Origin of the sequence: Comamonas granuli NBRC 101663 (genome assembly GCF_000739995.1) — a bacterium.
Lineage (GTDB): Bacteria > Pseudomonadota > Gammaproteobacteria > Burkholderiales > Burkholderiaceae_C > Simplicispira > Simplicispira granuli.
This window is the reverse complement of record NZ_BBJX01000018.1, coordinates 1-51197: the sequence shown is the minus strand read 5'-3', so window position 1 is coordinate 51197 and position 51197 is coordinate 1. Positions and strand designations below refer to the sequence as shown.

Below are 51197 nucleotides of genomic sequence, written 5' to 3'. Positions count from 1 at the left end.
GGCCTGCTGCATGGAGCGCAGCAGCATGGTGTGGATCTGCTGTGCGTCCTGCCGTTCCTTGGTGGCTTCGGCAATGGCCTGGAACTCCTCGGGCGCGGGGTTCTCGCTGATCGACATGCCCACCCCCATGGCCTTGAGGTAGCTGCGCAGGATGTCCTGCTTCTCGGGCGTGGGGCCTTCGTGCACCCGGAACAGGCCGCTCTGGCCGCTCTGGGCGATGAAATCGGCGCTGCACACGTTGGCAGCCAGCATGGCCTCCTCGATCAGGCGGTGGGCCTCGGTGCGCACGCGCGGCACGATCTTCTCGATGTGGCCGTTGTCGTCGCACACGATCTGCGTTTCGGTGGTTTCGAAATCCACGGCCCCGCGCTGCTGGCGGGCCGCGAGCAGCGCACGGTACACGTCGTGCAGGTGCAGCAGATCGGTCACGCGTGCGCGCCGCCGCTCGGCCTCGGGACCACGGGTGTTCGTCAGGATGGCCGCCACCTCGGTGTAGGTCAGGCGCGCATGGCTGAACATCACCGCCGGGTAGAACTGGTAGGCGTGGATCTCGCCCTTGGCCGTGATCAGCATGTCGCACACCATGCACAGGCGCTCCACGTCCGGGTTGAGCGAGCACAGGCCGTTGGACAGCTTCTCGGGCAGCATGGGAATCACGCGGCGCGGGAAGTACACGCTGGTGGCGCGGTCGTAGGCATCGACGTCGATGGCGCTGCCGGTCTGCACGTAGTGGCTCACATCGGCAATCGCCACCAACAGGCGCCAGCCCTTGCTGCGCCCGATCTTCGCCGGCTCGCAGTACACGGCATCGTCGAAGTCGCGCGCATCCTCGCCGTCGATGGTGACCAGCGGCACGTCGGTGAGGTCGATGCGCTGCTTCTTGTCGCGTGCCCGCACCTTGTCGGGCAGCGCGCCCGCCTCGGCCAGGCAGGCCTCGGAGAACACGTGCGGTACGGCGTACTTGCGCACGGCGATCTCGATCTCCATGCCGGGGTCGTCGACCTCGCCCAGCACCTCGGTGATGCGGCCCACGGGCTGGCCGAACAGGGCCGGCGGCTCGGTGAGCTCGACCACCACGACCTGCCCCGTGCGTGCGCTGCTCAGGGCGCCCGCGGGAATGAGAATGTCCTGCCCGTAGCGCTTGTCCTCGGGGGCGACGATCCAGACGCCGCCCTCCTGCAACAGACGGCCGATGATGGGCTGGGCGGGGCGCTCGACGATCTCGACCACGCGCCCTTCGGGCCGGCCGCGCCGGTCCTGGCGCACGATGCGGGCACGCACGCGGTCCTTGTGCAGCACGGCGCGCATTTCGTTGGGAGGGAGATAAATGTCGGCCTGGCCATCGTCACGCACCACGAAACCGTGGCCGTCGCGGTGACCCTGCACGGTGCCTTCGATTTCGTCAGCGGGATGCGAAGATTGCGTGCGGGAGTTCAATTTTTTGTTATACAATGTTGGTCTTTCCTGAAATGCCCAGGTGGCGGAATTGGTAGACGCACTAGTTTCAGGTACTAGCGGGTAACTCCGTGGAGGTTCGAGTCCTCTCCTGGGCACCAAGTTTAACGAAAAGCCGCTCCCCCAGCGGCTTTTTTCTCAGCAATAAAGCGCAAACAGTTTCAGGAAGACGCTTTCTTGCTATACAATTTGAAATTCCTGAAATGCCCAGGTGGCGGAATTGGTAGACGCACTAGTTTCAGGTACTAGCGGGTAACTCCGTGGAGGTTCGAGTCCTCTCCTGGGCACCAAACAGCAAAGGCCGTTGCACACGCAACGGCCTTTTTCTTTTGGCGCCTGCCCGCTTCCCCGGGGCTTGCCTGCAGGCCCTTGCAGGCCTGCAGGCAGGTGCTTACTTGCGCAGCAGGACCTTGAGCACGGCCTGCAGGCGGCGCGCACTGCCCGCATCGCTGGCGCTGGCCAGGACCCGCGCAGCGTCCTGGCCCCAGGTCTGGGCCGGTGCCGGGTCGTTGCGGCGCGTGAGCAATTGCAATTGCAGTGCACGGCGCGCGGGCAGGTGTTCTGCCGGGGTGGGCAGCTCGGCTGCCATCTCCAGGCGCAGCAGCGCCTCGGCCGCATCCCCGGCCGGCGCACCGGACAGGGCCTGCACCCAGGCGCTGCGCACTGCCGGCGCCACGCGCCCACCCAGTTCCTGGGTGCCGGGCAGTTGCGCCGGGTCGCGCTGCTCCCAGGCGGTCAGCAGTTGCGTGAGGGCCTCGCCATGGGCCTGCGCCGCCAGCCGCCTGAGGGCCGCCTGCGCATGCTCCATGGCGTCGCGCTGGGCACGGAAGGCCGCATCACCCAGGCGCGGGCCACGTTCTTCGCGCATCGGCCGCTCACCCAGGCGCCCTCCGCGCTCACCCCGACCTTCCGGACGGCCGGGACGGCCATCGCGCCGCTCGCCCGGACGGCCGGGGCGCGCACCGGGTGCCGGCACGGCATCGCGCTTCATGCCCGGGCGGTCGTCGCCGCGCACGGCCACCACGGGGCGTGCGCCAGCGGCCTTCGGGGCCGCGGTTTGCGGCGCTTCACTTTCTGTAGCTTCCGACGCTTGCTCAGCGGGCGTTTGCACGGCTTTTTCTTCAGATTGGGCGGCATGCGCCTGCTGGCGCAGCGCCTCTTCCAGGGCCTGCATGGCGTGGCGAATCTGCTGTGCATCGCCGCTGGCGCTGGCGGCGTCCAGGGCCTTGGAGGCCTCGAGCACGGCGCGGTCGCGGGCGCTCAGTTCGGTGGCCGCGCGCTCGCGCTCGCTGCCCTTGCGCTGGAAGGCCTCGTCGATGGGCTTGCGAAACGCGTCCCAGAGCTTTTGCTCATGCCGGCGTTCCAGCGGCACGGCCTGCGCCTCGGCCTGCCAGCGCTGCTGCAACTGTTTGATGGCATCGATGCGCAGCGGGGCCGCAGCCCCCAGCGCGGTGGCCTCCTCGATCATGGCGTGGCGGCGCGCCAGGCTCTCCTTTTGCGCCGCTTCGAGCGGTGCGCTGGCCTGGGCGAAGGCCTGCTTCCACAGCGGCTGCAGTTCGGCAAACACTTTTTCCCCCACATGGCCGCCTTCGCGCCAGCGCTCGGCAAACTGGTGCAGGGCGCGGCCCAGCGCCTTCCAATCGGTGCTGGCGGCCTGCGCGGCAGACCAGGCCTGCAGCTCCTCGATCAGTGCCAGGCGCGCGGCCTTGTGCTCGGCAGCCTCGGCGCGGACCTTGCTCAGCCAGGCCTCGACGACCTTGTGCGCCGCATTGCACGCCTCGTCGAACTTGCGCCACAGCGCATGGTTGGCCGGGCCGCCCTGGTCGGCCTGCTTCCACTGCTCGCGCAACTGGCGCAGGGTCTCCTGCATCTTGCGCCCGCCCAGGGCCTGGCCCTCGGGGCGTTGCAGCAGGGCCTCGGCCTTGGCGACGAGTTCCTCGCGCACCTGATCGGCGCTCCAGCGCTGCCAGCCCTGCAGTTCGCCCGCAGCCACCAGGGCCTGGTGGACCTGCTGCTCCAGCGCGGCATCGATATGGCGGCCATGCACCTTGAGCACGGCACGCAGTTGCGCGGACGCGCCCATGCTGGCCTTGCCATGCCCTTCGGCGGTTTCCGCCTCCAGCGTGGCCAGGGCCGCGCGCACGGCCTGCTGGGCCTTGTCGACCACGACCGGATCAACCTTGGACCGGGGCGGCCTGGCCGCTGCAGCAGCGGCCGCGACGGCGTCCGCCTCGGTGGGCAGGCCGCGCGCGGCGCGCAGCTCGTCGGCCCACACGGGCACGGGCGGCAGCGGGGCCTGGGGATCGGCCGCGGCCGCCACGGCCTGGCCCAGCGCCGCCTCGAACGCCTCCCACACCACGAGCAACTGGCTGCGCGAGGCATCGAGCAAGGGCGGGAAACGCGCTTCCACGCTGACCCAGCTCGCGTCGCCGGCCAGCTCCTGGGCCTGCTCCTGCCAGCGCCCCACGTCGGCGCGCAGCAGATCGAGCGCCGCCTGGGCATCGGCCCAGGGCTTGGTGGACAGCACCTCGATGCGCTGGGCCAGCAGGACCGCGGCCTCGCGCTGCACCTGCACGCGGTGCTGCAGGTCTTCGATCACCTTGACACGCTCGGCCAGCGCGGTCTTGAGCGCTGCCAGGGGCTCGCGCGAGAGCGGCGCGCCAGCCTTGGCCGCATCGCGCTGCCAGGCCATGGCGTCGGCAATGTTCAGGCGCGGCGCGTCCAGCAAGGCCTGCGCCTTGTCAGCCCATTCGGCGGCAATCGCCTCCTGGTTCTTGGCGCGCTTGAGCTCGTCGATGCGTTCGCGGATGGCGCGCGCCGCGCCCTTGTCGCGCACGCTCAGCTCCTTGAACACCTCCTGCAGTTGCTCGGGTGAGGGCTCTTGGGCCAGCCAGTCGCGTACGCGCGCGGCGCGCTCGCCCGAGGTGGCGGCAGAGAAGGCGCCACCCGTCAGCACATCGAGCGGATGCGGCTCGGAGATCTTGGCCGGAGCCGGGGCCGGGGTCGCTTCAGGTGCATCGGACATTTTGCTGCGGGAAGAAAAAGAAAACATGGATGACTCAAGGAATACAGCCCCGGCAGCAGCAGGGGCGTGCCGGGGACAAGGCTCTATTCTCGCCGGGATTTGCCGGCCTCCCGCAGGGCGCTATTTCGCTGCCAGCGTCAGGCGCGCACGCGGGCTCCATCCTTCGTCCTCGGGGCGCGTTACCACGGCACCGAGAAACAGGCGCCCGGACGGCACCTGGCGTGCTGCCAGATAGTCCCGGACCGCCACGCCGCGCGCCAGCGCCAGCGTACGCATGGCGTCTTCGGGCACCGCCATGCTGGTCAGCAGCAAGGCCTGCATCTCGGACTGCGGCAAGTCCTTGGCCATGCCCACGAGATTGCGCGGCTTGGGAATGTCGGAGCGCAGGTACACCTCCTTGAGCAGGGCGGGGACCTCCTCGGCGGCCACCGCCTGCACGCTGGCGCCATCCTGGCCGCTGCGCAGGGCGGCGCGGCGCTTCTGGGCCAGCAGCCACTGCTGCAACTGGGCCTGCTTCCAGCCCTCGCGCTCATCGGCGAGCCGGGCTTCGCCCACCACCGTGAGCGTGAGCGCCGGGCGATCGATCAAGGCCTGGGCCACCTTGTCCAGGCTGGCGCGCGCGGCATCGTCCAATTGCGCGCTGCCCGGGGCAAAGGCCACCGTGCCCGGCTCGGCGGCGCCACCCAAGGCGCTGGACAAGAGCGCGAACGGCGCTGTCACGGCCTTCATGATCAGGTTGCCGATGATCTTGAAGATCACCGGCCCGAGGCGGAACTCGGGGTCGTTGAGCGAGCCGCTGATGGGCAGGTCCAGGTCGATGACGCCCTGGCGGTCGGCCAGCAGGGCCGTGGCCAGGCGCACGGGCAGGCTGGCGGGCGCGCCCTCCACCGGTTCGCCAAAGGTGAGCTGGTTGAGCACGAGCTTGTTGCTTGCCGTGAGCTGGCCGTCGGGCTGGATGCGGTAGTTCACGTCCATGCTCAGCTTGCCGCGCTCGATGCCATGGCCAGCATACTTGATGGTGTAGGGCGAGAGCGGCGGCAGTTCCAGGTCGCGCATCTTGCCCGTGATGGCGAGCGCCAGCGGCCGGGCCAGGGGGTTGAGTTGGCCGGTGATCTCCAGTGTCGCCGTGCCCTCGGCACGGCCGCGCAGCTCCAGGTCCGCCATGGCGGGCGCCGCACCCGCGGCGGCGGGCTCCGAGGAGAACGCACTGAGCCGGCCGGTGAGCTCGCTCAGGTCTGCCGAGTAGTTGGGCTGGATGAAGTAGTCGGAAAAACGCACCGTACCGCCCGTGAGGGCCAAGGGGCCGAAGCGCACGGACGGGAGCGGTGCCGGCTTTGCCGGCGCAGCGGTGGGCGGCCCGGCGGCCGGTTCGGGCTGGCGCAGCAGGTCCTGCAGATTGATGCGGCCGTTGTCCTGCACGATCACGCGCGCAAAAAAATCGCTCAACGCCGTCTCGCGCACCTGGACCTGCGTGGCGTGGCCCGGGGCCAGCTCCACGTCCACGCCGCGCAGGCCCAGGGATTTCCAGTGCAACAGGTCTTCCGGCGGCGCCAGCCTGCGGTCCACGCTGGCGGCCTGGGCGCCGGAGGGCCGCGTGAGCAGGGCCGAGCGCACGCGCAGGTCGTCGAGCGAGGCGTCGCCCTGCACGCGCAGGGCGGGCCCCGCGTCTTCAGCGGCATAGCGCACCGTGCCCTGGAAGCTGCCGTCGGCACGCAGCACGCGCACGTTGAGCGCCTGGGCCACGTAGGGCTCCAGCGCGTGCAGCGGCAGCCGCTGCGCCAGCACCCGGCCCTGCACCGCCAGCGGCGCCATGCGCAGCGTGCCGGTGTACTCCAGCCGGCCGGGCTCGGTGCGCCCCGCGGCGATGCGCGCGGCCAGCTCCAGGGGCGCTGGCTGCGCCCCCAGGGGCGCAAAGTCCGCCATGCGCAGGCGCAGGGCCGCTACGCTCAGCGCCACCGGCCGCTCGGGCAGCGCATCGCGCAGGGCGATGGCGCCGCCATCCACCTCCACGGCGCCGAAATGCACCGTCCAGGGGGCTGCAGGCGCGCTCGCCGCCGGGGCGGCCTCCAGGGCACTGCCCAGCCAGTGCTCGGCCATCCAGCGCCCCTGCGCATCACGCTCCACCAGGGCGCGCGGCTGGGTGAGGACCACGCGGCCCACCTGCAGCGCGCGCTGGCCCGCATCCAGGCGGATCTCTTCGGCGCGCAAGACCTTGATTTCTGCCAGGCTGCTCTTGCTGCGCATGGCGATGCCCGGCACACCGGCCCCGGCACAGGCGGCCTGCGGCGGGCAGTCCAGGGCCAGGCCGTCGAGCGCCACGCGGCCGAGCCGCGCCGCGGCGGTCCCCGCCTGCCAGGACAGCTCCAGATCCTCGGCTGCCAGGCGCCCGCTCAGTTGCGGCACCGGGGCATCGCCAGCGCCGCCGTCCAGGGCCAGCGCGCGCACGGCCGCCCCGGCCGAGGCCAGCTGCAGCCGTCCCGCCAGGGGCTCCATATCGGCAATGCGGGCGTCGGCGCTCTCGAGCTCCAGCAGCGTTTGCCCATGGCGGCCCGCCAGGCGCACGCCACGCGCCTGCACGCTGCCGCGCAGGTGCAGGGCCGCGCCCGAATGCTGCTCGAACGCCAGGGCCAGGTCCACATCGAGCACGCCGGACTGCAGCCGGGCGGGCAGGCTCCGGGGCAGGTAGCCCTGGAAAGGCGCCAGGTCGAAACCCGTGAGGCGCACGCGCGCCTCGGTCTTGCGGCTGGCCAGAAAGGGCGTGGCCTCGGCCGTGGATTCAAAGGCGCTGCCATTGAGCTTGAAGGCCAGGTGCGGCAGCACCTTGACGGCGCGCTGGGATTCCAGGTTGCTCAGAAAGGGGATGCCCAGCTCCAGGTCGCGCACGGTGTGGGTGCGCTGCACCGTGTTGTCGGCAAAGTCCACCGCGCCGCCGTGCACGGCAATGTTGTAGAGCGCAAAGCGCCACGGCTTGCCCTGAGGCGCCTGGTCCCCGGAGGCCGTCAAGCGCGCGAGGATGTCGTCAATATCGTAGTGGCCTGCGCTGCGCTGGGTCAGGCGCAGCACCGGTTCTTCGACCTCCAGGGCGTCGAGCACGGGCGCCAGGCGCAGCAGGGACTCGGCGTCGGCATCCGCATGGATGCGCCGCACGGCCAGTTGCGTGCCCTGGCCATCGGCCGCCGCAATGGCGAGATCGTGGATGGTGAGCTCCAGCGACCAGGGCTGGAACTCCACGCGGCCTATGGTGACCTGGCGGCCCAAGGCCTCGCTGCCCAGGCGCTCGCCCTGGCTGCGCACCAGCCAGGGCACCGCCAGCCAGGCCACGGCCCAGAGCAGCAGCAGTGCTGCCATGGCCCCTGCAACGCGCAGAACCCATGGCTTCGTGTGAAATGAGAACATGAAAATCCGGCCTTGAACGTCTTGGCCCCTGCGGGCGGCGCCATGCGCTCGCGGGCATGGCGCCTTGGGGCTCCCGCCCCGGATTGCACCAGAAAACCAACGGGAAGGCGCGTACCGCACTGTAAAAAACAGAAAGCCCGGAGAAGTGGCGCAGTGCCGCTCCTCCGGGCTTGACGGCTGACGCAACGGTCTGTGCCATCGGTTGCGGCATGGAGGGTAGAGGTCCATGCTGCAGGGGGCAAGGGATTGCCCCCAGGGAGTTGCCTGGGAAGCGCGGCGCTCTGTCTGCTCTGGCACTGAATGCACGGGCAGCGGGCCTTGCTTCTTTCGGCGATGCCTGCAATGAAGAGGCAGTGACACCTTAACAAAGAACACCCGAAAGAACAAATCAGGGTCTCAATCATCCAGTGGCAGTCGATTGAAATTGGGCTGGGCTCTCCACCCGCCCCGGTGGTCCCTACGGGGGAAAAGGGTCAAAAAACTGTATTTTTCATCAGTTTTTATATTATTTATCTGTATGAAGAATGTCTTTGTTAGTGTTGACTATGCATTTTGTGCCCTCCTAGAATCCGCCAACTTCTGAAACATCAGTAGTAACCCTCACCCGCCGCCCTCTTCGGCGAAGTCAGTCCCAGGGCCCCACACCGCACCATGGCCCGGACTCGATGGCGTACCAATCCAAGCGACCCCTGCCCGCCTCCGCATGGCCCCAGGCCCGGATCCCCGGGGGGTTTGCACCAGAAAGGAAAGCTATGACAGCGACAGAAAAAATGGTCTCCGGGCTGCGCTCCGTTGCCGCGACCGTGGCACATGGACTTGTGCACCTCACCCACAACGGCTTCGCCCTCCTGGGCCTGGCCGTGGCCATGGCCGTCATTGCACTGACGGCCCGCCCCGACCTGCGCATGGCCGGGGAATCCCGGCTCGCGGATTGGCTGCTGGCCCGCCAGGCAGCACCCGCCGAGCCTGCCGACCCGGCCGAGGACCTGCTCGAGCCGAGCGAGCGCACGCTGGCGCTCAATCCCCAGGAGCTGCCCAAGGAACAGGCGCGCGTGGCCTATTGGCTCAGCAAGAAGTACCGCGTGGCGCCCGAGCCCCTGGGGCTGCTGGTGGCCGAAGCCTTCGAGCTGGGCACGCGCGCCAAGCTCGACCCCACCCTGATCCTCGCCGTCATGGCGATCGAATCGCGTTTCAACCCCTTTGCCCAAAGCCCCATGGGTGCCCAGGGCCTGATGCAGGTGATGACGCGCGTGCACACCGACAAGTACGAGCCCATGGGCGGCAAGCTCACGGCCTTCGACCCGGTGACCAATCTGCGCGTCGGGGTCAAGGTGCTCCAGGAATGCATTGCCCGCGCCGGCTCGGTCGAAGGCGGGCTGCGCTTTTACGTGGGCGCCAGCGACCCGGAGCAGGACGGCGGTTACGCCGACAAGGTGCTGGCCGAGCACTACCGCCTGCGCCAGGTGGCCGCCACAGGGCGCGCCGTGCCCGCAACGCAGGCCGTGCCCGCGCCCCTGCTCTCGACCAAGGCGCAGGTCAAGCCCGCCCCGGCGCCGGCCGCTCCCGCCTCGGGTGCCGGCACGCAGGCCGCCGCGGAGAAGGTGGCCCTGCTCTCCCCTTCGGAGTTCTGAGCACCGGCGCGCGCCGGCTCATGGCCGCAGCGTTACACTAGCGGGGTACGCGACTGGCGATAGGCGCGGGCTCCCACGGGGCCTGCCGCTGACGTGGAAACCGGCCGGACGACCGTCCGGCGAACCACTGGGGAGCGTACCGCCCGGGCCATCCACCCCGCCGCGTTTGAGCCGTTCGCCTGGGCAGCCCTTGTTTCTCCAAGGGATTCCAATGCAAAAAGGACTGCCATGTACCACCGCAACATCCTCGTCGAACAGACCGACCCCGAGCTCTTTGCCGCCATCCAGGCCGAAAACAAGCGCCAGGAAGAGCACATCGAACTGATCGCCAGCGAGAACTACGCCTCGCCCGCCGTCATGTGGGCCCAGGGCACGCAACTGACCAACAAATACGCCGAGGGCTATCCCGGCAAGCGCTACTACGGCGGCTGCGAATACGTCGATGTGGCCGAGCAGCTCGCCATCGACCGCGTCAAGCAGCTCTTCGGCGCCGAGGCCGCGAACGTGCAGGCGCACTGCGGCGCCTCGGCCAACGAGGCGGTGTTCCTGGCCTTCCTCAAGCCCGGCGACACCATCATGGGCATGAGCCTGGCCGAAGGCGGCCACCTCACGCACGGCATGGCGCTGAACATGTCGGGCAAGTGGTTCAACGTGGTCTCCTACGGCCTCAATGCCCAGGAAGCCATCGACTACGACGCCATGGAGGCCAAGGCGCGCGAGCACAAGCCCAAGCTGATCGTGGCCGGCGCCTCGGCCTACAGCCTGCACATCGACTGGGCGCGCTTCGCCAAGGTGGCCAAGGAAGTGGGCGCCATCTTCATGGTGGACATGGCGCACTACGCCGGCCTGATCGCCGCGGGCGTGTACCCCAACCCCGTGCCGCACGCCGACGTGGTCACCAGCACCACGCACAAGAGCCTGCGCGGCCCGCGCGGCGGCATCATCCTGATGAAGGCCGAGCACGAGAAGGCGATCAACAGCGCCATCTTCCCCGGCCTGCAGGGCGGCCCGCTGATGCACGTGATCGCCGCCAAGGCCGTGGCCTTCAAGGAGGCGCTGGCGCCCGAGTTCAAGGCCTACCAGCAGCAGGTGGTGACCAACGCGCGCATCGTGGCCGAGACGCTGACCGCGCGCGGCCTGCGCATCGTCAGCGGCGGCACGCAAAGCCATGTGATGCTGGTGGACCTGCGCGCCAAGGGCATCACCGGCAAGGAAGCCGAGGCCGTGCTGGGCCAGGCGCACATGACGATCAACAAGAACGCCATCCCCAACGACCCCGAGAAGCCCATGGTGACCAGCGGCATCCGCGTGGGCACGCCCGCCATGACCACGCGCGGCTTCAAGGACGAGGAGGCGCGCGCCACGGCGCACCTGATCGCCGACGTGCTGGACAACCCACGCGACGCAGCCCACATCGAGGCCGTGCGCGCCAAGGTGCACGCCCTGACCAGCCGCTTCCCGGTCTACCGCTGAGCACGCCCCCGGCCCGCCCGCGCCCATGAAGTGCCCCTTCTGCAGCCACCCGGAGACGCAGGTCGTGGAGACCCGCGCCTCGGAGGACGGGGACTTCATCCGGCGCCGGCGGCGCTGCGCCTCCTGCGGCAAGCGCTTCACCACCTACGAGCGGCCGGAGGTGAACTTCCCCAGCGTGGTGAAGAAGGACGGGCGGCGCACCGAATATTCGCGCGCCAAGCTCCTGGGGTCGTTCGCCATTGCGCTGCGCAAGCGCCCCGTGAGCACGGAGCAGGTGGACTCGGCCATCGAGCGCATCGAGGAAAAGCTGCTCAACCTGGGCCTGCGCGAAATCCCGTCGAGCCACATCGGCGAGATGGTGATGCGCGAACTCAAGAAGCTCGACAAGGTGGCCTACATCCGCTATGCCAGCGTGTACCGCAGCTTCGAGGACATCGACGAGTTCAAGAGCGTGGTGGACGAAGTGCGCCAGTGAGCCCGGCACACGCCCGGCCAGCACCGCAAACGCTACAAAATACATAGCTTCCAGCGCTTGCTCCATAAGCGCTGGAGCCCATTTTCATTGATATTCCTGTCGCCCGGAGCACGGCAGCAATGCCAGCCGCCCGGCACAATGGCGCTGCCGTGAGAACCCGCCATCTGCTGCAGCTCGTGCTGCTGTCCGCCCTGTGGGGCGCCTCTTTTCTGTTCATCCGCATCGCCAGCCCGGTGCTGGGCCCGCATGTGATGGCGCTGCTGCGCATCGGCCTGGCCACGCTCACGCTCGTGGCCATCATGCGCGCCACGCGCGAGCCCTGGCCCTGGCAGCACTGGTGCGAGCTCTCGGGCCTGGGCGCGCTGACCGTGGCCCTGCCCTTTCTGCTCTACGCCTGGGCCGCCCTGCACCTGCCCGCGGGCTACAGCGCGCTGCTCAACACCATGGTGGTGCCGTTCGGCGTGCTCGCCTCGGCGTGGATGAAGGAGGACCAGCTCTCCGTGCGCAAGTGGCTGGGCTGCGCGTGCGGCTTTGCCGGCGTGGCGCTGATCGTGCGGCTGGGGCCGGTGGAGCCCTCGCCCACGCTGATCGTGGCGGCGCTGGCCTGCATGGCCGCCGCCGCCTGCTATGGCGTGTGCACGCCCTGGATGAAGCGCGCCACCCAGCGCATCAGCCCCCTGGCCATCGCGGCGGGCATACACGCTGCGGCGCTGGTGCTGCTGCTGCCCGGCGCCGCGTGGGACTGGCCGCGGGCGCAGTTCACCGTGCCCGCCTTGCTGGCCGTGCTGGTGATGGGCGTGGTGACCTCGGGCCTGGCCTACTGGCTCAACCTGCGCGTGCTCAGCCAGGTCTCGCCCGTGGCGGCGATGAGCTCGGCCTTCATGATCCCGCTGTTCGGCGTGGCCTGGGGCAGCCTGTTCCTGGGCGAGCCGCTGGGCTCCGGCATGCTGTGGGGCGGCGCCCTGGTGCTGCTGGCCACGGCGCTGGTGACCGGCTTCAACCCGCTGCGCCTGCTGGGCGTGCTGCGCGCGCGCTGATCAGCGTAGCGCGCCCGCGATGGGCGGCACGGCCTGGACCACGTCGCCGCACTGCGCGCGGTGGCGCAGCGCATGGTCCATGAGCACCAGCGCCAGCAGCGCCTCGGCGATGGGGGCGGCACGGATGCCCACGCAGGGGTCGTGGCGGCCCTTGGTGACCACCTCGGTGCTCTGGCCGTGGATGTCGATGGACTCGCGCGGGCTCAGGATGGAGCTGGTGGGCTTGATGGCGATGCTCACCTCGATGTCCTGCCCGGTGCTGATGCCGCCGAGCACGCCGCCCGCGTTGTTGGCGCGAAAGCCCGCGGGCGTGAGCGCGTCGCCATGCTCCGTGCCGCGCTGCGCCACGCTGGCGAAGCCCGCGCCGATCTCCACGCCCTTGACGGCGTTCAGGCCCATCATGGCGTAGGCAATATCAGCGTCGAGCTTGTCGAACAGCGGCTCGCCCAGGCCCACGGGCACGCCCGTGGCCTGCACGCGGATGCGCGCACCGCAGGAGTCGTGCGCCTTGCGAAGCTGGTCCATGTAGTCCTCGTAGCGCTGCACATCGGCCACGGGGGCGAAGAAGGGGTTGTGCGGCACGTGGTCCCAGCTCTCGAACGGGATGTCGAGCTCGCCCAGTTGCGTCATGCAGGCGCGAAAGCGGGTGCCGAACTTCTCGGCCAGCCATTTCTTGGCCACGGCGCCGGCGGCCACCGTGGGCGCCGTCAGGCGCGCCGAGGAGCGGCCGCCGCCGCGCGGATCGCGCAGGCCGTACTTGTGCCAGTAGGTGTAGTCCGCATGGCCGGGGCGGAAGGTTTGCAGGATGTCGCCATAGTCCTTGCTGCGCTGGTCGGTATTGCGGATCAAGAGCGCGATCGGCGTGCCCGTGGTGCGGCCCTCGTACACGCCCGAGAGGATCTCCACCGCGTCGGGCTCGTTGCGCTGCGTGACATGGCGGCTGGTGCCGGGGCGACGGCGGTCCAGGTCGTGCTGGATGTCGGCCTCGGACAGCAGCATGCCGGGCGGGCAGCCATCGATCACGCAGCCAATGGCCGGGCCGTGGGATTCACCAAAGTTGGTGACACAAAAAAGGGTGCCGAAGGTGTTGCCGCTCATGGCGCCGGATTATCCCAGACGGCCACCCACTGCAACGGGTAAGAGCCACCGACGCTTGGAACGAGCGCGCCTCAAGGCCGGAGCCAGCACGCAAGGACCGCCCCGCCGCGCTGCTGGCGTCCCCCTTCCCGCATTGCGCAGCAATGCGAGAAAAGGGGGAAGGCGCCTCAGGGGGTTGTCTTTTCCTCCGGCCAATCGCGGATATAGGCCTTGAGCATCTTGTTCTCGAAGTTCTGGCTGTCCACCACGGCCTTAGCCACGTCGTAGAAGCTGATCACGCCCATGAGCATGCGCTTGTCCATCACCGGCATGTAGCGCGCGTGGCGGTCGAGCATCATGCGGCGCACCTCGTCCATGTCGGTCTCCATGGTGCAGGTGAGCGGGGCGTCGTCCATGGCCGTGCGCACCAGCATGCTGCCCACGGCGCCGCCGTTCTTGACCATGGCCTGGATCACCTCGCGGAAGGTGAGCATGCCTACCAGGTCGCCCAGCTCCATGACCACGAGCGAGCCGATGTCCTTCTGGGCCATGGTTTCGGCGGCGCGCGCCAGGGGTTCATCGGGGTGGACGGTGAAGAGGGTATTGCCCTTGACGCGCAGGATGTCGCTGACTTTCATGGTGCTTCTCCGTGGATGCCCGCTCGGGCGCTATGCATTCAGGAGCCAAATATAGCCCACAATGCCGGGGACCAAACCCCTGTCCGCTACACCTTGGAGACAACTTCATGCCCGGTTACGCCGATCCAGGCTTCGACACCCTGGCCCTGCATGCAGGCGCCACCCCCGACCCCGCCACGGGCGCGCGCGCCGTGCCCATCCACCTGACGACCTCGTTCGTGTTCGAATCGAGCGACCACGCGGCGTCGCTGTTCAACATGGAACGCGGCGGCCATGTGTACTCGCGCATCAGCAACCCGACCAACGCCGTGCTGGAGCAGCGCATGGCCGCGCTCGAAGGCGGCGCGGGCGCCATTGCGGTCGCCAGCGGCCAGGCGGCGCTGCACCTGGCGATCTGCACGCTCATGGGCGCGGGCTCGCACATCGTCGCCAGCACGGCGCTCTACGGCGGCTCGCAGAACCTGCTGCACTACACGCTGCGGCGCTTCGGCATCGAGACCACCTTTGTGAAGCCCGGCGACATAGCCGCCTGGCGCGCCGCCATCCGCCCCAACACCAAGCTGTTCTTCGGCGAAACCGTGGGCAACCCGGGCCTGGACGTGCTCGACATTCCCACCGTGGCTGCCCTCGCGCACGAGCACGGCATTCCGCTGCTGGTGGACTCCACCTTCACCACGCCCTGGCTGATGAAACCCTTCGAGCACGGCGCCGACCTGGTCTACCACTCGGCCACCAAGTTCCTCTCCGGCCATGGCACCGTCATTGGCGGCGTGGTGGTGGACGGCGGTGCATTCGACTGGGAAGGCTCGGGGCGCTTTGCCGAGATGACGCAGCCCTACGATGGCTTTCACGGCATGGTGTTCAGCGAGGAATCGACCGTGGGCGCCTTCCTGCTGCGCGCGCGGCGCGAGGGCCTGCGCGACTTCGGCGCCTGCATGAGCCCGCACACCGCCTGGCTCATCCTGCAGGGCATAGAGACGCTGCCGCTGCGCATGCAGCAGCACATGCGCAACACCGAGAAGGTGGTGGAATTCCTCGCCAGCCAGCCCTTCGTCGCGCGCGTGGGCCACCCGCTGCTCGAATCGCACCCCAGCCACCAGCTCGCGCAAAAGCTGCTGCCGCGCGGCGCGGGCTCGGTGTTCAGCTTCGACCTCAAGGGCACGCGCGAACAAGGCAAGAAGTTCATCGAGACGCTGAAAATCTTCAGCCACCTGGCCAACGTGGGCGACTGCCGCAGCCTGGTGATCCACCCGGCCAGCACCACGCACTTCCGCCTGGCGGACGACGCGCTCGCGCAGGCGGGCATCACGCAGGGCACGATCCGCCTGTCCATCGGCCTGGAAGACCCGGACGACCTCATCGACGACCTCAAACGCGCCCTGAAGGCCGCAGAAAAGGCAGGAGCCTGAGCCATGGAACTGCAAGTCAACGGCCACAAGACCTTCTGCTACACCGGCGGCAAGCCCTTCGACCCGGCCCAGCCCACCGTGGTGCTAATCCACGGCGTGCTCAACGACCACAGCGTCTGGGCCATGCAAAGCCGCTACCTCGCCCACCACGGCTGGAACGTGCTCGCCGTGGACCTGCCCGGCCACTGCAAGAGCGCCGGCCCGGCGCCGGCGTCGGTGGAGGAAGCGGCGGACTTCATCATCGCCCTGCTGGGCGCCGTGGGCGCCCCGCGCGCCGCGCTGGTGGGCCACAGCTGGGGTTCGCTGATCGCGCTCGAGGCAGCGGCGCGCCTGCAGGAGCGCGCCAGCCACCTCGTGCTGGTGGGCACGGCCTTCCCCATGAAGGTCTCGCCCGCGCTCATCGAGGCCTCGCTGAACGAGCCCGAGAAGGCGCTGCGCATGGTCAACGTGTTCTCGCGCAGCACCCTGTGCGCGCCGCCCACCGCGCTGGGCCCCGGCACCTGGGTGTACGGCGCCAGCATGGCGCTGGGCCGGCGCGTGCTGCGCAGCAACCGCGAGGTGAATGTGTTCCACCGCGGCTTCGTGGCCTGCGACAGCTATGCGGGCGGCAACGAGGCCATCGCGCGCATCACCTGCCCCGTGCTCTTCGCCCTGGGCGCGCAGGACCAGATGACCGCACCCAAGGCCGCGCAGGGCCTGATCGCCAAGGCGCGCGAGGGCGGCAAGCAGGTGCAGGTGGCCTACCTGCCGGTGGGCCACCACCAGATGACCGAGGCGCCCGAGCAAACGCTGGGCGCCATCCGGGACTTCCTGGCGCGCTGAATGCTATCAATCCAGTAGCTGCTCGCGCTTATCTGGCGGGCGCTGGAGCCTTATTTTGCTCTGAATCCAGCGCCAGCGCATCGGCCAGCGTCAAACCGTCGATGCCTGCGCTGCGCCACAGCCCCTGCAGGCTGGGGGCGCGCTCGAGCAGCAGGCGCTGCACCAGCGGCGCCAGGGGCGTGACCTGCGGGTCGGCCAGCAGCACATAGCGCGGCTCGGCCTGGCGCGGGCCCACCGCCGCCTCGGCTTCCAGGCGGCCCACCCAGTCCAGCCCCACCAGGGCTTCGAGCGCGGGTTCGAGCTGCAGGGCCTCCACACGCAGGCGCTGCGCCAGCTCGTCCAGGCGCAGGCCATGCGTGCGCGTCTGGCGTGCGGCCTGGAGCTGCTGCAGCACCTCCACCGCCAGCTCGAAATGCCAGCCCAGCCGGCCCGAGCGGCGCGCCACGCCCGCCAGCAGGCTGGGCAGGTAGGCCGCCACCACCGCGCCCAGCAGCACGATGACCCAGGCCACGTAGATCCACACCAGCAGAATGGGCAGCGTGGCGAAGGTGCCGTACACCGCCGAATACGTGGGCACCTTGGCCACGTACAGCGCCAGGCCCTTCTTGGCCAGCTCGATGCCCAGCGCCACGAACACGCCGCCCGCCCAGGCATGGCGCCAGCGCACCAGGGTGTTGGGCACGTAGCGGTACAGCGCCGCCATGCCCCCGGCGAGCACGAGGAACTCGATGGAATCGAGCAGCAGGCGCAGCGGCACGGGCAGCGCCCCCACCAGCCCGCGCGAGGCCGAGAGCGCGTAGGACGTGAGCGCCAGGCTGGCGGCCAGCAGCAGCGGCCCCAGCGTGATGGCGGCCCAGTAGATGAGCACGCGCTGGCCCAGCGGGCGCAGGCGCCGTACGCGCCAGATGTTGTTGAGCGTGCGGTCGATGGTGAGGATCAGGGCCAGCGCCGTGGCCAGCAGCACGCTCAGGCCCAGCACGCCCAGGCGGCTGGCCTTGGACGCAAACTGCGTGAGGTAGCCCAGCACCTGGCGCGCGATGTTGTCGGGCACCAGGCTGTCGACCAGCCAGCGCTGCAGCACGTCCTGCAGCTTGGCGAACATGGGAAAGGCCGTGAACACCGCCAGCGCCACGGTGAAAAAGGGCACCAGCGCCAGGATGGTGGTGAAGGTCAGGCTGCTGGCCGTCACGCCCAGCCGGTCCTCGCGAAAGCGCTCGTGCAGGGTCTGCACCGTCGTCTTCCAGGGAAACTGCGAAAGCTCCTCGGGCAGCGCCTGCAGGCGCCGCACCACGGTCTGTAGGGAAAAGGGCATGGCCGCTATGATCCCAGATTTCCATGCCCGCCCTTGCCCCCGACACCCGCCCCACCCCCGCGCCGCTGGTGGCCGGCGCGCGCCGCGCCGCCGTGGCCAGCCTGCTGGCGCTGATCGCGCTGTGCCTGGCGTGGGAGCTGTTCCTGGCGCCGCTGCGCCCGGGCGGCTCGTGGCTGGCGCTCAAGGCGCTGCCGCTGTGCATCCCGCTGGCGGGCCTGCTCAAGAACCGCATGTACACCTACCGCTGGGTCAGCCTCATGGTGTGGCTGTACTTCACCGAGGGCGTGGTGCGCGCCTGGAGCGACCGCGCGCCCGGCAACTGGCTGGCCTTGCTGGAAGTGCTGCTGTGCCTGGTGCTGTTCACCGCCTGCACGGTGCACATCCGCGTGCGCCTGCGCAGCGCGCCCGCCCGCCCGCCCGCGCCCCAAGCCCCCTGAACCCACCCGGCAGCGCGCCTGCCGCCACGGAGCCCCTTGCATGTCCTCACTGATAGAGACCCTGCGCCAGATCGTCGGCGCCGCCCATGTGCTGACCGAGGGCGACCTCAGCGCCTGGGAGCTGGACTGGCGCCGCCGCGTGCACGGCAAGGCCCTGGCCGTGGTGCGCCCGGCCAGCACGCAAGAGGTGGCTGCCGTGGTCCGGGCCTGCGCCGCTGCGGGCGTGCCCATGGTGCCGCAGGGCGGCAACACCGGCCTGTCGGTCGGCTCCACGCCCGACACCTCGGGCCGCGAGGTGGTGCTGAGCCTCACGCGCATCGATGCCGTGCGCGCGCTCGACCCGGACAACCTCACCCTCACCGTCGAGGCCGGCTGCATCCTGCAGAACGTGCAGCAGGCCGCCGAGCAGGCAGGCCTGCTGTTCCCGCTCTCGCTCGCCGCCGAGGGCAGTTGCACCATCGGCGGCAACCTGGGCACCAACGCCGGCGGCACGCAGGTGGTGCGCTACGGCAATGCGCGCGACCTGTGCCTGGGCCTGGAGGTCGTCACGCCCCAGGGCGAGGTGTGGGACGGCCTCAAGGGCCTGCGCAAGGACAACACGGGCTACGACCTGCGCGACCTGTTCATCGGCAGCGAGGGCACGCTGGGCGTGATCACCGCCGCCACGCTCAAGCTCTACCCGCGCCCGGCCGCGCAGCTCACGGCCTGGGCCGCCGTGCCCAGCATGGAGCAGGCCGTGCGCCTGCTGGCCCTGGCGCACCAGCACCTGGGCGCCGGGCTCACGGGCTTCGAGGTCATGGGGCGCTTCGCGCTGCAACTGGTGGCCAAGCACATGCCACAACTGCGCGTGCCCTTCATCGACCAGGACGAGGTGGCCTACGGCGTGCTGCTGGAGAACTCCGACAGCGAATCCGAGGACCACGCGCGCGCGCGCTTCGAGGCGCTGCTGGAAACCGCCTTCGAGGCCGGCTGCGTGCAGGACGCCGTGGTGGCCGAGAACATCGCCCAGGCGCAGCAGCTCTGGCACATCCGCGAGAGCATTCCGCTGGCCCAGGCTGAGGAGGGGCTCAACATCAAGCACGACATCTCCGTGCCGATCTCGCGCATCCCTGCCTTCGTGGCGCATACCGATGCGCTGCTTCGGCGCGAGATTCCCGGCGTGCGCCTGGTCAACTTCGGCCACCTGGGCGACGGCAACCTGCACTACAACGTGCAGGCGCCCGAGGGCGGCGACGCCAAGGCCTTTCTGCGCGAGCAGGAGGACCGGGTGAACCACCTCGTCTACGAGGCCGTGGCGGAACATGGCGGTTCGTTCTCGGCCGAGCACGGCGTGGGCGCGCTCAAGACCGACAAGCTCGCGCGCTACCAGTCGCCCGTGGCCCTGGGCATGATGCGCGCCATCAAGCAGGCGCTGGACCCGCAGAACCTCATGAACCCGGGGCGGGTGCTGGCGGCGCCTGAAAACTCCTGATTTGATAGCTGCCAGCGCTTTACCCATAAGCACTACAGCCACTTTTAATTAAAATTTTCCGATCATGCCCACCGCTGCCCCCCGCCCCATCCGCTCCCAGTACGAAGACTTCATGCGCCATGTGTTCTTCCATGGCGTGGCCAAGGGCGACCGCACGGGCACGGGCACGAAAAGCGTGTTCGGCCACCAGATGCGCTTCGACCTCTCCGAGGGCTTTCCGCTGGTCACCACCAAGAAGGTGCACCTCAAGAGCATCATCCTGGAGCTGCTGTGGTTCCTGCGCGGCGACAGCAACGTGCGCTGGCTGCAGGAGCGCGGCGTGACCATCTGGGACGAATGGGCGCGCGCGGACGGCGACCTGGGCCCCGTGTACGGCGTGCAGTGGCGCAACTGGCCTACGCCCGGCGGCGGCCACATCGACCAGATCCAGCAGGTGATCGACACGCTCAAGACCAACCCCGACTCGCGCCGCATCATCGTGAGCAGTTGGAACGTGGCCGAGCTCGACCAGATGGCGCTCATGCCCTGCCACGCCTTCTTCCAGTTCTACGTGGCCGAGGGCCGGCTCAGTTGCCAGCTCTACCAGCGCAGCGCCGACATCTTCCTCGGTGTGCCCTTCAACATCGCCAGCTACGCCCTGCTCACGCACATGGTGGCGCAGCAGTGCGACCTGGAGGTGGGCGACTTCATCTGGACCGGCGGCGACTGCCACATCTACAGCAACCACCACGAGCAGGTACAGACGCAACTGGCGCGCGCGCCCTACCCCTACCCCACCTTGCGCCTCAAGCGCCGCCCGGACAGCATCTTCGACTACGAGTACGAAGACTTCGAGGTGCTGGACTACCAGTGCCACCCCGCCATCAAGGCGCCGGTGGCGGTGTGAAGTGAAACACCCCCCTGAGCCGCCTTCGGCGCCTTCCCCCCGCTCTCGCAGCGCTACGCGCTGCGGGCAGGGGGACGCCGCCAGCGCGGCGGGGCGGCCCTTGCGCGGCGGCTCTGGCCTGGGTCGGGCCAGCTTCATGGATCGCGGGTAAAGCGTTCGCGGAATGGATCATTGACATGCACATCGCCCTCATCTACGCACGCGCCGCCAACGGCGTCATCGGCAAGGACGGCACCATGCCCTGGCACCTGCCCGAAGACCTGGCGCATTTCAAGCAGCTCACGCAAGGCAGCCCCGTCATCATGGGGCGCAAGACCTGGGACTCGCTGCCGCCGCGCTTTCGCCCGCTGCCCGGGCGCAGCAACATCGTCGTCACGCGCCAGTCTGATTGGCATGAAATCGGCGCGCAGCGCGCATCCAGCCTGCGCGAGGCGCTACAAATGGCAGAGCAAAGCAAGCCCGCCACGGTGTGGGTGATCGGCGGCGCGCAGATCTACGCCCAGGCCCTGCCGCTGGCCCAGCGCGTGGAGGTGACCGAGATTGCGCAAGACTTCGACGGCGACGCCCACGCCCCCGCGCTCGGCCCCGAATGGGTGGAGACCGCGCGCACAGCGCACACCAGCGCGGGCGGCCTGCCCTTCGCCTTCGTGCGCTACGAGCGGCGCTGAGCGCCGCCGCGCGGGCGGCGCATCATGCCGGGGCGCCCACGATCACGCTGGACGCCTTGAAGATCGCCGTCGCCGTGCCGCCCACGGCCAGGCCGAGCGCCTCGCAACTGCCGTGGGTGATGATGGCCGCCACCGTGGCGCCGCCCGGCAGGTCCAGCACCACCTCATCGTTCACCGCGCCCGGCGTGATGCGCGCCACCTGGCCCGTGAGGCAGTTGCGCGCCGAAAAGCGCGCCCCTTGCGCATCGGTCACGACGACGATGGACGTGGCCTTGACCAGCGCAAACGCCTGCGCCCCCACGGCCAGCCCCAGCCCCGCAACGCTCTCGTGCGTGACGGTGGCCACGATGCACAGGCCGGGGCGCACCGCGATCTCGACCTCGTCATTGACCGCGCCATGCACCACGCGGGTGACGGTGCCTGCGAAATGGTTGCGCGCGCTGGTGTGCATGCTGATTCTGCGGATGAACAGGTAGTCATCGGCCAGGCCCGTGGCCTGGCCGTCCAGTTGGGCGATGAAGCGCTGGTGCTCGGCCTCGATGAGCCGGAAGTTGTGCACGAGCTGCGCGCCGCGCGGCGTCAGGCGCGTGCCGCCGCCGCCCTTGCCGCCCGCCACGCGCTCCACCAGCGGCTCGCCCGCCAGGTTGTTCATGGAGTCGATGGCGTCCCACGCGGCCTTGTAGCTCATGCCCATGGCCTTGGCCGCGTGCGTGATGGAGCCGTGCGCCCCCACCAGCGCCAGGAGCTGCATGCGCCCCGAGCCGCCCAGGTTCTGGCCGTCCACCGTCATCCAGACGGAGCCGCCGAGCTGGATGCGCGCCTGCGGCTCAGCCATGGCCCGCCCCCGTGCCTGGCGCCCCTGGCGCACTGCGCGCCCACCACGCCTGCAGCGCGGCGGCGTCGGCGGGCAGGTGTTCGGCCGCGGCGCCGCAAAAATGCGTCCAGGCGTCCAGGTGCTTGTGCGCCACCGCCGTGACAAAGGGGATGTGCGCCTCGGCCAGGGCCAGCATTTCCGCGGCGAACCCACCCCCCTGCGCCTCCTGCGCGCCGAAGCGATTGACGATGACCAGATCCGGCGGCTGGGCCAGCGCACGGCGCAGCACGGCGCTGGCCTGCGCCAGCCCCGCGGTGCTGACGCTGCAGCCGCGCGCATCGCGCCCCAGGTCCTGGGAAATGCAGTACTCCTCGGCCGTCTGCACGTCCACCAGGAACATGCCGCCGCGACCGCTGGGCAGGCGACGCCGCTCGTGCAGCAGGCCGCCCACGCGCCAGCCCTGCTGCACCAGCGCGGCGGCAAAGCCCGCCAGCAGGGCATCGGCCTGCGCGAAACCATCGGCATGGACCATGGCGGCGATGGCCGCCGCGGCGGGCTGTTCATTCATGTGCATGCAGCGTCCTCCTTCCTGCGCAACACGCCATCATGCATGTACAGCACCTGCTCGCCAAACACCTGCACATCCTGCGGGTCGTGCGTGATGAGCACCATGGGCACCTGCAGGCGGCGCTGCAGCGCGTCCAGCTCGGCGCGCATGCTGGCGCGCAGCTCGGTGTCGAGCGCAGCAAAGGGCTCGTCAAGCAGCAGCGCGCGCGGCCGCGCCACCAGCGCGCGCGCCAGGGCCGTGCGCTGGCGCTGCCCGCCCGAGAGCTCGTGCGGGTGCTGGTGCGCCACCTCGCGCAGGCCGAAGGCATCGAGCCAGCGCTCCACCTCCGGGCTGGCATGCGCCGCCGGCGGGTTGCGCCAGCCGCGCCGCTCGCCAAAGGCAATGTTCTGGCGCACGTTGAGGTGCGGGAACAGCGCGTAGTCCTGGAACAGATAGGCCACGTTGCGCGCCTGCGGCGGCAGGTGGATGCCCTGGACAGCGTCGAACAACGTCTCGCCGTCGATGCGCACATGGCCCGCATCGGGCCGCACCAGCCCGGCCAGCACCTTGAGCAGCATGCTCTTGCCCGCGCCCGACGGGCCCACCACCACCACGCGCTCGCCCTGGGCGCAAAAGCGCGCCTGCAGTTCGAACACGCGGTGGCCCGAACGCAGCGTCTTGCGGATGTCCACGTCAAGCCGCATGCCCGCCCCTCATCGCGTTGCGACGCGCCCCGGCGCCAGCTTGCCCACGGCCAGCAGCACCGCCACGCACACCACCGAGGTGATGAGCACCAGCAGGTGGGCCACATCGTCCTGCCCGGCCTGCACCGCTTCGTACACGGCAATCGACAGCGTCTGCGTCTTGCCCGGAATGCTGCCCGCCACCATCAGCGTGGCGCCAAACTCACCCAGCGCGCGCGCAAAGCCCAGCAGCACCCCGGCCAGGATGCCGCGCCAGGCCAGCGGCAGCGTGACGCGCCAGAACACGCCCGCCTCGGAGATGCCGAGCACGCGCGCCGCGTCCTGCAACTGCGGGTCCACCGCCTCGAAGGCGGCGCGCGCGGGTTTGAACACCAGCGGAAACGCCACCACCGTGGCCGCGATCACCGCACCCGTCAGCGTAAAGATGAGCTGGATGCCAAAGGTGTCGTACAGCCAGCCGCCCAGCCAACCCTTGCGCCCCAACAGCACCAGCAGGTAGTAGCCCAGCACCGTGGGCGGCATCACCATGGGCAGCGTGAGCAGCGTGTCGATGAGGTCGCGCCCCGGAAAACGCCAGCGCGCCAGCGCATAGCCCACGCCCGTGCCCAGCACCAGGCACAGCAGCGTGGCCCAGGTGGCCACCTGCAGCGAGAGCCAGAGAGCGGGCCAGGCACCGTCCATGCTCAGGGCTTCAGAAAACCGTAACGCGCCAGAATGGCCTGGCCGGCCGGCGAGCGCACATAGGCGATGAACGCCGCCGCCTCGGTGGCGTTGCCGCTCGCGGCGGTGCGCGCGATGGGGTAGAGGATGGCCCGGTCCAGCGGCACGGCAAACGCCGTCTTCACCTTGTCCTTCATCAGCGCGGCATCGGTGGCGTACACAAAGCCCGCATCCACCTCGCCACGCGCCACGTAGTCGAGCGACTGGCGCACGTTGGTGGTGTTCACGGCCTTGGCCTGCACCGCGCCCCACAGGCCCGCCGCCTCCAGCGCCTGCTTGGCGTAGCGCCCCACGGGCACGCTGGCGGGCAGCGCCAGCGCCACGCGCGCCACGCCGGGCGCGGCCAGGTCCTTCAGCGCGGCGGGCGGCGCCTTGGCGTCCATCGGCGCAATCACCACCAGGGCATTGCGCACGAAATCCTGCCGATCCGCCGCGCGCACCAGGCCCTGCTGCTGCGCGGCGTCCATGGTCTCCTGGTCGGCCGAGGCAAACACATCCACCGGCGCACCCTTGGCCATCTGCTGCAGCAAGGCGCCGGACGCGCCGAAGTTCAGCAGCACCTTGCTGCCGGGGTGCGCGGCTTCGTAGCCCTGGGCAATGTCCTTGAGGGCATTGGTCAGGCTAGCGGCGGCGGACACCGTGACTTCACCCGCCGGGGCCATGCTGGCAAACCCGGCCAGAAGACAGGCGGCGAGGCTGCGTTTCAGGGATGCGAGGGCCATGGGCGGTGCTCCAAAGTGTTACAAGCCAGCGAAGTATACGCTTGGTTATAACGAAAATTTGGGCCTTGGAGAGGGCCTTTGATGCACCGCAATAGTCTTGGAGGAGAGCGGTCTGGTCCGCAATGGGGCATGCGGACTTTGCTGCAGCATACGCTGAAAAATTCCGATGAAAATCAGCAACAATATCCCATGGATAAAGCGCCAGAAGCTACTGATTCGATAGCAATTCAGATCTAGTCAGGCAATTACGGTGAAGACCGTAAACGGCCAGGAGCCGCAGTTGGGCCAACGGGGAAACGGTCACTCAACGTAAGTGTTTGCGTCGGACGACCTTTTTTGGCCGCCCCTAGCTTGCCCCAGTGAGCTTGGAGGTAAGAAGATCGACGCAATACCCGATGTCTTGGTCCTTCAGGAAAACTTTCCCAAGGGTGTTCGCCAACCCAACCATTGGTACATCCTCAATGATGATCGGCAAGAGGTAAGTCTCCGGCCGCTTTGACCCAGCTGTCTTCCCAATCTCGAATTCGAATCGTGTCCAATCCTTCTCGGGATACTTGGCGGAGATGAAGATCACCATGTAAAGCGCATCGTTTGCGTAGATTTCCGCAAGGCGCTTTTGAAGGTCTACACCCCAGAGCTGGGCTTGGAGGTTGAAGTCATAGAAGGGGAAGACGCCTTTTTCCTCCAGCCTCTTCACAAACTCCAACACAATCGGTCGGTCTTCGCCTGCGAAGGACAACGCGACGTCCCAAGGATAGTCATCGTTCCGAATGTGGATGCGCCGACGGACATCGTCCAAATTCAAGAGATTCAGGTAGAAGCGGAATGTCGGATCCTCAATCGAGATCGACTTACCCTTCCGATACATGATTACGTCATCCAGCTTGGAGTCTTTAATCACGTCACCCAAGTAGTTCAGGCAGTTGTAATACGAAGTCGATTTCTGATTTTTCTTCTTGGTTTCGGAAATAGGAGCGACGATCGTGCGATAAAGGTGCTCAAGCGGAATGTCCGACCTCTCATCTTTGGCAATGGCGGAGACGATGTCGAAATAAGTGTTGTGAACTGACTTCGCCTGAAGTTTCCCCTTCGAAAGCGCCACGATCTTGTCAAAGTACTTGTGCTCGAAGATGCGCAGAACTTCTTGCCTGATATTTGCCAGTGATTCATCGATCTCGACCTCTACGGATTGCGTCTTTTCGATGCCGTGCTTGATACATGCCGTCCGGCATATGGCCTGCACCACCGAAGGTATGCCTTTCGATCCAGCGGCGGTCTCTTGGATGAAGCGCTCAGTGAACCGCAGCTTCAGATGGGCAGATCCTTGCTCCATTAGTTGCCGCACGAACTTCTCATCCTGGGTGCGCAAATCGAAGACGTCATTCCGGATGCCGAGTTCCTTATCGTTCCCTGCGAGGTCGCGAGCGCTGGAGGCGATTCCGATCAAAACGAAGCGGACGCCCTTTTCGTGCCAAAGCTTCAGCTCCTCAGCCAGGCCATCTTTCACGGTTTCACTCAGATGGTGAAAGTCGTCAATGATCACCAATCGTTGAGAGGATAGGTACGGCGCGATTTGCTCATACGTTGGATCGACACCAACAATCGCACCGAGCATCTCCAAGTACTTCGCGTGGTGTCTGTACTCGCGACCGTTGATCAGCAAAATGTCCGTTGACTTGATGTCAAGATCACGAAGAATTTTGTTAACAACCGTGGTCTTGCCGGACCCAGAGGCCCCGGCAATCGTGACATGCTTTCCCGTCGCACGGAGCGCCGATTTGATGAAGGGGTACTCTTTCGGATTCACGTAGGTGTGCTCCGGAAAGGCCGCTTCGTTAAATACCGCTTCCAGATCGAGCACAGGCACTTCTTGCATTTGTCTTCTCGGTTGTTGGTTGACCACACGGCCGGATTGTGCAGCCTAACATTGGAGTACAACCGCCCGCTGTAGTGGGTCGGGTGCAACGACGGGTTGGGTCCGTCCCCTATTAGGACGTGCCCACTACCATAACCTACACGCTTGTGCTCAAGGTGGCGGCCGGCTGCACGGCCAGCCAGCTTGATGCGATGATCATTGGGCACTAGCTGACCGCTTTACAGTTGGGGGCCGACCGTCAGCTCAGGGTCGAAAACAGCCCACTCCATCACCCAACCCTACCCCTGGCACCCCCACAACCCATCCGGCCGCACGCGCCACAGCACCGGCCCGATGCGCCAGCACAGCAGCCCGAACGCCGCCACCCAGCACAGCCCAGCCAGGCCCAGCAGCGCCAAAGCCGCGTCCGGCACAAACGCCGCGCCCGCACGCAGCAAGGCCCCGGCGAAGAGGAGCAGCGCGCCCTGCGCCACCCAGGGCCGCTCGTCCGACGGGTGCCCGCAGTGCGCGCGCCCGGCGATGCAGATCACGGCGTAGATCGACAACCCGATGGCACCCACAGTGAGCATGTGGCGCCCGGCGCTGGCGCCCGGGCCGCCCGCCAGCAGGGCCGTGCCGATGAAGGCATAGCCCAGCGCCATGCAGGCGTACACGGCATACAGCATGAGCGGCAGGCGGCGCAGCAGCGGGCGGCCTACATGCCAGTCGCCCATCAGGTTGCACAGCGCGGCGGCGGCGGCGCAGGCCAGCCAGCCGGAGGTAGCGTCACCGGGCTGCAAAAATTCAGCCAGGGTAAACAGCGCAATGCACAAGATGGCCAGGTTGCGCCGGGGCGGGCGGGCCAGGTAGGGCTCGCGGCCCTCGCCCGTTTCGTCAATCGCGTTGTTGACGATGCGCATGGAGATGCGGCTCATGGCCACGATGATGAGCACCATCACCAGGCCCAGCAGGGCCAGCAGCCAGCGCATGGGGTAGGCACCGCGCAACGCATCCCCATAGAAGCCCGCCACCAGCACCAGCAGCCCCACCAGCGCCCAGCCAAAGGCGTGGTGGCGCCGCCCGGCCACGGTGCGCAGCGCGGGCCACAGCAGCGCCAGCAGGCCGCCGAGCAGGCCCAGGTGCGCCAAGGCGGCCAGCACCAGCGCGGGGCTGCCCGCCACGCCCGAGAGCCAGAAGCCCGCGCGCCCCAGCAGCCACAGCAACACCAACTGGCGCGCGGTGCGCGGGCTGGCGCTGGCGGTGTCGGTGAACTCGGGCACGGCGGTGAGCACGAAGCCGGCCACCGCCGCCAGGCCAAAGCCCAGCAGCAGCTCGTGCGCGTGCCACACCAGCGCGCCACCCGCCACGGGGGGCGGCGGCAGGCCCAGCGCCAGCACGGCGCTCCACAGCGCGATGAGTAGCACGGCGGAACCCATAGTGAGCAGGAAGAACGGGCGCATGGCGCACATCCAGACCGGGTGCTGGGGCGACAGCAGGCCGGGCGGGTTCATCACAGGGGCGGCTATCCGCATCGCATCCTCCGCTCGCCGGGGGTGGCGGCATGAGGCTGGGGCGCGGGCTGCAGGGGCAGCACGCGCGCCTCGGGCGGCGGCAGGGTGTTGGCGAATTCACTGCCGGGGCAGGTGCCCTCTTCCACCAGCGCATCCAGCCCAAAGGCGGCGCGCACGGCGGGCACGCGCAGCAGCTCGGCGGTGTCGCGGTAGACCATGGCATCGGTGCGTGCCAGCGCGGGGGCCTGGGGCGTGTGCAAGTGCACGATGCGGCCCGGCCCGGCGGCCATGACGAGCACGGTATCGGCCAGGCGCACGGCCTCCATGAGGTCGTGCGTGATCATCAGCACGGCCGTGCCCTTCTCGGCCTGGTGGCGCAGCAACAGGCGGTGCAGTTGCGCCTTGAGGCCGATGTCGAGCGCGGCGAAGGGCTCGTCCATCAGCAGCAGGTCGGGTTCGAGCACCAGCGCGCGCGCCAGCGCGGCGCGGCTTTGCATACCGCCCGAGAGCTGGTGCGGATAGGCGGCCAGGGCTTCGGCATCGAGCCCCAGCACGGCGCCCATGGCGTGGGCGCGCGCGCGTGCGGCGGCGCGCGCCATGCCCTGCGCGCGCAGGCCCAGGGCGATGTTATCCATCGTGGTCTGCCAGGGCAGCAGACGCGGCTGCTGGAACATCAGCGCGGGGTTGCCGAAGGAGTTGTCCAGGCGGCCCTCCTGCAGGTCCAGCAGACCCGCGCACAGGTGCAGCAGCGTGGTCTTGCCGCAGCCCGAGGGGCCCACCAACGCCAGCACGCCGCCGGGCGCCAGCGCCAGGCCCACGCCGCCGAGCACTTCGGTCAACGCGTAGCTGTGGCGAACATCATTCAAAAAAAGGCTCATCGGGGTACCTCCCGCCAGCGCTCCACTTCGCGCTTGAGCGGTTCCAAAAATCCATACTCCACGACCAGCAGGCAGCCCACCACGGCGCAGATCCAGCCCAGCGTGGTGGCGGTGTCCAGTTGCGAGCGGCTGGCCGCGAGCGCGGCGCCCACCCCGTCGGTGCTGGCCAGCAGCTCGGCCATCACGGCCACCTTCCAGGCGCTGCCCAGCGCCGTGACCCAGGCGGGGAACAGGTACGACAGCACGTGCGGGCCGTACACCTCGCGCAGCGCCATGCCCATGGGCAGGCGGTAGGCGCGCGCCATGTCGCGCAACTGCAAATCGAGCGTGCGCGTGCCCTGCAGCGCGCTGGCGAACACCACGGGGAAGCAGGCGATGAACACGGTGAACACCGGCGTGCCGTCGCTCATGCCGAACCACAGCATGGCCAGCACCAGCCAGGCGATGGGCGGCGTGCCCAGCAGCACCGTGACCAGCGGGCGCGCGAGCACCGAGGCCGTGACGGACAGCCCCGCCAGCAACCCCAGCACGCTGCCCACGCCCAGCGCCAGCGCCAGCCCCATGAACGCACGCCGCGCCGTGGCCCACAGCGCGGGCCCGGCGGCGCCTTGCTCCACCTGCAGCAGCAGGGCGGCGAAGGCGGTGCGCGGGTCGGGCAGGATCAGCGGGTCGTACAGCGCAGCCACGGCCTCCCAGGCGGCGAGCAGCAACAGCAGGCTGGCCCCCGCGCCCCAGCCGCTCCACAGGTAGGCGGGCAGGCCCGCGAGCACGCGCCCCAGCAAACGCAGCATCAGCGCCCCCCCATGCCGCCGGGTGCGGGGGCCGTGGCCTGGTCCACCACGCCGCCCTCGGGCACGTAGACCATGGAGCCGTCCTTCATGCGGTAGGCCACGCCGGCTTTCTCGCCGTCGCCCTCGCCGATCTCGCCGCTGGCCTTGTATTTCTCGATCTTCTCGCCGCGCTTCTGGATGACTTCCATGGTGGGCTTGCCCGCGTCGGTGATGACGGTGACGTCCTGCTTAGAGAACGGGCTGAGCAGCGGGTTTTGGGCCACAGTGATGAGCAGCGCCGCAATCACCACCAGGAACACATCGATGAGGTTGACCACCGACAGGATGGGGTCGTCGGCTTCGGTTTCGTCGAGGAATTTCATGCTTCACTCCCCGCTTCGGCCAGGTGGCCCGCAGCCGGAGTGCGCACGCCCAGGCGCTGCAGCCACACCAGCTCTTCGGCCAGCCAGCGCCGCTGCACCGACACCACCCAAAAGGTGATGGCGGCGGCGATGAGCGACAGGATCACCGCCGCAAAGGCCACGGCCAGGTTGTCCGACACCTGGGCCAGGTTGCCGTCGGACAAGCCCTTGAGCGCCGGGCCCATGGGGATCATGGTGGCGATCAGTCCCAGCATGGGCGCCACGCGCGTGGCGATGCGCGGCAGCTCCAGCAGCTGGTGCGCCTTCACGTCCAGCTCGTCGGCACTGGCGTCGGGCTGCGCTTTGGCCCAGGCCAGCAGGTGGTGGCCGCGCGTGGGCTGGCTGCCCTGCCCCTTGCGGCGCTGCCACCACTGCATGGCAAACATGCCGAGCAGGAAGAAGGCATAGACAAACAGCACAGCGATCACCAGCAGCGTGGGAAACAGAAAGACCTGGCTGGCCTGGTACATCAGGGATTCAAGCAAATGGCTCATCAAAACTCCTAGGAATGGTCAAAAACTGCGGTAGGCTGTCTTGTTCAGCTATATTTTTGATAGCTGCTAGCGCTTATCCATGCTGCGCGGGAGGCACTTTTGCCTTGAATGGGCGGCCGCGCTGCCACCAGCCGCCCCCGAGCATGACGGCGCCCAGCGCCAGGGCCACCCACAGCGCCTGCAAGGTGTGGGCGGCGGGCGCGGTTGGCTGGTCGGCCACCTGCTCCAGCCGCATGCCGCTGATGGGCGGCGGCGGGGGCGGTGTGGCGGGGGCGGCTTCGGCCGGGGGTGGGGGCTCGGCGGCGCTCTGCGCTGCTGCAGCGGCGGCATCGGCAGGCAGATGGCCCAGGTTCAGGCCAAAGCCGGCGGTGCCCTGGCCTGCACCCACGAAGCGCTCGAAGGCGGCGTTGTCGGTGCGCACGTCAAAGCGCTGGGCCAGGTCGCACCAGCGGTCCTTCAGCTCGGCCACGGTGGCGGCGTCGGCCTGCCAGTAGCTCTGGCGCGCGGCTTCGAGCATGCGCTCGATGTTCTGCGCCAGCGCGTGCGGGTTGTGCGCCTCGAACCACTTCTTCAGGCCCAACTGGTGCTTGTCGCGCACGTACACATCGACCATCTCCTGCCACTGGTCGTCGCGCACGATCTCGCGCGCCACCGCCGTCCAGCCCCAGAAGTTGTTGGTGGCGTCCAGCACCTGCAGCGTGCCCGCGTAGCCCTCGTCCATCAGCCCTTTGATGTAGCCGGGGTGGAACTGCCGCGTGGCCAGCTCCTTGGCCAGGAACTGCGCCGCGCCTTCCACGCGCCCGCTTCCGCTGCCGCGCAGGTTGCTGATGTAGAGCTGCGGCGCCTTGCCGTCCAGGTGGCGCACGGCCAGGCCGATGCCGCCCAGGTACTGGAACGGGTCGTCGGTGGTGAGCATGCCGTAGGTGTTGGAGCTGCGCGAGAGCACCGCGCCCTCGGTGCCGCGCAGTTGCTCGGCATACAGGTTGAGCGGCTGGCCGTCCTGGCCCTTGAGCCCCGCGCCGGACAGGCTGCCCCAGGTGGACTCGTCGGCGCCGTAGGCGAACTGCATGCGCGAGAGGTACAGCTGCGCGAGCTTGCGGTCGCCCTCAGCCTTGCCCTTCCAGGTGTCGGTGGCCAGGGCCGCGTCGTCCAGGCCGGTGCCGTACTTGCCCGACTCGGAGGCGTAGATGCGCGTCTCCGCCGCCGCCTGCGCGGCCTTCTCCGGCATGCCCTGGGCGCGCAGGCGCGCGGCGATGGCGCGGGTGTGGGCCGCCACGGGGTTGGCCTCTTCGCCCGGCCCCTGGGCCTGCGCGGCCAGTTGCGCGGCCTGCGCCAGGATCTTCATGGTGTTGGGGAAGTGGTCGCGGTACAGGCCGGTGGCCGAGAGCACCACGTCCACGCGCTCGCGCCCCAGTTCCTTGCGCGGCACGAGCTTGACGCCCGTGACACGGCCGCCCTCGTCCCACACGGGCTCGGTGCCCAGCAGCCACAGCGCCTGCGCTTCGAGCAGGCCCTGGTGGCGCATGGTCTCCACCGACCACAGCGAGACGGCCAGCTTCTTGGGCGGCTGGCCGGTCAGGCGGCGGTGCTCGGCGATGAGCTGCTCGGCCGCCTCCTTGCCCGCCGCCCAGGCTTGCTTGGTGGGCACGCGCGAGGGGTCGAAGCCGTAGAGGTCGCGGCCCGTGGGGTAGGCGTCGGGGTTCTTGATGGGGTCGCCGCCGTAGGAGGTGGCCAGGTGCTTGCCCGTCAGCACGTTCAGCAGCGCGGGCAGCTCGTGGTCGGCACCGATGGCGGCGTGCCAGGCGCGGGCCTTGTCGAGCTGCTCGCGCAGCGGCGCGCTCAAGCCCTGGGTGCTTTCGCCCTGCACCACATGGCGTTGCAGCAACTGGTAGGGCGCGGTGGCGGGCAGCTGGTCGTAGTCGGCGAGCAGGGCTTCGTCCACCTCGGCGGCGGGGATGCCCGCGTGCAGCGCGGCCGCCTCCCAGAACGGGCGGCCCAGCATCAGCAGCACGGTGGCCAGGCGGTGTTGCGCCTCGGGCGCGCGGCCCAGGGTGTGCAGGCCCAGGGGCTGGGCGGTTTCGGCCAGTTCGTGCAGTTGGGCGTGCAGGGCATCGACAAAGGCGGGGAACTCGGCGCGCGCGCGCTCCGGCGTCCAGCCCATGTCGAGGGCGATGCGCTCCTTGGTGGCGGCGGCCAGCAGGTCGGCCTGGAGCTTTTGCTTGACCACGCCCTCGTCCTGCGCCATCCAGGCGTGCAGCAGGTCGTGCATCTGCGTGAGCGCCTGGTGCAGCCCGGCGGGCTTGAAGGGTGGCGTCTGGTGGCTGATGATGACCGCGCGGCCCCGGCGCTTGGCCTGCTGGGCCTCGCCGATGTTGTCTGCGATGTAGGGGTAGGCCACGGGCAGGTCGCCCACGGCGAGCATGCCGGGGTCGGTGACGGACAGGCCGCGCTCCTTGCCGGGCAGCCATTCCTGGCTGCCGTGCGTGCCGAAGTGCACCAGCGCGTCGCTGGCCTGCTGCTCGCGCGCCCACAGGTAGGCCGCCAGGTAGTAGTGCGAGGGCCAGGCGTTGCTGGAGTGGTAGAGCGCTTTTTCCTTGGGCTCCCACTTCTCGCCGCGCGGGGGCTGGGGCAGGATGGCGATCTTGCCCAGCATCAGGCGCGGCACGACGAACACGGGCTCCTTCTTCGCCCCGTGCTGGCGCAGCACCATGCTGGAGGCCTCGGGCTCGCCCCAGCGTTCGCGCAGCTTGTCCTGCACGGCTTTTGGCAGCGCGGCCAGCCAGGCGCGGTAGCGCGCCACGGGCACGGTGGCGGCCAGGCCGTCGCGCAGCAGGGGCTCCAGTTCCCCCTCGCGGTAGGCGGGCGCGAGCAAGCGCTGCAGCTTGGCGATGAGTTCGGGCTCGGACGGCACCTCGGTGTCGTAGCCCTGGGCGCGCAGCGCGGCCAGCGTGGTCTGCAGGCTGCGCGGCACGTTGAGGAAGGAGGCCGAGAGGTTCTTCTCGCCCGGCGGGTAGTTCCAGAAGAACACCGACAGGCGCTTGTCGGCGTTGGGCTTGCGCTGCAGCGCCACCAGGCGCAGCGCCTTGCCGACCACGGCATCGGCCTGCGCGGGAATGGTGGCGATGGGCGCGTCGCCCGCGCCGCTGGCCGAGGCCACCTGGATGTCGGTCACGCCCGCGTATTCGGCCTGGGCCAGGTAGAAGGGCACGTCCATCAGCGGCACGCCCTGGGGGTTGGCCTGCCAGTGCGCCGTGTCGCCGCGCCGGTAGGTCATGGCCTGCAGCACGGGGATGCCCAGGCGCTCGAACTCGGCGCGGCGCTGTTCGGGCATGAGCATGATCTGCGTGTTGATGAGCACGTCGGCCAGCGCCTTGCCCTGGGGGCGCAGCATGCGGTCAAACGCGCCCGCGTCCATCATGGGGCTGTAGAAGGTCAGCGCCACGGCGCCTGCGGCCTCGATGCGGGTGATCAGGTCGTCGATGTAGTCGGCCTGCACCGAGGCGATGTACTGCTGGTGCACGGCCAGCGCGACCACGGGGCGGCGCCAAGGGTCGGCCGGATCGACCCCCGCCCAGCGCAGGTAGGCCAGCGGGTCGGCGAACACCAGGCCGGGCGCGCGCGGGTGGTAGATCGCCGTCTTGGGGAAGATCACCGGGTCGGGCACGCCCTGGGCATTCTGGCCCTTGAGGTGGGCGGCCACGGTGGCCATGAAGCCCTCGAAGTTCTGCCGCCCGCCGTTGCTGTAGTAATGGGCCAGGCGGCGGCCCAGGGCCTCGTCCACCCCGCCGCCCCAGGCCGGGCGCGCGTCGTACAGCCAGGCGTGCGGCGCGCGCAGGCCGGGCAGCGCGCGGGCCAGGTGCTGGCGCACCTCGTCCTGCTGGTAGCTGTCGAAGAACACCATGTCCTGCCCCTGGAACAGCCCGGCATCGGCGTCGGCCGGGATCTTGCCCAGGTAGCGCACCTGCACGGCTATGCCATGCGGGCGTGCAATGTCGGCCAGCAAGCGGAACTTGCCCGGCGGCACGTTGGAGGTGGCGATGAACAGCACCGACGCGGCCTGCGCCGCCCCCACCGGCAGCACAGGCAGAAAGGCCAGCAGGCACAGGGCCAGCCAGCGGCGAAGAATGGACAGGGGATTCACTGGAATTCTTTGAATGAAATGGGCCTCTAGCGCTTATTCAACAAGCGCCAATAGCTATGCATTTGATAGCACTCGGGCATTGTGTGGGGCACGCCCCGGCACTCGCGTCCCCACCAGAGAGGAGGCCGGGGGTGGTTCGTCACACGGGTTCTATCGCTTCACTCACTCCCCTCTTCAAAAATCCACGCGCGCCGACACGAACAGGCGGCGGGCCCGCTCGGCGTAGCCGAAGCTGGCGGACTTTTCCGCCAGGTTCACGTTGCCGATGTTCTCCAGCCCGGCGCGCAGCGCCAGCGTGCGCTGGTCGGCCAGCGCGATCTGCTTGCCCACGCTGGCGCTCCACAGCGCATAGGAAGGCAGACCCTTACCGTCGGTCGCCGTCTGGCTGCCGATGAACTCGGCCACCAGGCGAGCGCTCCAGCCCGTGGCGTCCTTCCACTCCAGGCGCGAGGTCAGGCTGCTCGACGGCCGGTCGGCCAGGCGCTTGCCGGTGGTCTTGTCGCGCGTGTTGAGCAGCGTGAGGTCGTTGCTCCAGCTCCAGGCGCGGGTGATGTCCCATTCCACGCCCGCCTCCAGGCCCCGGATGCGCGCGGCGTTGATGTTGTCGTACTGGTAGAAGCGGCGCACGCCCTCGGTGCGCAGCAGGCGGTAGGTGATGAGGTCCTTCACCTCGGTGTTGAAGGCCGTGGCGCGCAGCGTCCAGCCGGGCGCGGCCTGCCAGTCGGCGCCGATCTCGAAGGAGTTGGACGACTCGGGTTGGATGTTGCCGTTGCCCGCGAAGGTGTGCGGCCCCTCGGCGCCCACGTAGTTGGGCGAGATCTGCTTGAGCGTGGGCGCCTTGAACGCATGGCCGAAGCCACCCTTGACGACGAGCGCCGGGCCGGCCTCCCACACCAGGTAGGCGCGCGGGCTGAGTTCGCTGCCGAAGAGCTGGTGGTGGTCGGCGCGCAGGCCGGCGGTGAGCATCAGCGTCTGGGTCAGGGCGATCTCGTCCTGCACGAACAAGGCCTTGTGCGTGGCCGAGTCGCTGCCGTTCTTCAGGCCCGCGTTGACCAGGGTCTCATCGCGCCACTCGCCGCCCACGGTGAGCTGGTGGCCGCCGAGCTTGAAGCTGGCGTGGCCGTCGATCACGTCGTCCGTCATGTTCTGCGGCCGCGTGGGCGCCACGCCGTTGCTGGCGGTGTTGGTGATATCGATCTCGCTGCGGTAGGCGCGCACACGGCCGCGCCACTGGTCGAAGCGCCCTTCCCAGCCCACGTGGGCCTGGGTGCGGTCGATGTCGTAGCTGCTGCGGTAGGCGCCCTTGGTGGTGGAGGTGGTGTCGTAGAAGCGGCGCTCGTTGTTGCCCGTCCAGCCGGCCTCCAGCGTCTGCTGCGGCGTGAGCGCGAAGCTGGCGCTCAGCCCCCCGGCCTGCGAATGGTGGCCCTCGATCTCGGAGACGCGTGGGTCCTTGCGGTCCGCCACCGGGGCGGCGTGCGAGACCTCGCCGTTCACGCGCAGCGTGAGGCGCTCGCCCACCGGCCCGGCGGCGAACACCGAGGCCTTGCCCGTGGGCTCGCCCTCGCTCGAACTCGTGGGATTGCTGCCCGTGATGCCGACCGAGCCGACCCAGCGGTCCTTGGGCTGGCGCGTGATCATGTTGACCACGCCGCCCAGCGCCTCGGAGCCGTAGAGCGCCGACATGGGGCCCCGGATGATCTCGATGCGCTCGATGGCCGACATGGGCAGCCAGCCATACTGGTAGTCGGAGTGGCCCACCACGTCGTCCGAGGCGCTGATGCGCCGGCCGTCGATGAGGGTGAGCGTGTGCTTGCCTTCCAGGCCGCGCAGCGCCAGCGTCTTGCGCCCGCCCACCTGGCGCGGCGAAAGCGTGAGGCCGGGCGCGCCGCGCACGGCATCGAGCAGGTCGGCGGCGTTGCGCGCGGCCAGCTCCTCGCGGTCGATCACGGTGACGCTGGCGGGCGCGGTGCGCGCGTCCTGTTCGGCCAGCGTGGCGGTGACGGTGACCGAGGGCAGCGTCTGGGCCTGGGCCACAGTGATGGCGCCATCGCTGCTTGCTGCGGTCTGCGCCTGGGCGGCGCTTGCCAGCGCCAGCAGGGCCGCCAGCGCCACCGGGTGGCGCGCCAGGGCACTGCGGGAGAGAGAACGGGAAACGTCAAGAACCATGGTGAAACACTCCTGAGTCGAAAAAACCAGTGAAGACCCAGGTGGCGGCGGCTGCCAGGGATGCATGCAAGAAAGGGAAACAGCGGGCGGCTTCAGCCGGGCGTGTAGAACGCGGCGGCGGGCAGCTTGCCCCCGAGCAGGCCGGGGTTGCGCGCCATGAGCTGGCCGAAGAAGAACTCCAGCTCCTCGCGCGCCTGCGGCAAGGGCACGGCGTCCATCTGGCTCACGGCGATGGCGTCGGCCACGGCCTCGGGCGTGAGCAGGTCGATGTGCCGGGCCATCATGCGGCCGCAGTCGAGCGGGTGGGCGCGGCACCAGGCGAGCGATTGCGCGTAGGCCCGCGTGATGGCGGCCAGCGCCTCGGGCTGCGCGCGCAGGGCGCCCACGGCGGCGATGCCCGCCTGCGGCAGGCGCGCGGGGCGCTGGTACAGGCGGCCCCATTCCTGCTGCAGATCGGCCCCCCGGTGCAGCGTGGGCGCAATCAGGCCCACGGGAAAGGACTGCGTCTTGCGCAGGGCCAGCGAGACGCCCGGCTCGGTCAGCAGCGCGTGCGACACGCGGCGCGTGATGAGCAACTGCATGGCCTCCATGGGCGTGGGCACGTAGCGGATGCGGAAGTCGCGCTGCACGTCCAGCCCCTGCCTGGCAGCGAGCACCTGCAGCACGATGTCGGGCATGTCGCCGCGGAAGGGCACGGCGATTTCTTCGCCCTTGAAGTCCTGCAGCACCTTGCGCTGCGCGTCGCGCGTGACGAGCCAGAGCGCGCCCCAGGTGGAGATGTTGAGCAGCGCCACACCCGCGCCCCGGTTGTACAGGTTGGCCGCCACGTTGCTGGGCATGGCCAGCACGTCGGCCTTGCCACCCAGGGCCATCATGCGCAGTTGGTCGGGGTCGCGCCAGGCGGTGAATTCGGTGCGCTCGGCCAGGCCGTTGAGTGCCCCCGTCTCGGCCATGTGGATCAGCGGCGCCGAGACGACGGCGGGCGGCCCCGCCAGCGTGATGCGCGGCAGGCGCGGCGCGGCCCGTGCGGCGGCAGGCAGGCCGATGCAGGCCAGGGCCGCCAGGGCCTGGCGGCGCGTGGGGCGGACGGCGTGGGCAAGGGTGGAGGCCATGGTGTGCACCCCACCTCAGAACTGGTACGTCAGCCCGGCCGTGACGCTGCGGCCCAGGCCCGGCAGGTAGCCCGGCTGCGCGGCCGTGGTGCGGTTGCGCACGGCGTAGCTGCTGGCGTAGCGCCGGTCGGTCACGTTGTCGGCCTGCAGGAATACGGCCCAGGGGCCTTCGCGCCATTCCAGCTTGAGCCCCAGCAGCGCATAGGCCTCCTGCTCGGCGCCCGGGGTGTTCGCGTGGTCGGTGGGCGTGCTCACGGGCATCCAGCGCAGGTTGGGGCCGAAGCGCCAGGCGCCCACGCGGTACAGCGCCTCGGCGCTGAGGAGGTGGCGCGGCACGCCAGCGATCTGCTTGCCCGCGTATTCACCGCCGCGGAAGCGGAAGTCGCTGAACGTCCAGGCGGCGCGGAAGTCCACCGCGCCCGCACCGAGCCGGCGGCTGCCCGAGAGGCCCGCCTCGATGCCCTGGTGGCGCGTGCCGCCCCGGTAGTTGTAGGTGCCCACGCGGATGCCGTTGGCGTCGGTGGTGGAGATCAGCTCGTCGGCCAGCACGCTGCGGTACACGGCCGCAGTCCAGTGCAGGGCCTGCGCGCCCTCGCCCCAGCGGCCCTGACCGCCGAGTTCCAGCGTGGTGGCGCTTTGCATCTTCAGGCGCACCAGCTCGGCGCTGGCCGTGGCCGGGCTGTTGGGCGCCACGGTGGCGCTGACGATTTCCCAGAACGTGGGCGCTTCCTGGCTGCGGCTGAGGTTGGCCCACAGGCGCGTGCTGGGGGTGGCGGCCCAGTTCAGGCCGATCTTGGGCGTGGCGAAGCTCCATTGCTGGTCGAGTTGCGCCGCCGTGCTGCGGCTTGCGGCGTCGCGCGCGAGTTGGCTCCACTGCAGGCTGCCCAGCAGCGTCCAGCCGGGCGCAAGGCGCCAGTCGGCTGCGGCCAGCGCCTGCAGGTTGCTGGCGTCGAGGTCGTAGGCGCCAAAGCGCTGCAGCCGCTGGCCATTGGCGGGGTTGTTGGCATACAGGTCGCGCTCCATGGCGCTGTGCGTCCACGACAGCGCCGTGCGCCAGCCCAGCGCGCCGGATGCGCCGCCCGGGCGGCCGCTGGCCTGCCACTGCGCGCCCGTGGTGCGGCTGTGCGTCACGGTGTGGGTGGTGGAGTCGTTGAACAGGTCGTCGGTGTCCTGCCAGTACACGCCGACCTCCTGGCGCAGCGCCTCGTTGCCCCAGGTGGAACGGTTGGCCAGGCGCAACTGCGTAGCGGCACGGCGCGGGTCGCGCTGGTAGACGTTGAGCAGTCGGTCCTGCGGCGTGTTGCCGTCGCCCATGACGCCGCGCGGGTTGGTCGTGACGCGATCCTTGGGCACCACGGTCGGGATCTGGAAGGCCAGGTCGGTCCAGGTGAGGTAGGTGCGGTTGGCGAAGCCGCCGTCGCCCTGGAAGCCCACGTTCGCCTGCAGTGCGTCGCGCTGCGAGGCGGAGTGATGGCGGTAGCCGTCGAAGCGGTCGCTGCTGACCGACACCCGGCCGTCGAAGCGCTCACCCACGCCGCCGACGGCGCCCTGCAGGCCCTGGCGGCCGAAGCTGCCGGTCTCAAAACGCACGCGGCCGCGCTCGTCGGCCCCGGTGAGCGAAACAAAATCCACCTCGCCGCCCAGCGTGGTCGCACCCGGTGTGAGCGCATTCGCACCGCGCCGCGCGCTCACCAGCGCGGCGTTGCGCGGCTCGATCAGGCCGATGATGAAGGAGCCATCGGCCTCGTTGAGCGGCAGGCCGTCCTGCAGCAGCAGCACGCCCCGGTTCACCGGGTTGCTCTGGATGCCCGAGCCGCGGATGCCCAGGCGCGGCTGGTCGGTGCCGCCGAAGAAGTCCTGCAGCACGATGCCGGGCTGGTAGTCCAGCGCGTCGCGCAGCGTGGCCAGGCGCGCTTCCTTCTGCGGCTCGGCCAGGTTGGTGCCGCCGGGCACCTGCGCCAGGCGTTCGCGCTCCTTCTGCACGGTGGGGCGCAGCGGCACGTCGGCGCTGGCGCGCGTCGCCTGCACGGTGACGGAAGGCAGGCTGCCCCCCTCTTGCACCTGGGCATGGGCCGCCCAGGCCGCCATGAGCAGCAGGCCCGCAGTGGCACGCAGCGCGCAGCCGGACGAAGTCAGGGAGTGGTTGGAGATCATGTAAATCTAGTTGGTAGTCATTCGCATTTGCAATATGATCTGGGAAACCATCCGTATCCGGCAATGACATTTGTCAACAAACCGGGCGCACCCCGGCTTTTGCCGGGCCTGCTGCGCGCCCATCCCCTGCTCCAGGACCTCGGTCCCGAGGCGCTGCACGGCCTGTGCGCCCAGGCCCAGGTCCGGCGCATGCGGGCCGCCGAGGTGCTGTTCCACGAGGGCGATCCTGCGCAGCACTGGTTCTTCATCGAGACCGGGCAGGTCGAAGTGGTCCGCTATTGCTGCGAGGGCAACGAGCGCGTGTTCCATCGCTTCGAGGCCGGCCAGTGCATTGCCGAGGCCGCCATGTTCATGACGCACCGCCGCTACCCCATGCAGGCGCGTACGGTGGGCCGCGCCACCCTCTGGCGGCTTGAGCGCCAGGCGCTGCAGCAGGCCTGCGCCCAGCACCCGGCGCTGGCCCTGCGCCTGCTGGAGGACTTCAGCCGGCGCATCTACCACTATGTGAACGAGATCGAGTGGCTGACCGTGAGCACGGCGCCGCAGCGGCTCGCGGCCTGTCTGCTGCGCCTGTCGGACCAGCAGGGCCCGCGGCTGGAGTTGCCCGGCAGCCAGCGCCAGTTGGCCGCCAGCCTGGGCATACGCCCCGAGACCCTGTCGCGCCTGCTGGCGCAGTGGCAGGCGCGGCAGTGGCTGCGCGGTGAGCGCAGGGACTGGACGCTGCTGGACACCGCGCCGCTGCAGCGCCTGGCTGGCGCCCAGGCGCGCGCTTTCTGAGCGGCAGCGGCCGCCCATGCGGGGCAGGGGTACCCCCCTGCCCCGGCCTCAGAACGACACGCGCACGCCGACGCTGAGGGCGCGGCCCATGAGCGGCGCAGCGTTCTTGATGAACGAGGTGTGGGCGTAGGCCAGCCGGTCGGTCAGGTTGCGGCCCTGCACGTAGAACTGCCACGGCGTGCCGTTGGCCAGGCGGCTGCTGTAGGTCAGACCCAGGTTGAGCATGCCGTAGCCGGGCGTGGCGCTCTCGAAGTCGGCCACGCGGCCCTGGCGCGCCACCTGCACCCATTCCACCTGGCCTTCCCAGGCCTGCCAGTGGGCGTCCAGGCGCAGGCCCGCGCGGGCGGCGGGAATGCGCGGCAGGTTGCCGCCCGCATCCAGCCTGGCGCGCACCACGTCGCCGAACAGGGTCACGCCGAGGTTGCGGCTCAGGCGCTGACGCACCTGCGCCTCCAGGCCGGTGAAGGTGGCGTCCGCCTGGCTGTACTGCAGCAGTTGCAGGCCGTCGAGTTCGTCCAGCGTGCGGCCGTAGATGTAGTCCTTCACGCGGTTATGGAACACGCTCACGCCAAAGGTGGTGTCGCCCGCCGTCTTGCGCAGGGCCAGGTCGATGGACTGGGCCGTTTCCGGCTTGAGGTTCGGGTCGCCGCGCTCGTAAGTGCTGGTGGCCATGTGCAGGCCCTTGGCGTACAGCTCCTCGGCCGTGGGCATGCGGCGCGCCTGCGTCCACGAGGCCGAGAGCGCGTAGCCGGGCGTGAACTTCCACACCGCGCTGAGCGAGGCCGAGGCGCCGTTGTGGCTGTTCGACAGGCCCGAGGCCAGCGCGTCCACCGTCTGGCGCTCGTGGCGCAGCGCGGCGGCAAAGCGCCACTGCTGCCACTGGTACTCCTCCAGCAGGAACAGGCCGGTGCGGCGCGTCTCGGTCGGCTGCACGTAGGCCTCCTCGCCCTCGGCGCTGAACTTGCGCTGCGTGGCCTGCACGCCGAACACGCCGCGCCAGCCGGCCAGCGGCTCGTGCTGCAGCTCCACGCGCAGGTCATGCGCCTTGTTGCGGAAGGTGGTGGCAACGCTGCCGTCCTCCACCTCGTCGTGCTGGTAGTCGGTCACGCCGGCACGCAGGCGCAGCGCCGCGAAGCCGGCGAAGGGCTTGCGCAGCTCGCCGCGCACGTCCCAGCGCTCGCTGGCGAGCTGAACCACAGGTACGTCGTCCGCGCCATGGGCGTGATCTTCGTCCCCATGGTCGTGCCCATCATGGCTGCCGCAGTGCAGGTGGTCGCCATGCGTGTGGCAACCCTCGAAGCTGTGGTTATGCCCCGGCAGACCGTATCTGGCGGTCTGGCGCGTGTAGGCCACGCCCAGGTAGCCCTGGTCGCCCACCCACGACAGCCCCAGGCTGCCGGCGTCGGTGCGGTTGAAGCTGCCCGGCACTTTGCGCCCGCCCTCCCAGCCGCTGCCCACGCGGTAGTCGCCCGCGTCGCGCGCCAGGCCTTCGACGTGCACGGCCAGGTGGCCCGCGCCGCCCGTGAGCTGGAAGGCGCCGGTCTTCTCGCCCGCGGCGCTGCCCAGGCGCAGCTCGGCACTGCCCTCATAGCCCTTCTGCGGAATGGCCGTGGGGACCTTGCTGTCCAGCACGTTGACCACGCCGCCGATGGCGCCGCCGCCGTGGATCAGCGCCGAGGGGCCGCGCAGCACCTCGACCTGGCGCGCCAGCAACGGCTCGGACACGACGGCGTGGTCGGGGCTGACGGTGGAGGCGTCCTGCACCTCGGCACCATCGGAGAGCACTTGCACGCGCGGCCCGTCCATGCCGCGGATCACGGGGCGGCTCGCTCCGGCGCCAAAGTGGCTGGCATGGATGCCAGGCTCGCCGTCCAGGGTTTCGCCCAGCGTGCCCGTGCGCCGGCGCACGAGCTCGTCGCCTTCGAGCACGCTCACGGGCGTGGCCATGTCGCTGCTGCCCAATTGCAGGCCGCTGGCCGAGACGGTGACCTCGGGCAGCGCGGCCGTGTCCTGCTGCGGCTGCGCCTGCGCCTCCCGGCCCAGGGCGGCAGCCAGCAGCGCCACGGCCCAGGCGGCGGCAGTCAGGGAAAAGGAATGGGATGTGTATTGCATGGTTCTGAAAAATGGGGTGCGCCGCCCCGTCGCACGGCGGCAGGCGCGGCCGCCTCGAACACCCACAGGTATTCAAGGCAAAAAAGAGCTCCAGCGCTTATCTGGTAAGCGCTGGAAGCTATCGAATCAGTAGTGAATACCGCTCAGGCGGCAGGCGGCGCGCGGGCCTGGAACGGCAGCGGCGCGGCGGCGCGCAGCGGCAGCGCCGCAGGCAGCGCCACCCGCTGGCCGCCGGGTGCGGCCAGCGGCATGGCGTATTCGGCCACGGTGGCCCCGCCGTGGGAGAGCTGGTCCAGCAGTTGGCAGTCGGCCGGGCTGTGCCCGCCGAACAGTGCTGCGACGCCATGCCCGTCTGCCGCATGCACTGCCTGGCCCAGGGCGCCGGGCAGGTGCAGCGCGCGGTGCATCTGCCCCAAGGCCGGCGCCAGTACCAGGGCCAGCAGCAGCCACGCCAACCCCAGGCGGCGTGCCAGGAGCTTGCGCGAGGGAGTGAGCGGGCGGGAGTACAGGCGCATGGCAAAACCCGGCGCGCGGGCGTCGGGGGCCGAAAGCTTAGCCTGAATCGCTGCAGGCCGCACCACAGGGCGCCTCGCTATCGCCATCGTCCCCCGCACCGCAGGACAATGCAAAGCCCAAAGAGGGCATGTCAATGAGAACAGGGATGCGATTTTTCATCGCCGCATTGGTGGCGGTTCTGGTCGCCTGTGGCGGTGGCGACGATGGTGATCCGAACCTGGGCCCAGTGCTGGGCAGTTCCTCGGACCTCATCGGCCAAGCCGCGCCGGATTTCACGCGGACGAGCAGCACCGGAGACGAGGTACGTCTGGCAGACCTGCGCGGCAAGGTCGTGATGTTGTATTTCTGGGCTTCCTGGTGCGGCCCCTGCCGCCAGGAAATGCCGCTTCTGGACGCGATGCACCAGCGCTACAGCAACGCCGGTTTCATGCTCTTTGGTGTCAATGTGGAGGAAGACAGCACGGATGCCCAAAAACTCCTCAAAGATTTGGGGGTGCGTTTTCCCATCCTGTTCGACCCTGAAAGCGAGGCCAGCAGCCTGTTTGGCATTGATGCCATGCCGACGACTGTCTTGATCGACAAAAAAGGGCGGATCCGTTATGTCAGTCGCGGCTACAAGCCGGGCGATGAAAACAAATACCGAGATCAGATCCGTGAGCTGATCAAAGAATGATGCGGTGAATCCTGGCGCCCCCGCTGGAGCAGGGCAGGGTCAGCGGCCCCTGTGCAAACGCCGCCACTCCAGCACACCGGCGCGGCAGGCCTGGGCTGGGGTGCCAGGGGCCGGTGTGGCGTCTTGCGCTGCCCCTGCAGCAGGCAGCAGCAACATGGCGGACAATGGCCCCGCTCCGATAGACCCCGGCAGCGCGGCACGCCCTGCCCCCTTGCACCGACCTACCCACGCACCATGAAGATCGCCACCTGGAACATCAACTCCCTGAGCGTGCGCCTGCCCCAGGTACTCGCCTGGCTCGCCGCCCACCCGGTCGATGTGCTGTGCCTGCAGGAGCTCAAGCTCACGGACGACAAGTTCCCGTTCGAGGCGCTGCACGCGGCGGGCTACGAGGCCGCCTGCTTCGGCCAGAAGACCTACAACGGCGTGGCCATCCTCGCGCGCACGCCGCTCACCGACGTGGTGCGCAACATCCCCGGACTGGACGATGACCAGGCGCGCGTCCTCACCGCCACGGTGCAGACGCCGCACGGGCCGCTGCGCGTGATCAATGGCTATTTCGTCAACGGCCAGGCGCCCGGCACCGACAAGTTCGCCTACAAGCTGCGCTGGCTGCAGGCGCTGCTGGGCCATGTGCAGGCCGAGCTGGCGGCCCACCCGCGGCTGGCGCTGCTGGGCGACTTCAACGTCGCGCCCGAGGACCGCGACTCCTACGACCCCGTGGGCCTGGCCGGCACCATCCACCACACCCCCGAGGAGCGCGCGCACTTCCAGGCGCTGCTGGACCTGGGCCTCACGGACGCCTTCCGCCTGTTCGAGCAGCCGGAAAAAAGCTATTCCTGGTGGGACTACCGCATGCTGGGCTTCCAGAAGAACCGCGGGCTGCGCATAGACCACATCCTGGTGAGCGCAGCCCTGCGCGAGGCCGTGACGGCCTGCAGCATAGACCGCGCCCCGCGCAAGAACCCCCAGCCCAGCGACCACGCACCCGTGCTGGCCACCCTGGCCTGACGCTATTGGTTTGATAGCTTCCAGCGCTTGCCAGATAAGCGCTACAGCTCTTTTTTATCCATATCCTGCGCCTCCAGGCCGAGCTCCTGGAGCTTGCGGGTGAGCGTATTGCGGCCTATGCCCAGGCGTTCGGCCGCCTCCCGGCGGCGGCCGTGGGTGGCCTCCAGTGCAGCGTGGATCAGGGTGGATTCAAACCGCCGCAGCAGCCCGTCCCACACCTGCGCCTGGCCTGCGCCGAGCTGCGCCAGGGCCTCGCGCGCAAGCGTCGGCTCCCAGCCTGGCGCCGGGGCGGCGGGTGCAGCGCCGGCTTCCCATCGGGTATCTGCGCCCGGCTCCGGCCCGGGTTCGCGCGCGGGCTCAGGCATGGCGGTGGCCCGCGGGGCGGGCTCCGCCTGCATTCCCGCGGGCGCCGGGCTGCTGGCGGCAGCTTCGTGCTCCAGCGGCACGGCGGCGGCCAGCGGCAGCGCCTCCAGCACCTCGGGCGGCAGGTCCTGCACCGAAATGGTCTGGGCCGGTGCCATGACGGTGAGCCAATGGCAGATGTTCTCCAACTGGCGCACGTTGCCGGGAAAGGCGTACTGCGCCAGGCGCTGCAGCGCGGCATCGGAAAAGCGCTTGGGCTCCACGCCCAGCTGCTGCGCGCTGACCTGCAGGAAATGCCGCGCCAGCAAGGGGATGTCCTCGCGCCGCTCGCGCAGCGCGGGCAGGCGCAGGCGGATGACGTTCAGGCGGTGGAACAGGTCCTCGCGGAACACGCCATCGCGCACGCGCTGCTCCAGGTTCTGGTGCGTGGCGGCAATCACGCGCACATGGGCCTTGACCGGCGCATGGCCGCCGACGCGGTAGAAGCGCCCATCCGAGAGCACGCGCAGCAGCCGGGTCTGCAGGTCCAGGGGCATGTCGCCGATTTCGTCGAGGAACAGCGTGCCCCCCTCGGCCTGCTCGAAGCGCCCGCGCCGCTGCGCCTGCGCGCCGGTGAAGGCGCCGCGCTCGTGGCCGAAGAGCTCGGACTCCAGCAGGTCCTTGGGGATGGCTGCCGTGTTGATGGCCACGAAGGGGCCTTGGGCGCAGGGTGAATGCCGGTGCAGGGCACGCGCCACCAGCTCCTTGCCCGCACCGGACTCGCCCGTGATGAGCACGGTGGCCTGGCTCTGGCTCAAGCGGCCGATGGCGCGGAACACGTCCTGCATGGCGCGCGCCTGGCCCAGCATCTCGGGCATGGCGCCCGGTGCGGGCGGCGCCGCGGCCTCGTCCTGGCCTTCCTGCAGCGCGCGGCGGATCAGCTCCACCGCCTTGGTCAGGTCGAAGGGCTTGGGCAGGTATTCAAAGGCCCCACGCTGGAACGCCGCCACGGCGCTGTCGAGGTCGGAATAGGCCGTCATGATGATGACGGGCAGGCCCGGCAGCCGGGCGTGCACCTGTTCGAGCAGGTCCAGGCCATTGCCCCCGGGCATGGCGATGTCGCTCACCAGGACCTGGGGCGCGGCGCCGTCCGCGCCGTCGAGGTCGGCCAGCGCCTGCAGCACCTCGTCCGTGTGGCTGAAGCTGCGTGTGGGCCAGTGTTCGCGCGCCAGCGCCTTCTCCAGCACGAAGCGGATCGAGGGGTCGTCGTCCACGATCCAGATGGGCTTGATGGGCAGGGGCGTTGGCATGGGGTGGGGCCCGTTCAGGGCATGGGGATGAGGATGCAGAAATCGGTGTGCCCGGGCCGGCTGTCGCATTCGATGCGCCCATGGTGGCGCTGCACCAGCGTATGCGCCAATGTCAGCCCCAGCCCGGTGCCGCCGTCGCGGCCCGAGACCAGCGGGTAGAAGATGCGTTCGCGCAAGGCCTCGGGCACGCCCGGCCCGTTGTCGATCACGTGCAGTTGCAGCACCAGCCGGTGGCGCTGGCGGCCCAGGGTCACCTGGCGCGCCACGCGCGTGCGCAGCACGATGCAGGCATCCTCCCCGGCCGCCATGCGCCCGGCCAGGGCCTGGGCGGCGTTCTGCACGATGTTGAGCAGCGCCTGTATCAGCTCCTCGCGGTCGCCGCGGAACTCCGGGATCGAGGCGTCGTAGTCGCGCACGATGCGCAGCCCCTGCGGGTGCTCGGCCAGCACCAGGGCACGCACGCGCTCGCACACCTCGTGGATGTTGACATCCCCCAACTGCCGCGGGTGGCGGTGCGGCGCCAGCAGACGGTCCACGAGGGACTGCAGGCGGTCGACCTCATGGAGGATCACGCCGGTGTACTCCTTCCACTGCGGGTCCGGCAGCTCCATGTCCAGCAGTTGGGCCGCGCCGCGTATGCCCCCCAGGGGGTTCTTCACCTCGTGCGCCAGGTTGCGCACCAGGTCCTTGGTCAGCTGCGCCTGCTCCGTCAGGCGCTCCTCCCGGTCCTGCCGCGCCTGCTGCTCCAGCGGCCAGAGCTCGACGACCACCTCACCGGCCCGCGGGCCGGGCGATACCTGCATGTGCACCGGCAACGCGGCGCTGAACGGACGCCGCAGGCTGGCATCGCAGCGCAGGGTTTCGCATTCGCGCCCCTGGATGGCGGCCAGCGCCGTCTGCAGGAGCGCGGGTTCGGTCAAGAAATGCGAGAACGTCGCTCCCTCCAGGCTGCGCCGCGACACGCCGAGCTGGTGCTCCAGCGCCGCGTTGGAGAACTCCACCGTGCCATCGGGCCGCAGCAGGGCCACCAGCACCCCCAGCCAGTCGAGCGCCTGCAGGCCCGGCGCAGCGTCTCCACCCGCAGGCGCGGGCGCTGCCTCCCGCGGCGCCTCAGGGCTTGGGGGGCAGGCGGCTGAGCTCGCGCTGGATGCCTTCGATGTCGCTCTCGCTGCGGGCGATGCTGGCCTTGAGCTCGGCGATGCGCTCCTGGTATTTTTGGACATTGCGCAATTCGAGCGCACTGCGCTCGGGGGCCCCGTTGTTGTATTCCTTGACCAGTTCATCGTGCCGCGCCTGGGCCTTGCGCAACTCTGTTTCCAGAATGGCCCGTGCGTCGGCATCGCGGGCGCGCTGGTCGTTGGCCGAAACCTTGGGCGCACCGGCTGGCGAACTTGCCTTGGCCGGCGCCCCCGCCGAGGCACCCCCTGCGGCTGGGCGCGTGCCTTCGACGACCGTCACGTTGCTGCCTTCCACCAGCTTGCAGCCCCGCTCCCGGGCCTGGTTGGCGTTGTTCGTGTACTCGTTGCCGCAACGGTAGATGGCGTTTTGCGCCAGCACCGCCGGGGCCCCTCCCAGGGTCGCCACCAGCAACACACCCAGCACACTCATCGGTTTCAGGTTCATACGGTTTTCTCGCACCTAAGGGGCAAAACGCATGGAGTATCGCCCAAACGGGCGGCTTCTCCAATCGAACCGCAGCTTGCATCTGCAACCAACAGCAACGCCTTGGGGCTGGAGCGGGCGCCTGGCGCCGGCACCGCCGTGCCGCCAGGCCCGGGCGCACCTGGCGCCCGGCCAGACCCGCTCAGAGCGAGAAGTACAGGTCGTAGTCGGTGGCCGTGACCTCGACGCGGGCACGGGTGACGTCCTGCATCTTCAGATCGATGTAGGCGTCCAGCATGCTGTCGGAGAACACCCCGCCCTTGGTCAGGAAGGCGCGATCCTTGTCCAGGCAGTCGAGGGCCTGGTCCAGGCTGTGGCACACGGTGGGCACCAGCTTGTCTTCTTCGGGCGGCAGATGGTAGAGGTCCTTGGTGGCGGCTTCGCCGGGATGGATCTTGTTCTCCACGCCGTCCAGGCCGGCCATCAGCAGCGCCGCAAAGCCCAGGTAGGGGTTCATCAGCGGATCGGGGAAGCGCGCTTCCACCCGGCGGGCCTTGGGGTTGGCGACGTAGGGAATGCGGATCGAGGCCGACCGGTTCTTGGCCGAGTACGCCAGCTTGACCGGCGCCTCGAAGTGCGGCACCAGGCGCTTGTAGCTGTTCGTGCCCGGGTTGGTGATGGCGTTCAGGGCGCGGGCGTGCTTGATGATGCCGCCGATGTAGTACAGCGCAAAATCGCTCAGTCCGGCATAGCCGTCACCGGCAAACAGGTTCTTGCCGTCCTTCCAGACGGACTGGTGCACGTGCATGCCCGAGCCGTTGTCGCCGTGGTAGGGCTTGGGCATGAAGGTGGCCGTCTTGCCGTAGGCGTTGGCCACGTTCCAGATCACATACTTCAGGTTCTGCGTCCAGTCCGCGCGCTCGACCAGGGTGGAGAACTTGGTGCCAATCTCGCATTGCCCCGCGCCGGCGACCTCGTGGTGGAACACCTCGACCGGAATGCCCAGGTTTTCCAGGATCAGCACCATCTCTGCACGCATGTCATGCGTGGAGTCCACCGGAGGCACCGGGAAGTAGCCCCCCTTGTTGCGCGGGCGGTGCCCCCGGTTGCCGCCTTCGAGTTTGGCGCCGGTGTTCCAGGGTGCCTCGTACTCTTCGATCTCGTAGAAGTAGCGGCCGGGCTCCGTGTTCCAACGCACGTTGTCGAACAGGAAGAATTCCGGCTCCGGTCCGAAGTAGGCCGTATCGCCCAGGCCCGAGGCCTTGAGGTAGGCCTCGGCACGCCGCGCGATCGAGCGCGGGTCGCGGTCATAGGCCTTGCCGTCGCCCGGCTCGATGACGTCGCACTGCATGAACAGCGTGGTTTCCTCGAAGAACGGATCGATCTGCGCCGTGGCAGGGTCGGGCATCAACTGCATGTCCGAGGCTTCGATACCCTTCCAGCCGGCCATGGACGAGCCATCGAAGGCGTGGCCGGAGGCAAACTTCTCTTCATCGAAATGGGACACCGGCACCGTCACGTGCTGCTCCTTGCCGCGGGTATCGGTGAAGCGGAAGTCGACAAACTTCACTTCGTTTTCTTCCACCATCTTCATCACGTCTGCAACGGTCTTGGCCATCGGGTACTCCTGGGTTAAGGGCAATAGAGAGATACGGACTTTGAGCACTAACCGTGCCAGCCTGGATTCGTGCGCCGGCGCGTGGCGCAAAAACCCCGGCGGCCGCCAGAGTGCACCACCAGGGTGCAAATCCGCCGAAGCTAGCCGCGAAACCCCGGTTCGCGCACCATTTGGGGCCCACATTTTGCACCCAATTGGTGCAAACCTGTAAGCAGCTCCTGCCAGGCGGGCTCCACAGCGACGGAGGCACCTTTCACGCCCAGTTCGATATGCCGTCCGTGGACCGGGTGATCCACGCTGGGGAGGCTGAAGACGCGCACCGGCGCGTGGACTTCCTCGATGCGCTGCATCAGCGGAGTCAGCGCCGCCTCCATGGCCTCATAGACGATCACCGAGCGCTCTTGCTGGACTTGGCTGCCAAACCACTGGGCGTAATGCGTATCCAGCACCCACTCGATCATCGGCCAGGCCATGACCGGAAAGCCGGGCACGAAGTGCACGGCCCCACCACTCCCACCCGCACAGCTGAATCCCGGAATCTTGTTGTAGGGGTTGGGAATGATGGACGCCCCTGCCGGGAAACACCCCATGTTCAGGCGGTGGATGTTATCGGGGCGCTCCGGGTCAAAAGCCACTCCCTGCTGTTGCGCCGTCTCACGCATGCGCTCGACGATCAACGCCTGCGCCTGGGGATGCAATTGCAGTGGCACGCCCAGTGCCCGTGCGGCACATTGGCGCATATGGTCGTCCGGCGTTGCCCCGATACCGCCGGTGGAAAACACCACATCGCCAGACGCAAAGGCCCGCTGCAGCACTGCCGTGATGCGATCCGGTGCATCACCGACGTACTCCGCATACGACAGCGCCAGACCGCGCGCCGCGAGCAGGTCGATGACTTTCGCAAAATGCTTGTCCACCCGCTTGCCGGACAGGATCTCATCTCCGACGACGATCAGGCCCCAGTGAGGTTTCATGGTGTCAATTCCACGCGGAATGTTGCCAGGCATGGGCCGG

41 protein-coding genes and 2 tRNA genes are annotated in these 51197 nt (G+C 69.1%); 15 read left to right on the top strand and 28 right to left on the bottom strand.

The window, feature by feature from the left end:
- Nucleotides 1-1452 (bottom strand): ribonuclease R family protein (locus CGR01S_RS14925; protein WP_042429035.1); only part of this gene is annotated, 1452 nt, incomplete at its 3' end.
- A 19-nt stretch (nt 1453-1471) separates the two neighbouring features.
- On the opposite strand from CGR01S_RS14925, the gene CGR01S_RS14920 reads away from it, so the two are divergent.
- Nucleotides 1472-1556: transfer RNA gene (locus CGR01S_RS14920), tRNA-Leu, on the top strand.
- A 104-nt stretch (nt 1557-1660) separates the two neighbouring features.
- Nucleotides 1661-1745 (top strand) — tRNA-Leu (locus CGR01S_RS14915).
- A gap of 101 nt (nt 1746-1846) precedes the next feature.
- Here CGR01S_RS14915 and CGR01S_RS14910 read toward each other — a convergent pair.
- Together CGR01S_RS14910 and CGR01S_RS14905 are read right to left on the bottom strand one after the other, a co-directional pair.
- Nucleotides 1847-4507: a DUF349 domain-containing protein gene (locus tag CGR01S_RS14910; protein ID WP_042429007.1), complete on the bottom strand. Its 2661-nt coding sequence runs from the start codon at nt 4505-4507 to the stop codon at nt 1847-1849.
- A gap of 93 nt (nt 4508-4600) precedes the next feature.
- The gene (locus CGR01S_RS14905; protein ID WP_042429004.1) at nt 4601-7876 is read right to left on the bottom strand and encodes a DUF748 domain-containing protein; all 3276 of its coding nucleotides are present in this window, start codon (nt 7874-7876) and stop codon (nt 4601-4603) included.
- Nucleotides 7877-8628: 752 nt separating this feature from the next.
- On the opposite strand from CGR01S_RS14905, the gene CGR01S_RS14900 reads away from it, so the two are divergent.
- The 4 genes from CGR01S_RS14900 (at nt 8629) to CGR01S_RS14885 (ending at nt 12492) form a co-directional block, all read left to right on the top strand.
- Nucleotides 8629-9507 carry a lytic transglycosylase domain-containing protein gene (locus tag CGR01S_RS14900; protein WP_042429002.1) on the top strand — a complete coding sequence of 293 codons (879 nt, stop codon included), beginning with the start codon at nt 8629-8631 and terminating at the stop codon, nt 9505-9507.
- A gap of 228 nt (nt 9508-9735) precedes the next feature.
- Nucleotides 9736-10980, top strand: a complete 1245-nt coding sequence (glyA, locus tag CGR01S_RS14895; RefSeq protein WP_042428999.1) for a serine hydroxymethyltransferase — start codon at nt 9736-9738, stop codon at nt 10978-10980.
- 25 nt (nt 10981-11005) lie between these two features.
- Entirely contained in the window at nt 11006-11455 is a 450-nt protein-coding gene (nrdR, locus tag CGR01S_RS14890) for a transcriptional regulator NrdR (protein ID WP_042428996.1), read from the top strand.
- A 149-nt stretch (nt 11456-11604) separates the two neighbouring features.
- A complete protein-coding gene (locus CGR01S_RS14885; RefSeq protein ID WP_042429032.1) occupies nt 11605-12492 on the top strand; it encodes a DMT family transporter in 888 nt (295 codons plus the stop codon).
- On the opposite strand, the gene aroC is transcribed toward CGR01S_RS14885, so the two are convergent.
- Together aroC and CGR01S_RS14875 are read right to left on the bottom strand one after the other, a co-directional pair.
- Nucleotides 12493-13590 carry a chorismate synthase gene (gene aroC, locus CGR01S_RS14880; RefSeq protein ID WP_042428992.1) on the bottom strand — a complete coding sequence of 366 codons (1098 nt, stop codon included), beginning with the start codon at nt 13588-13590 and terminating at the stop codon, nt 12493-12495. It lies immediately after the preceding gene.
- A 167-nt stretch (nt 13591-13757) separates the two neighbouring features.
- Nucleotides 13758-14207, bottom strand: a complete 450-nt coding sequence (locus CGR01S_RS14875; protein WP_042428989.1) for a CBS domain-containing protein — start codon at nt 14205-14207, stop codon at nt 13758-13760.
- Between the two features lie 107 nt (nt 14208-14314).
- Here CGR01S_RS14875 and CGR01S_RS14870 point away from each other — a divergent pair, with 107 nt between their 5' ends.
- Entirely contained in the window at nt 14315-15616 is a 1302-nt protein-coding gene (locus CGR01S_RS14870; RefSeq protein WP_042428986.1) for an O-acetylhomoserine aminocarboxypropyltransferase, read from the top strand.
- A gap of 3 nt (nt 15617-15619) precedes the next feature.
- On the top strand, nt 15620-16438 hold the full coding sequence (locus CGR01S_RS14865; RefSeq protein ID WP_042428983.1) for an alpha/beta fold hydrolase: 819 nt from the start codon (nt 15620-15622) through the stop codon (nt 16436-16438).
- Between the two features lie 28 nt (nt 16439-16466).
- Here the strand turns inward: CGR01S_RS14865 and CGR01S_RS14860 are convergent, their stop codons facing one another.
- Complete coding sequence (locus tag CGR01S_RS14860; RefSeq protein WP_042428980.1) at nt 16467-17750, bottom strand: YihY family inner membrane protein; 1284 nt, start codon at nt 17748-17750, stop codon at nt 16467-16469.
- A 23-nt stretch (nt 17751-17773) separates the two neighbouring features.
- Here CGR01S_RS14860 and CGR01S_RS14855 point away from each other — a divergent pair, with 23 nt between their 5' ends.
- From CGR01S_RS14855 to CGR01S_RS14840, 4 genes are all read left to right on the top strand, one after another.
- Nucleotides 17774-18187: a DUF2069 domain-containing protein gene (locus tag CGR01S_RS14855; RefSeq protein WP_042428978.1), complete on the top strand. Its 414-nt coding sequence runs from the start codon at nt 17774-17776 to the stop codon at nt 18185-18187.
- 40 nt (nt 18188-18227) lie between these two features.
- On the top strand, nt 18228-19658 hold the full coding sequence (locus CGR01S_RS14850) for an FAD-binding oxidoreductase (protein ID WP_042428976.1): 1431 nt from the start codon (nt 18228-18230) through the stop codon (nt 19656-19658).
- A gap of 64 nt (nt 19659-19722) precedes the next feature.
- Nucleotides 19723-20544: a thymidylate synthase gene (locus CGR01S_RS14845; protein WP_042428974.1), complete on the top strand. Its 822-nt coding sequence runs from the start codon at nt 19723-19725 to the stop codon at nt 20542-20544.
- 176 nt (nt 20545-20720) lie between these two features.
- Nucleotides 20721-21212 (top strand): dihydrofolate reductase, encoded by a 492-nt coding sequence (locus CGR01S_RS14840; RefSeq protein ID WP_042428972.1) that lies wholly within the window; start codon nt 20721-20723, stop codon nt 21210-21212.
- A gap of 22 nt (nt 21213-21234) precedes the next feature.
- Here the strand turns inward: CGR01S_RS14840 and CGR01S_RS14835 are convergent, their stop codons facing one another.
- The 15 genes from CGR01S_RS14835 to CGR01S_RS14765 all read right to left on the bottom strand — a co-directional run bounded on the left by CGR01S_RS14835 (nt 21235) and on the right by CGR01S_RS14765 (nt 40222).
- Nucleotides 21235-22047, bottom strand: coding sequence for a TOBE domain-containing protein (locus CGR01S_RS14835; protein ID WP_042429029.1), 813 nt, complete (start codon nt 22045-22047; stop codon nt 21235-21237).
- On the bottom strand, nt 22040-22600 hold the full coding sequence (locus tag CGR01S_RS14830; RefSeq protein ID WP_245616821.1) for a DUF2478 domain-containing protein: 561 nt from the start codon (nt 22598-22600) through the stop codon (nt 22040-22042). The genes CGR01S_RS14835 and CGR01S_RS14830 overlap by 8 nt, the downstream gene beginning before the upstream one ends.
- Nucleotides 22591-23277 (bottom strand): ATP-binding cassette domain-containing protein, encoded by a 687-nt coding sequence (locus CGR01S_RS14825; protein ID WP_042428965.1) that lies wholly within the window; start codon nt 23275-23277, stop codon nt 22591-22593. Before CGR01S_RS14825 ends, CGR01S_RS14830 begins: the two co-directional genes overlap by 10 nt.
- A 9-nt stretch (nt 23278-23286) precedes the next feature.
- On the bottom strand, nt 23287-23958 hold the full coding sequence (modB, locus tag CGR01S_RS14820; RefSeq protein WP_042428962.1) for a molybdate ABC transporter permease subunit: 672 nt from the start codon (nt 23956-23958) through the stop codon (nt 23287-23289).
- A gap of 2 nt (nt 23959-23960) precedes the next feature.
- The gene (gene modA / locus CGR01S_RS14815) at nt 23961-24719 is read right to left on the bottom strand and encodes a molybdate ABC transporter substrate-binding protein (RefSeq protein ID WP_042428959.1); all 759 of its coding nucleotides are present in this window, start codon (nt 24717-24719) and stop codon (nt 23961-23963) included.
- Nucleotides 24720-25065: 346 nt separating this feature from the next.
- On the bottom strand, nt 25066-26595 hold the full coding sequence (locus CGR01S_RS14810; protein ID WP_042428956.1) for an AAA family ATPase: 1530 nt from the start codon (nt 26593-26595) through the stop codon (nt 25066-25068).
- Nucleotides 26596-26873: 278 nt separating this feature from the next.
- Complete coding sequence (locus CGR01S_RS14805; RefSeq protein ID WP_084690732.1) at nt 26874-28085, bottom strand: NnrS family protein; 1212 nt, start codon at nt 28083-28085, stop codon at nt 26874-26876.
- A gap of 11 nt (nt 28086-28096) precedes the next feature.
- Nucleotides 28097-28963 (bottom strand): ABC transporter ATP-binding protein, encoded by an 867-nt coding sequence (locus CGR01S_RS14800; protein ID WP_042428954.1) that lies wholly within the window; start codon nt 28961-28963, stop codon nt 28097-28099.
- The gene (locus CGR01S_RS14795; protein ID WP_156967589.1) at nt 28960-29754 is read right to left on the bottom strand and encodes an ABC transporter permease; all 795 of its coding nucleotides are present in this window, start codon (nt 29752-29754) and stop codon (nt 28960-28962) included. Before CGR01S_RS14795 ends, CGR01S_RS14800 begins: the two co-directional genes overlap by 4 nt.
- Nucleotides 29754-30116: a DUF2149 domain-containing protein gene (locus CGR01S_RS14790; protein WP_042428951.1), complete on the bottom strand. Its 363-nt coding sequence runs from the start codon at nt 30114-30116 to the stop codon at nt 29754-29756. The genes CGR01S_RS14795 and CGR01S_RS14790 overlap by 1 nt, the downstream gene beginning before the upstream one ends.
- Nucleotides 30113-30649, bottom strand: coding sequence for a MotA/TolQ/ExbB proton channel family protein (locus CGR01S_RS14785; RefSeq protein ID WP_042428948.1), 537 nt, complete (start codon nt 30647-30649; stop codon nt 30113-30115). Before CGR01S_RS14785 ends, CGR01S_RS14790 begins: the two co-directional genes overlap by 4 nt.
- Nucleotides 30650-30722: 73 nt before the next feature.
- Nucleotides 30723-34790: a cobaltochelatase subunit CobN gene (gene cobN, locus CGR01S_RS14780; RefSeq protein WP_245616820.1), complete on the bottom strand. Its 4068-nt coding sequence runs from the start codon at nt 34788-34790 to the stop codon at nt 30723-30725.
- A 174-nt stretch (nt 34791-34964) separates the two neighbouring features.
- Complete coding sequence (locus CGR01S_RS14775; protein WP_042428945.1) at nt 34965-36956, bottom strand: TonB-dependent receptor plug domain-containing protein; 1992 nt, start codon at nt 36954-36956, stop codon at nt 34965-34967.
- 92 nt (nt 36957-37048) lie between these two features.
- Nucleotides 37049-38068: an ABC transporter substrate-binding protein gene (locus CGR01S_RS14770; protein WP_042428942.1), complete on the bottom strand. Its 1020-nt coding sequence runs from the start codon at nt 38066-38068 to the stop codon at nt 37049-37051.
- A gap of 15 nt (nt 38069-38083) precedes the next feature.
- On the bottom strand, nt 38084-40222 hold the full coding sequence (locus CGR01S_RS14765) for a TonB-dependent receptor family protein (protein WP_042428939.1): 2139 nt from the start codon (nt 40220-40222) through the stop codon (nt 38084-38086).
- A gap of 63 nt (nt 40223-40285) precedes the next feature.
- On the opposite strand from CGR01S_RS14765, the gene CGR01S_RS14760 reads away from it, so the two are divergent.
- Entirely contained in the window at nt 40286-40999 is a 714-nt protein-coding gene (locus tag CGR01S_RS14760) for a Crp/Fnr family transcriptional regulator (RefSeq protein WP_042428936.1), read from the top strand.
- A gap of 48 nt (nt 41000-41047) precedes the next feature.
- Here CGR01S_RS14760 and CGR01S_RS14755 read toward each other — a convergent pair whose 3' ends face one another.
- A complete protein-coding gene (locus CGR01S_RS14755; protein WP_042428932.1) occupies nt 41048-43111 on the bottom strand; it encodes a TonB-dependent receptor domain-containing protein in 2064 nt (687 codons plus the stop codon).
- A gap of 143 nt (nt 43112-43254) precedes the next feature.
- Nucleotides 43255-43626, bottom strand: a complete 372-nt coding sequence (locus CGR01S_RS14750; protein WP_042428931.1) for a hypothetical protein — start codon at nt 43624-43626, stop codon at nt 43255-43257.
- A gap of 146 nt (nt 43627-43772) precedes the next feature.
- Between CGR01S_RS14750 and CGR01S_RS14745 the strand changes: the two genes are divergently transcribed.
- Together CGR01S_RS14745 and CGR01S_RS14740 are read left to right on the top strand one after the other, a co-directional pair.
- Nucleotides 43773-44300 (top strand): TlpA family protein disulfide reductase, encoded by a 528-nt coding sequence (locus CGR01S_RS14745; RefSeq protein WP_084690730.1) that lies wholly within the window; start codon nt 43773-43775, stop codon nt 44298-44300.
- A 234-nt stretch (nt 44301-44534) separates the two neighbouring features.
- Nucleotides 44535-45311 carry an exodeoxyribonuclease III gene (locus tag CGR01S_RS14740; RefSeq protein WP_042428928.1) on the top strand — a complete coding sequence of 259 codons (777 nt, stop codon included), beginning with the start codon at nt 44535-44537 and terminating at the stop codon, nt 45309-45311.
- A gap of 41 nt (nt 45312-45352) precedes the next feature.
- Here the strand turns inward: CGR01S_RS14740 and ntrC are convergent, their stop codons facing one another.
- The 5 genes from ntrC to CGR01S_RS14715 form a co-directional block, all read right to left on the bottom strand.
- Nucleotides 45353-46945 carry a nitrogen regulation protein NR(I) gene (gene ntrC, locus CGR01S_RS14735; RefSeq protein WP_042429014.1) on the bottom strand — a complete coding sequence of 531 codons (1593 nt, stop codon included), beginning with the start codon at nt 46943-46945 and terminating at the stop codon, nt 45353-45355.
- Nucleotides 46946-46977: 32 nt separating this feature from the next.
- Complete coding sequence (gene glnL / locus CGR01S_RS14730; protein ID WP_369345556.1) at nt 46978-48003, bottom strand: nitrogen regulation protein NR(II); 1026 nt, start codon at nt 48001-48003, stop codon at nt 46978-46980.
- Nucleotides 48004-48073: 70 nt separating this feature from the next.
- The gene (locus CGR01S_RS14725; RefSeq protein WP_245616818.1) at nt 48074-48586 is read right to left on the bottom strand and encodes a hypothetical protein; all 513 of its coding nucleotides are present in this window, start codon (nt 48584-48586) and stop codon (nt 48074-48076) included.
- A gap of 181 nt (nt 48587-48767) precedes the next feature.
- On the bottom strand, nt 48768-50183 hold the full coding sequence (glnA, locus tag CGR01S_RS14720; RefSeq protein ID WP_042428925.1) for a type I glutamate--ammonia ligase: 1416 nt from the start codon (nt 50181-50183) through the stop codon (nt 48768-48770).
- 140 nt (nt 50184-50323) lie between these two features.
- Nucleotides 50324-51157 carry a competence/damage-inducible protein A gene (locus tag CGR01S_RS14715; protein WP_042428920.1) on the bottom strand — a complete coding sequence of 278 codons (834 nt, stop codon included), beginning with the start codon at nt 51155-51157 and terminating at the stop codon, nt 50324-50326.
- Nucleotides 51158-51197: the final 40 nt, after the last annotated feature.

Bases quoted from the DNA above. Each gene is read 5' to 3' on its own strand.
- CGR01S_RS14910 (WP_042429007.1), bottom strand. From the start codon at position 4,507: ATGTTTTCTTTTTCTTCCCGCAGCAAAATGTCCGATGCACCTGAAGCG.
- CGR01S_RS14905 (WP_042429004.1), bottom strand. From the start codon at position 7,876: ATGTTCTCATTTCACACGAAGCCATGGGTTCTGCGCGTTGCAGGGGCC.
- CGR01S_RS14900 (WP_042429002.1), top strand. From the start codon at position 8,629: ATGACAGCGACAGAAAAAATGGTCTCCGGGCTGCGCTCCGTTGCCGCG.
- glyA (WP_042428999.1), top strand. From the start codon at position 9,736: ATGTACCACCGCAACATCCTCGTCGAACAGACCGACCCCGAGCTCTTT.
- nrdR (WP_042428996.1), top strand. From the start codon at position 11,006: ATGAAGTGCCCCTTCTGCAGCCACCCGGAGACGCAGGTCGTGGAGACC.
- aroC (WP_042428992.1), bottom strand. From the start codon at position 13,590: ATGAGCGGCAACACCTTCGGCACCCTTTTTTGTGTCACCAACTTTGGT.
- CGR01S_RS14875 (WP_042428989.1), bottom strand. From the start codon at position 14,207: ATGAAAGTCAGCGACATCCTGCGCGTCAAGGGCAATACCCTCTTCACC.
- CGR01S_RS14870 (WP_042428986.1), top strand. From the start codon at position 14,315: ATGCCCGGTTACGCCGATCCAGGCTTCGACACCCTGGCCCTGCATGCA.
- CGR01S_RS14865 (WP_042428983.1), top strand. From the start codon at position 15,620: ATGGAACTGCAAGTCAACGGCCACAAGACCTTCTGCTACACCGGCGGC.
- CGR01S_RS14860 (WP_042428980.1), bottom strand. From the start codon at position 17,750: ATGCCCTTTTCCCTACAGACCGTGGTGCGGCGCCTGCAGGCGCTGCCC.
- CGR01S_RS14855 (WP_042428978.1), top strand. From the start codon at position 17,774: ATGCCCGCCCTTGCCCCCGACACCCGCCCCACCCCCGCGCCGCTGGTG.
- CGR01S_RS14850 (WP_042428976.1), top strand. From the start codon at position 18,228: ATGTCCTCACTGATAGAGACCCTGCGCCAGATCGTCGGCGCCGCCCAT.
- CGR01S_RS14845 (WP_042428974.1), top strand. From the start codon at position 19,723: ATGCCCACCGCTGCCCCCCGCCCCATCCGCTCCCAGTACGAAGACTTC.
- CGR01S_RS14840 (WP_042428972.1), top strand. From the start codon at position 20,721: ATGCACATCGCCCTCATCTACGCACGCGCCGCCAACGGCGTCATCGGC.
- CGR01S_RS14835 (WP_042429029.1), bottom strand. From the start codon at position 22,047: ATGGCTGAGCCGCAGGCGCGCATCCAGCTCGGCGGCTCCGTCTGGATG.
- CGR01S_RS14830 (WP_245616821.1), bottom strand. From the start codon at position 22,600: ATGCACATGAATGAACAGCCCGCCGCGGCGGCCATCGCCGCCATGGTC.
- CGR01S_RS14825 (WP_042428965.1), bottom strand. From the start codon at position 23,277: ATGCGGCTTGACGTGGACATCCGCAAGACGCTGCGTTCGGGCCACCGC.
- modB (WP_042428962.1), bottom strand. From the start codon at position 23,958: ATGGACGGTGCCTGGCCCGCTCTCTGGCTCTCGCTGCAGGTGGCCACC.
- modA (WP_042428959.1), bottom strand. From the start codon at position 24,719: ATGGCCCTCGCATCCCTGAAACGCAGCCTCGCCGCCTGTCTTCTGGCC.
- CGR01S_RS14810 (WP_042428956.1), bottom strand. From the start codon at position 26,595: ATGCAAGAAGTGCCTGTGCTCGATCTGGAAGCGGTATTTAACGAAGCG.
- CGR01S_RS14805 (WP_084690732.1), bottom strand. From the start codon at position 28,085: ATGAACCCGCCCGGCCTGCTGTCGCCCCAGCACCCGGTCTGGATGTGC.
- CGR01S_RS14800 (WP_042428954.1), bottom strand. From the start codon at position 28,963: ATGAGCCTTTTTTTGAATGATGTTCGCCACAGCTACGCGTTGACCGAA.
- CGR01S_RS14795 (WP_156967589.1), bottom strand. From the start codon at position 29,754: ATGCTGCGTTTGCTGGGGCGCGTGCTCGCGGGCCTGCCCGCCTACCTG.
- CGR01S_RS14790 (WP_042428951.1), bottom strand. From the start codon at position 30,116: ATGAAATTCCTCGACGAAACCGAAGCCGACGACCCCATCCTGTCGGTG.
- CGR01S_RS14785 (WP_042428948.1), bottom strand. From the start codon at position 30,649: ATGAGCCATTTGCTTGAATCCCTGATGTACCAGGCCAGCCAGGTCTTT.
- CGR01S_RS14775 (WP_042428945.1), bottom strand. From the start codon at position 36,956: ATGGTTCTTGACGTTTCCCGTTCTCTCTCCCGCAGTGCCCTGGCGCGC.
- CGR01S_RS14770 (WP_042428942.1), bottom strand. From the start codon at position 38,068: ATGGCCTCCACCCTTGCCCACGCCGTCCGCCCCACGCGCCGCCAGGCC.
- CGR01S_RS14765 (WP_042428939.1), bottom strand. From the start codon at position 40,222: ATGATCTCCAACCACTCCCTGACTTCGTCCGGCTGCGCGCTGCGTGCC.
- CGR01S_RS14760 (WP_042428936.1), top strand. From the start codon at position 40,286: ATGACATTTGTCAACAAACCGGGCGCACCCCGGCTTTTGCCGGGCCTG.
- CGR01S_RS14755 (WP_042428932.1), bottom strand. From the start codon at position 43,111: ATGCAATACACATCCCATTCCTTTTCCCTGACTGCCGCCGCCTGGGCC.
- CGR01S_RS14750 (WP_042428931.1), bottom strand. From the start codon at position 43,626: ATGCGCCTGTACTCCCGCCCGCTCACTCCCTCGCGCAAGCTCCTGGCA.
- CGR01S_RS14745 (WP_084690730.1), top strand. From the start codon at position 43,773: ATGCGATTTTTCATCGCCGCATTGGTGGCGGTTCTGGTCGCCTGTGGC.
- CGR01S_RS14740 (WP_042428928.1), top strand. From the start codon at position 44,535: ATGAAGATCGCCACCTGGAACATCAACTCCCTGAGCGTGCGCCTGCCC.
- CGR01S_RS14725 (WP_245616818.1), bottom strand. From the start codon at position 48,586: ATGAACCTGAAACCGATGAGTGTGCTGGGTGTGTTGCTGGTGGCGACC.
- glnA (WP_042428925.1), bottom strand. From the start codon at position 50,183: ATGGCCAAGACCGTTGCAGACGTGATGAAGATGGTGGAAGAAAACGAA.
- CGR01S_RS14715 (WP_042428920.1), bottom strand. From the start codon at position 51,157: ATGAAACCTCACTGGGGCCTGATCGTCGTCGGAGATGAGATCCTGTCC.